The 57541-nt window shown below is 73.4% G+C and carries 50 protein-coding genes and 1 pseudogene (1 of these 51 cut by a window edge); 13 read left to right on the top strand and 38 right to left on the bottom strand.

Annotated elements, in window-relative coordinates; genetic code table 11:
- Together KBX06_RS20485 and KBX06_RS20480 are read left to right on the top strand one after the other, a co-directional pair.
- Positions 1-661 carry the 3' portion of a hypothetical protein gene (locus KBX06_RS20485; RefSeq protein ID WP_210837539.1) on the top strand. The gene continues 194 nt to the left of window position 1, outside the view, so the window shows 661 of its 855 coding nt (coding positions 195-855); its start codon lies off the left edge, out of view; the stop codon is at positions 659-661.
- Positions 662-865: 204 nt separating this feature from the next.
- The gene (locus KBX06_RS20480) at positions 866-1801 is read left to right on the top strand and encodes a phytanoyl-CoA dioxygenase family protein (protein ID WP_101412367.1); all 936 of its coding nucleotides are present in this window, start codon (positions 866-868) and stop codon (positions 1799-1801) included.
- Positions 1802-1872: 71 nt separating this feature from the next.
- On the opposite strand, the gene KBX06_RS20475 is transcribed toward KBX06_RS20480, so the two are convergent.
- The 8 genes from KBX06_RS20475 to KBX06_RS20440 form a co-directional block, all read right to left on the bottom strand.
- Positions 1873-2514 carry an MOSC domain-containing protein gene (locus KBX06_RS20475; protein WP_210837537.1) on the bottom strand — a complete coding sequence of 214 codons (642 nt, stop codon included), beginning with the start codon at positions 2512-2514 and terminating at the stop codon, positions 1873-1875.
- Positions 2515-2617: 103 nt separating this feature from the next.
- The gene (locus KBX06_RS20470) at positions 2618-3475 is read right to left on the bottom strand and encodes a carbohydrate ABC transporter permease (RefSeq protein ID WP_210837535.1); all 858 of its coding nucleotides are present in this window, start codon (positions 3473-3475) and stop codon (positions 2618-2620) included.
- On the bottom strand, positions 3472-4458 hold the full coding sequence (locus KBX06_RS20465; RefSeq protein WP_210837533.1) for a carbohydrate ABC transporter permease: 987 nt from the start codon (positions 4456-4458) through the stop codon (positions 3472-3474). The genes KBX06_RS20470 and KBX06_RS20465 overlap by 4 nt, the downstream gene beginning before the upstream one ends.
- The gene (locus KBX06_RS20460) at positions 4455-5744 is read right to left on the bottom strand and encodes a sugar ABC transporter substrate-binding protein (RefSeq protein ID WP_210837531.1); all 1290 of its coding nucleotides are present in this window, start codon (positions 5742-5744) and stop codon (positions 4455-4457) included. Before KBX06_RS20460 ends, KBX06_RS20465 begins: the two co-directional genes overlap by 4 nt.
- 228 nt (positions 5745-5972) lie before the next feature.
- Entirely contained in the window at positions 5973-6260 is a 288-nt protein-coding gene (locus KBX06_RS20455; protein ID WP_210837529.1) for a GlsB/YeaQ/YmgE family stress response membrane protein, read from the bottom strand.
- A gap of 271 nt (positions 6261-6531) precedes the next feature.
- Positions 6532-6819: a GlsB/YeaQ/YmgE family stress response membrane protein gene (locus KBX06_RS20450; RefSeq protein WP_210837527.1), complete on the bottom strand. Its 288-nt coding sequence runs from the start codon at positions 6817-6819 to the stop codon at positions 6532-6534.
- 335 nt (positions 6820-7154) lie between these two features.
- Positions 7155-9032, bottom strand: coding sequence for a translation elongation factor 4 (lepA, locus tag KBX06_RS20445; RefSeq protein WP_210837525.1), 1878 nt, complete (start codon positions 9030-9032; stop codon positions 7155-7157).
- Between the two features lie 158 nt (positions 9033-9190).
- Positions 9191-9727, bottom strand: coding sequence for a DUF4240 domain-containing protein (locus KBX06_RS20440; RefSeq protein ID WP_210837523.1), 537 nt, complete (start codon positions 9725-9727; stop codon positions 9191-9193).
- 239 nt (positions 9728-9966) lie between these two features.
- On the opposite strand from KBX06_RS20440, the gene KBX06_RS20435 reads away from it, so the two are divergent.
- Together KBX06_RS20435 and rpsT are read left to right on the top strand one after the other, a co-directional pair.
- Positions 9967-10953, top strand: coding sequence for an aminoglycoside phosphotransferase family protein (locus tag KBX06_RS20435; RefSeq protein WP_307854700.1), 987 nt, complete (start codon positions 9967-9969; stop codon positions 10951-10953).
- Between the two features lie 162 nt (positions 10954-11115).
- Complete coding sequence (gene rpsT, locus KBX06_RS20430; protein ID WP_088998874.1) at positions 11116-11382, top strand: 30S ribosomal protein S20; 267 nt, start codon at positions 11116-11118, stop codon at positions 11380-11382.
- A gap of 265 nt (positions 11383-11647) precedes the next feature.
- Here rpsT and KBX06_RS20425 read toward each other — a convergent pair whose 3' ends face one another.
- The 9 genes from KBX06_RS20425 to pepN form a co-directional block, all read right to left on the bottom strand.
- Complete coding sequence (locus KBX06_RS20425; protein WP_307854699.1) at positions 11648-12190, bottom strand: hypothetical protein; 543 nt, start codon at positions 12188-12190, stop codon at positions 11648-11650.
- Entirely contained in the window at positions 12187-13167 is a 981-nt protein-coding gene (gene holA / locus KBX06_RS20420) for a DNA polymerase III subunit delta (protein WP_210837521.1), read from the bottom strand. The genes KBX06_RS20425 and holA overlap by 4 nt, the downstream gene beginning before the upstream one ends.
- A 123-nt stretch (positions 13168-13290) precedes the next feature.
- Positions 13291-15648: a ComEC/Rec2 family competence protein gene (locus KBX06_RS20415; protein ID WP_210837685.1), complete on the bottom strand. Its 2358-nt coding sequence runs from the start codon at positions 15646-15648 to the stop codon at positions 13291-13293.
- Positions 15649-15776: 128 nt separating this feature from the next.
- On the bottom strand, positions 15777-16622 hold the full coding sequence (locus KBX06_RS20410) for a helix-hairpin-helix domain-containing protein (RefSeq protein WP_374225663.1): 846 nt from the start codon (positions 16620-16622) through the stop codon (positions 15777-15779).
- Positions 16623-17159: 537 nt separating this feature from the next.
- Entirely contained in the window at positions 17160-18020 is an 861-nt protein-coding gene (locus KBX06_RS20405; protein ID WP_210837519.1) for a DegV family protein, read from the bottom strand.
- A 39-nt stretch (positions 18021-18059) separates the two neighbouring features.
- The gene (locus KBX06_RS20400; RefSeq protein ID WP_210837517.1) at positions 18060-18686 is read right to left on the bottom strand and encodes a histidine phosphatase family protein; all 627 of its coding nucleotides are present in this window, start codon (positions 18684-18686) and stop codon (positions 18060-18062) included.
- Positions 18683-19093 carry a ribosome silencing factor gene (rsfS, locus tag KBX06_RS20395; RefSeq protein WP_210837515.1) on the bottom strand — a complete coding sequence of 137 codons (411 nt, stop codon included), beginning with the start codon at positions 19091-19093 and terminating at the stop codon, positions 18683-18685. The genes KBX06_RS20400 and rsfS overlap by 4 nt, the downstream gene beginning before the upstream one ends.
- Before the next feature lie 110 nt (positions 19094-19203).
- Positions 19204-19800, bottom strand: coding sequence for a nicotinate-nucleotide adenylyltransferase (nadD, locus tag KBX06_RS20390; protein WP_210837513.1), 597 nt, complete (start codon positions 19798-19800; stop codon positions 19204-19206).
- Positions 19801-19871: 71 nt separating this feature from the next.
- Positions 19872-22388, bottom strand: coding sequence for an aminopeptidase N (pepN, locus tag KBX06_RS20385; RefSeq protein ID WP_210837511.1), 2517 nt, complete (start codon positions 22386-22388; stop codon positions 19872-19874).
- 69 nt (positions 22389-22457) lie between these two features.
- Between pepN and KBX06_RS20380 the strand changes: the two genes are divergently transcribed.
- Complete coding sequence (locus KBX06_RS20380) at positions 22458-22676, top strand: DUF397 domain-containing protein (RefSeq protein ID WP_109899781.1); 219 nt, start codon at positions 22458-22460, stop codon at positions 22674-22676.
- A gap of 64 nt (positions 22677-22740) precedes the next feature.
- Here the strand turns inward: KBX06_RS20380 and KBX06_RS20375 are convergent, their stop codons facing one another.
- Together KBX06_RS20375 and KBX06_RS20370 are read right to left on the bottom strand one after the other, a co-directional pair.
- Positions 22741-24639, bottom strand: a complete 1899-nt coding sequence (locus KBX06_RS20375) for a hypothetical protein (RefSeq protein ID WP_210837509.1) — start codon at positions 24637-24639, stop codon at positions 22741-22743.
- Between the two features lie 346 nt (positions 24640-24985).
- Positions 24986-25378 carry a hypothetical protein gene (locus KBX06_RS20370; protein WP_210837507.1) on the bottom strand — a complete coding sequence of 131 codons (393 nt, stop codon included), beginning with the start codon at positions 25376-25378 and terminating at the stop codon, positions 24986-24988.
- 305 nt (positions 25379-25683) lie between these two features.
- On the opposite strand from KBX06_RS20370, the gene KBX06_RS20365 reads away from it, so the two are divergent.
- Positions 25684-26931 carry a cytochrome P450 gene (locus tag KBX06_RS20365; RefSeq protein WP_210837505.1) on the top strand — a complete coding sequence of 416 codons (1248 nt, stop codon included), beginning with the start codon at positions 25684-25686 and terminating at the stop codon, positions 26929-26931.
- A gap of 114 nt (positions 26932-27045) precedes the next feature.
- On the opposite strand, the gene KBX06_RS20360 is transcribed toward KBX06_RS20365, so the two are convergent.
- Positions 27046-28218: a zinc-dependent alcohol dehydrogenase gene (locus tag KBX06_RS20360; RefSeq protein ID WP_210837503.1), complete on the bottom strand. Its 1173-nt coding sequence runs from the start codon at positions 28216-28218 to the stop codon at positions 27046-27048.
- A complete protein-coding gene (locus KBX06_RS20355) occupies positions 28215-28850 on the bottom strand; it encodes an SRPBCC family protein (protein ID WP_210837501.1) in 636 nt (211 codons plus the stop codon). Before KBX06_RS20355 ends, KBX06_RS20360 begins: the two co-directional genes overlap by 4 nt.
- A gap of 146 nt (positions 28851-28996) precedes the next feature.
- Between KBX06_RS20355 and KBX06_RS20350 the strand changes: the two genes are divergently transcribed.
- Together KBX06_RS20350 and KBX06_RS20345 are read left to right on the top strand one after the other, a co-directional pair.
- Positions 28997-29734: a class I SAM-dependent methyltransferase gene (locus KBX06_RS20350; RefSeq protein WP_307854696.1), complete on the top strand. Its 738-nt coding sequence runs from the start codon at positions 28997-28999 to the stop codon at positions 29732-29734.
- A complete protein-coding gene (locus KBX06_RS20345) occupies positions 29731-30870 on the top strand; it encodes a glycosyltransferase family 2 protein (RefSeq protein WP_247686327.1) in 1140 nt (379 codons plus the stop codon). The genes KBX06_RS20350 and KBX06_RS20345 overlap by 4 nt, the downstream gene beginning before the upstream one ends.
- Before the next feature lie 112 nt (positions 30871-30982).
- Here the strand turns inward: KBX06_RS20345 and KBX06_RS20340 are convergent, their stop codons facing one another.
- From KBX06_RS20340 to KBX06_RS20330, 3 genes are read right to left on the bottom strand one after another with little or no spacing between them, the layout of a single operon-like run.
- Positions 30983-31633: a DUF3618 domain-containing protein gene (locus KBX06_RS20340; RefSeq protein ID WP_210837499.1), complete on the bottom strand. Its 651-nt coding sequence runs from the start codon at positions 31631-31633 to the stop codon at positions 30983-30985.
- The gene (locus KBX06_RS20335) at positions 31630-32082 is read right to left on the bottom strand and encodes a phage holin family protein (protein WP_210837497.1); all 453 of its coding nucleotides are present in this window, start codon (positions 32080-32082) and stop codon (positions 31630-31632) included. The genes KBX06_RS20340 and KBX06_RS20335 overlap by 4 nt, the downstream gene beginning before the upstream one ends.
- A gap of 31 nt (positions 32083-32113) precedes the next feature.
- On the bottom strand, positions 32114-32890 hold the full coding sequence (locus KBX06_RS20330) for a hypothetical protein (protein ID WP_210837495.1): 777 nt from the start codon (positions 32888-32890) through the stop codon (positions 32114-32116).
- A 261-nt stretch (positions 32891-33151) separates the two neighbouring features.
- On the opposite strand from KBX06_RS20330, the gene KBX06_RS20325 reads away from it, so the two are divergent.
- Positions 33152-33631: a DUF4383 domain-containing protein gene (locus tag KBX06_RS20325; protein ID WP_210837492.1), complete on the top strand. Its 480-nt coding sequence runs from the start codon at positions 33152-33154 to the stop codon at positions 33629-33631.
- A gap of 121 nt (positions 33632-33752) precedes the next feature.
- Here the strand turns inward: KBX06_RS20325 and KBX06_RS20320 are convergent, their stop codons facing one another.
- The 8 genes and pseudogenes from KBX06_RS20320 to KBX06_RS20285 all read right to left on the bottom strand — a co-directional run bounded on the left by KBX06_RS20320 (position 33753) and on the right by KBX06_RS20285 (position 43520).
- Positions 33753-34202, bottom strand: coding sequence for a GNAT family N-acetyltransferase (locus tag KBX06_RS20320; RefSeq protein WP_210837490.1), 450 nt, complete (start codon positions 34200-34202; stop codon positions 33753-33755).
- Positions 34203-34404: 202 nt separating this feature from the next.
- Positions 34405-35847: pseudogene (obgE, locus tag KBX06_RS20315) on the bottom strand (GTPase ObgE); the annotation flags it as partial.
- Between the two features lie 92 nt (positions 35848-35939).
- Positions 35940-36194: a 50S ribosomal protein L27 gene (rpmA, locus tag KBX06_RS20310; RefSeq protein ID WP_013288010.1), complete on the bottom strand. Its 255-nt coding sequence runs from the start codon at positions 36192-36194 to the stop codon at positions 35940-35942.
- Between the two features lie 11 nt (positions 36195-36205).
- Positions 36206-36520, bottom strand: coding sequence for a 50S ribosomal protein L21 (gene rplU / locus KBX06_RS20305; protein WP_088975625.1), 315 nt, complete (start codon positions 36518-36520; stop codon positions 36206-36208).
- A gap of 165 nt (positions 36521-36685) precedes the next feature.
- Positions 36686-37198, bottom strand: a complete 513-nt coding sequence (locus KBX06_RS20300; protein WP_210837488.1) for a hypothetical protein — start codon at positions 37196-37198, stop codon at positions 36686-36688.
- 118 nt (positions 37199-37316) lie between these two features.
- Positions 37317-40439 (bottom strand): Rne/Rng family ribonuclease, encoded by a 3123-nt coding sequence (locus tag KBX06_RS20295; protein ID WP_210837486.1) that lies wholly within the window; start codon positions 40437-40439, stop codon positions 37317-37319.
- Between the two features lie 131 nt (positions 40440-40570).
- A complete protein-coding gene (locus KBX06_RS20290; RefSeq protein ID WP_210837484.1) occupies positions 40571-41305 on the bottom strand; it encodes a TIGR03936 family radical SAM-associated protein in 735 nt (244 codons plus the stop codon).
- Between the two features lie 175 nt (positions 41306-41480).
- Positions 41481-43520: a TIGR03960 family B12-binding radical SAM protein gene (locus KBX06_RS20285; protein WP_210837482.1), complete on the bottom strand. Its 2040-nt coding sequence runs from the start codon at positions 43518-43520 to the stop codon at positions 41481-41483.
- 339 nt (positions 43521-43859) lie between these two features.
- Between KBX06_RS20285 and KBX06_RS20280 the strand changes: the two genes are divergently transcribed.
- Positions 43860-45068: a hypothetical protein gene (locus tag KBX06_RS20280; protein WP_374225662.1), complete on the top strand. Its 1209-nt coding sequence runs from the start codon at positions 43860-43862 to the stop codon at positions 45066-45068.
- Positions 45069-45147: 79 nt separating this feature from the next.
- Here KBX06_RS20280 and KBX06_RS20275 read toward each other — a convergent pair whose 3' ends face one another.
- Together KBX06_RS20275 and ileS are read right to left on the bottom strand one after the other, a co-directional pair.
- On the bottom strand, positions 45148-45843 hold the full coding sequence (locus tag KBX06_RS20275) for a 1-acyl-sn-glycerol-3-phosphate acyltransferase (RefSeq protein WP_210837479.1): 696 nt from the start codon (positions 45841-45843) through the stop codon (positions 45148-45150).
- Positions 45844-46003: 160 nt separating this feature from the next.
- Positions 46004-49195: an isoleucine--tRNA ligase gene (ileS, locus tag KBX06_RS20270; protein ID WP_210837477.1), complete on the bottom strand. Its 3192-nt coding sequence runs from the start codon at positions 49193-49195 to the stop codon at positions 46004-46006.
- Positions 49196-49628: 433 nt separating this feature from the next.
- Between ileS and KBX06_RS20265 the strand changes: the two genes are divergently transcribed.
- Entirely contained in the window at positions 49629-50060 is a 432-nt protein-coding gene (locus KBX06_RS20265) for a carboxymuconolactone decarboxylase family protein (protein ID WP_210837676.1), read from the top strand.
- Positions 50061-50131: 71 nt separating this feature from the next.
- On the opposite strand, the gene ndk is transcribed toward KBX06_RS20265, so the two are convergent.
- Positions 50132-50557, bottom strand: coding sequence for a nucleoside-diphosphate kinase (gene ndk, locus KBX06_RS20260; protein WP_210837475.1), 426 nt, complete (start codon positions 50555-50557; stop codon positions 50132-50134).
- A 143-nt stretch (positions 50558-50700) separates the two neighbouring features.
- Here ndk and KBX06_RS20255 point away from each other — a divergent pair, with 143 nt between their 5' ends.
- A complete protein-coding gene (locus tag KBX06_RS20255; RefSeq protein ID WP_210837473.1) occupies positions 50701-52128 on the top strand; it encodes a VOC family protein in 1428 nt (475 codons plus the stop codon).
- Positions 52129-52132: 4 nt separating this feature from the next.
- Here the strand turns inward: KBX06_RS20255 and KBX06_RS20250 are convergent, their stop codons facing one another.
- The 3 genes from KBX06_RS20250 to KBX06_RS20240 are packed head-to-tail and all read right to left on the bottom strand — an operon-like array spanning position 52133 to position 56498.
- On the bottom strand, positions 52133-52552 hold the full coding sequence (locus KBX06_RS20250; protein WP_210837471.1) for a DUF4233 domain-containing protein: 420 nt from the start codon (positions 52550-52552) through the stop codon (positions 52133-52135).
- On the bottom strand, positions 52549-53883 hold the full coding sequence (locus tag KBX06_RS20245; protein WP_210837469.1) for a folylpolyglutamate synthase/dihydrofolate synthase family protein: 1335 nt from the start codon (positions 53881-53883) through the stop codon (positions 52549-52551). The genes KBX06_RS20250 and KBX06_RS20245 overlap by 4 nt, the downstream gene beginning before the upstream one ends.
- The gene (locus KBX06_RS20240; RefSeq protein WP_210837467.1) at positions 53880-56498 is read right to left on the bottom strand and encodes a valine--tRNA ligase; all 2619 of its coding nucleotides are present in this window, start codon (positions 56496-56498) and stop codon (positions 53880-53882) included. The genes KBX06_RS20245 and KBX06_RS20240 overlap by 4 nt, the downstream gene beginning before the upstream one ends.
- Before the next feature lie 69 nt (positions 56499-56567).
- On the opposite strand from KBX06_RS20240, the gene KBX06_RS20235 reads away from it, so the two are divergent.
- Entirely contained in the window at positions 56568-57251 is a 684-nt protein-coding gene (locus KBX06_RS20235; protein WP_210837465.1) for a hypothetical protein, read from the top strand.
- Positions 57252-57541 lie beyond the last annotated feature (290 nt).

The raw sequence follows: 57541 nt of genomic DNA, 5'->3' as shown, positions 1-57541 counted from the left end.
CGGCATCCAGCGGCAGATGCCCGAACGGGCCGTCGTCGTCGCGCTGGCCACCGCCTACCAGGAATCCGGCCTGCGTAACCTCGCTGGCGGCGACCGCGACTCGATCGGGCTGTTCCAGCAGCGCCCGAGCCAGGGTTGGGGCACCCCGGAGCAGATCCGCGACCCCCGCTACGCGGCCAGGAAGTTCTACGCCGGCCTGAAGAAGGTGCGCGGCTGGGAGCAGATGCGGGTCACCGACGCGGCGCAGAAGGTGCAGCGCTCGGCCTTCCCGGAGGCGTACCAGAAGTGGGCGGACGAGTCCGAGGTGCTGACCCGGGCCCTGCTCGGGCACGCCACCGGCGCGGTGGCCTGCACGGTGGGCCGCGACCCGGCGATGCGCGGCGAGGCCGCGGCCAGCGCGCTGACCCGCGGCCTGTCGCTGGACTGGGGCCTGGCCGGCGCGAGCACCGTGGCGGGCCTGACGGGCCTGACGGTCCCCGCCGCCGACGAGCGCCGGGGCTGGCGGTACGCGCACTGGCTGGTCTCCCACGCACAGGACCACGGCGTGAAGCGGGTGCGCTTCGGCGAGTTGGAGTGGACGGCCCGCGCGGGCACCTGGAAGCGGACCGACGACGCCCCGGCCGCCGGCCGGGTGGTCGCGGAGGTCTTCGCCGAGGCGTAGCGGCCCCCGATCTCCTGGCCCCCGATCTCCTTACCGGCAGTCACCGCGCAAACCGGCATTCCCGGCGATAAGCCCTGCCGGGCCCGGGGGGTGCGACGCACCGTCACCGCCCTGTTCCCCAGGGTCCGCACGACGGTCGCATATCAGGCCGGGCACTGCCCCGCCCCGCAAACAGCGCGTTACGATCGGCGGCCTGTGCCAGCAATGGTTTCGCCTCATGGGGAGGGGTACGTCGAGGTGTTCGACTACGGCGACCGGACCGGTTACGAACCGATCAGTGACACCGACCGCAAGGAGTTCCACGAGCAGGGCTTCCTCCTGCTGCGCAACGTCCTGACGGAGGACCACCGGGCGGCGCTGGAGGCGGCGGTGGACCGCGTCTACGCCGAGGAGCAGGCGAAGGGCACCACCACCAAGGACGGCACCCTGCACCTGCTGGGCTTCCTGGAGCGCGACGAGCTCTTCGGCGACCTGCTGACCCACCCGATCGCCTTCCCGTACATGTGGGGCCTGGCCGGCTGGAACATCTACACCCACCACAACCACCTGGACGTCACCCCGCCGGCGGCGGAGCCGGAGAAGCCCTACTGGGGGTGGCACCAGGACGGGTACCGGCAGAACTCCGACCCGGAGACGATGGACCCGAACCTGCCCCGGCCGATGTTCTCGCTCAAGGTCGCCTACGTCCTGTCCGACCTGTCGGAGAAGGGCCGGGGCGCCACGAAGGTGATTCCGGGCAGCCACCTGTGGAACTCGCTGCCCCGCCCGGCGGACACCTCCGTGCACAACCCGGACCCGGAGGGGACGGTGGAGATCACCGCCAACCCCGGCGACGCCTTCATCTTCGACCGCCGCCAGTGGCACTCGCGGTCGACCAACCTGTCGACCATCACCCGCAAGATGCTCTTCGTCGGCTACACCTACCGGTGGATCCGACCCCTGGACGAGCTGCACATCGACAAGGACGGCGAGTGGTGGGCCAACCGCACGCCGGTGCAGCGCCAGCTCTGCGGTGAGGGCACCCACACCGCCAACTACTGGGGCATCAACTGGGACGGCTACATCGACGACGAGATCCCGCTGCGCAAGGAACTCAAGCAGCGCGGCCTGCTCGACCGCAGCGTGCCCTGGCTGCGCTGAGCCGCACCCGCGCCGACGCCGGACGGGCCCCCTCCCCACGGGACGGGGCCCGTCCGCACGGGTGGCGCCGATCAGCTCCGGCCGGCGAGCCGGCGGCGTGCCTTCTCCCGGATCCGGTCCGGCAGGCCGGGCGCGTCGAGCAGCCGGGGCAGCAGCTCCGGCTCCAGGCTCAGGGCCCGGAACACCTCGCCGATCGTCACCCCGTGCGCCGGCCGGTCCACCACCTCGACCGGGTCGCCCGCGCCGACCTCTCCCTTGCGCAGCACCCGCAGGTACGCCCCGGGCGTCGCCCGGGCCGTGAACCGCTTGATCAGGTCGGGCACGCCCCAGAAGCCGGCGAAGGTGGTGCACGGCGTGCGCGGCTTGGTCACCTGGAGCAGCGCCGAGCCCACCGCCCACTGCTCACCGATCACGGCGCCCGTCACGTCCAGCGCGTACGTGGTCAGGTTCTCGCCGAAGGCGCCGGGACGGATGGAGCGGTCCATCTCCCCCGCCCACCACGCCGCGTCCTCCTCGGCGTACGCGTAGACCGCCTGGTCCGGACCGCCGTGGTGGGCGCGTTCGCCGATGAAGTCGCCGGCCACCCCGTCCGCGCGCAGCAGCACCGGGCCGTCGACCGGTCGCTTGTCGATGCCGCTGCGGCCGCTCGCGTCGCCCGCCCATTCCGCCTCGGTCACCACGCCGATGTTCACCGAAGCCAGCCTGCCCGTCATGGCGGTCAGCCTAGCCGCACAGCCGTGGGCGACCCACGCGCGGAAGGGCTCCTCGTCGATGCCCGGCGTCGACAGGAGCCCTTCCGTGTGCCTGGCGCGGTGCTCAGCCCTTGACGGCCCCGGCCACCAGCCCGGAGACCATCCGCCGCTGCACCAGCAGGAAGAAGACGATCACCGGCAGGGTGAACAGGGTGGAGGCGGCCATCACCGGACCCCACGCCGTGTCGTCGCGGCCGAAGAAGAACGTCATCGCGACCGGCAGCGTGTAGCTCTCCTGGTCGTTGATGAAGGTCAGCGCGAAGATCAGCTCGTTCCAGGCGGTGATGAACGAGAAGATGCTGGTGGCCACCAGCCCGGGCGCCACCAGCGGGAAGAGGACCTTGCGGAAGGTCTGCGCCCGGCTGGCCCCGTCGATGGCGGCGGCCTCCTCCAACTCCTTCGGCACGGCGGCGACGAAGCCGCGCAGCATCCAGACCGCGAACGGCAGCGAGAAGCCGAGATAGGTGAGGATCAGGCTGGGCAGGGTGTTGTAGAGCCCGAGCCGCTGGATCATCAGGAACAGCGGGATGACCAGCGCCTCCAGCGGGATCATCTGCACCACCAGCAGCATGATCAGGAAGGTGGTCCGCAGCTTGAACCGGAACCGGGCCACGGCGGTGGCCGCCAGCAACGCCACGAGGCCACTGAGCACCACGGTGGAGACCGCCACCAGCGCGCTGTTGAGGAAGAAGTCGGCGAAGGTGACGCCCGGGATCAGGTTGCCGGTGAGGATCTGCCGGTAGTGCTCGAACGTCGGTTCGCTGGGCACCGGCCGGGGGGTGGACGAGAAGATCTCCGAACTCGGCTTGAGCGAGGTCGCGATCATCCAGTAGACCGGGAACGCGGCGAAGAGCGCCACCAGCAGCCCCGCGCCGTTGAGGGCGAGCCGCTTCGCGCCCCCGCCGCCTCCGCGTCGCGTCACGCGTCCTCCTCCTGCTTGAGCACCATGCGGACGTAGAGGCCGGTCACCACCAGCAGGATCAGGGTGAGGATCACCGCGATCGCGGCGCCGAGACCGTACTTGGGCGGGGGCGAGAACGCCTCCGCGTACGAGTAGATGGAGAGCATGAACGTCGGCCGGTCCTGCGTGCCGCCGGCCAGCACGAACTGCTGGGTGAAGACCTTGAAGTCCCAGATCGTGGAGAGCACGATCAGGATCCCGAAGACCGGCCGCAGCAGCGGGAAGGTGATCTTCCAGAACACCTTCCAGGGCCCGGCGCCGTCGACCCGGGCCGCCTCGTGCAGCTCGCTCGGCACGCTCTTCAGGCCGGCGAGCACGCTCACCGCGATGAACGGGAACGAGTGCCAGACCACCACCAGGGTCAGGATCGAGAAGAACATGAGGGGCGAGTTGAACCAGCCGTAGCCCGTCCAGTCGCTGCGCCCGAAGAGGCTCTGCGACAGCCCGTCGGGCAGCGCGTTGAACAACCAGGTGACCAGGCCGCTGGTGTCGTCGAAGATCCACTTCCAGACGATCGTGCCGGTCAGCGCCGGGGTGGCCCAGGCGAGCATCACGCAGCTGGCCACGAAGGCGGCCATCCGCCTGCCGAGCCGGTTGAGCAGCAGTCCGACCAGGGTGCCCAGGACCATCGTGAGCGCGACGTTGGCCACGGCGAAGAGAACCGTGTTGCGCAGCACCGTCAGGAAGAACGGGTCGCTGAGGATCTCGGCGTAGTTGCCGAGGCCCACCCACGGCCACTCGCGGTCGCCGCGCAGCTGCCGGACGTTGTTGAGCTGGTGGAAGGACATCACCACCACCTGGCCGAGCGGCCAGAGCAGCAGCACGCCGATGATCACCAGGCAGGGCAGGAGCAACAGGTAGGGCAGGCGATCCACCCGGCGACGCCGCCGCGCGGGGGTCTCCCGCGCGGCGGCCGTCTCCGGCGCCTCGGTCAGCGTCGTCACTTGGCGTTGAGGATGCTTTCCATCTCCGCGGCCGCGTCGGCGGTTGCCTTCTCGACCGTCTTCTGACCCTTCATGACCGAGCTGTTCATCGCCTGGGTCACCGTCTTGGTCCGGCTGACCTCCACCCACTTGGGGGTGAGCGGCGTGAGCTTGGTGTTCTGCATCGTGGTGGCGAACGCCGCCATGATCTTGTCGCTGGCGTACTTGTCGCCACCGACCAGGTCCTGGTAGACGGGGAAGAAGCCGAGGCTGTCGGCGAACGCCTGGTCGTTCTTCTTGTTCAGCAGCACGGTCAGGTAGTCCCAGGCGAGATCCTGCCGCTTGCTGTCCTTCCAGATCGCGACGTCGGAGCCGCCGGCGAAGCCGGGTGCCGCCTTGCCGTCGGGGCCGGGGATCGGGAACGTGCCCCACACCTTTTCGATCTCCGGGTTGTCCTTCTTGATGGCGCCCTGCTGCCAGCTGCCGCCGAAGGCCATCGCCGCCTTGCCGGTGGCGAACTGGGTCCGGGCGTCGATCTCGTTCCAGCCCGCGGCGGCCGGCGGGGCCACCTTGTGCACGGTCACCAGGTCGGTCCAGAACTTGACGGCCTTCTGCGCCTCGGGCGTGTCGTAGCCCGACTTCCAGGAGTCGCCCTGCTGCGTCGCGATCTCCGCGCCGGCGCCCCAGAGGAAGGAGTAGAAGGGCAGCTCGGAGTTGCCCGGCAGCGCGATGCCGTAGGTGCCCGGCTTCTTGGCCTGCACGGTCTTGGCGGCGGAGACCAGTTCCTCCCAGTTGGTCGGCGGCTTCACGCCCGCCTCGGCGAACCAGTCGGTGCGGTAGTACATCCCCCGCACGCCGGCGTACCACGGCACGCCGTACTGCTTGCCGTCGAGCTGGGCGTTCTTGACCAGGTCGGGAAGGATGTCCTTGCCCTCGGTCCAACCGTTCATCCGGTCGGTCACGTCGGCCAGCGCCTCCTGCGCCGCCCAGCCCTGGGTCTCGGTGTTGCCCAGCTCCGTGACGTCCGGTCCCTCGCCCCCGGCGAGGGCGGCCTGGAACTTCTTCGGCGCCTCGAGCCAGGGAACGTACTGGACCACCACGTCCGTGTCCGGGTGCTTCTGCCGGAACTCGGTCTCGACGCCGTCGAGGAACTTGGTCTGCGCCTCGCTGCCCTCGCCCATCATCCAGACCGTGAGCTTGCTGTTGTCGGCAGCCTTGTCGTCATCGGAGCCACCGCAACCAGCCAGGACCATCGCGGCCGAGGCCACGACGGCGGTGACCGGGGCCAGCCGCTTCCACCTGTTCACGCCACATCTCCCTCGCGCCGCTTGGCACTAACCTTCTCCGCCGCACCTTAGTAGGAAAAATTCCTTTACGACAGTGGGCGGTCGGCGGAAGAGAGGCGACGGTACCGCAGCGGATCGATCATGCACGGCCCGGCGCGAGGGCGAAAGCGGGCGTATCGCAATCATCCGGGCGTACGCGAAACGGGCGCCCGACCTGTACGGTCGGACGCCCGTCGAGCGGTACGGAGATTACCGGTGGGTGACGCTGCGGCGACGACCCACGCCGGCCACCAGGGCCACGGCGATCGTGGCCAGCACGACCTGGACCAGCAACTCGCCCCAGTCGATGCCGGAGGTCTCGGTGGCGATGCCCATCGCCCGAGCCAGCACGGTGCCCAGCAGCGCCGCGCCCACACCGATCAGCATGTGCAGCCACATCGGCATGTTCTGGCGACCCGGCACGAGCAGGCGAGCCAGAGCGCCGATGATGAGACCAACGATGAGCGCGGTGACGATGCCCCAAACGGTGAGCTCCATGTCGCCCTCCTCCTTCAAAAAGAATCAGTTCCACTGTCCGTGGTGTTGCTGTCGTGACCGCTAAGTTCCCGACCCGCCAAAAATCCAAACCGACTTTCCGGGGCACCGTTCCGACGCGCGCCCAGACCGGACTTCGGACGCGGCCGCGACACCGTCCGCCCGGCCGTGACCGGGCCGACGGACGCTGCGGGCCACCCGCGCAGGACCCCGGGGCGTACGCGAGACGGGCGCCCGACCTGTGCGGTCGGACGCCCGTCGAGCGGTACGGAGATTACCGGTGGGTGACGCTGCGGCGACGACCCACGCCGGCCACCAGGGCCACGGCGATCGTGGCCAGCACGACCTGGACCAGCAGCTCGCCCCAGTCGATGCCGGCGGTCTCGGTGGCGATACCCATCGCCCGAGCCAGCACGGTGCCCAGCAGCGCCGCGCCCACACCGATCAGCATGTGCAGCCACATCGGGATGTTCTGGCGACCCGGCACGAGCAGGCGAGCCAGAGCGCCGATGATGAGACCAACGATGAGCGCGGTGACGATGCCCCAAACGGTGAGCTCCATGTCGCCCTCCTCCTTCAAAAAGAATCAGTTCCACTGTCCGTGGTGTTGCTGTCGTGACCGCTAAGTTCCCGACCCGCCAAAAATCCAAACCGGTTCGGCCGACGAGGACGACGTCGCACGTCAATGGCGCATGGCGCGGCGAATGCCCCGGCGCGATCGTCGGCGCAGGTCCTGCCCTTCCGTCCGGCGGGTTGCAGCGGGGGTGCCGGGGCCGAAAAAATCCTTCGACGCGAACGGCCGGCGCCCCGGCCGGGGCGGGACCACCGAGCGGTCCGCGGCCCGGCCGGGGCGCCGGCCGTCGTACGTCGTCTTCCGCCGGACGCACCGGCGGCGGGTCACTTCTTGCCGGGAGCCTTGGCGTCGCCGGAGTCGGAGGAGAGCGCGGCGATGAAGGCTTCCTGGGGGACCTCCACCCGGCCCACCATCTTCATCCGCTTCTTGCCCTCCTTCTGCTTCTCCAGCAGCTTGCGCTTACGGCTGATGTCACCGCCGTAGCACTTGGCGAGCACGTCCTTGCGGATCGCCCGGATGGTCTCCCGGGCGATCACCCGGCTGCCGATCGCCGCCTGGATCGGCACCTCGAACTGCTGGCGCGGGATCAGGTTGCGCAGCTTCGCGGCGATCGTGACGCCGTAGTTGTACGCCTTGTCCTTGTGCACGATCGCGCTGAACGCGTCGACCGGCTCGCCGTGCAGCAGGATGTCGACCTTCACCAGCTCGGACGCCTGCTCCCCGGAGGGCTCGTAGTCCAGCGACGCGTAGCCCTTGGTGCGGCTCTTCAGCTGGTCGAAGAAGTCGAAGATGATCTCCGCGAGGGGCAGTGTGTAGCGCAGTTCCACCCGGTCCGCGGAGAGGTAGTCCATGCCGAGCAGGCTGCCCCGGCGCCCCTGGCAGAGCTCCATCACCGCGCCGACGTAGTCGTTCGGCGTGAGCACCGTGGCGCGTACGACCGGCTCGTACACCTCGGCGATCTTGCCCGTGGGGTACTCGCTCGGGTTGGTGACCACGATCTCCTGGCCGTCCTCGGTGATGGCCCGGTAGACCACGTTCGGGGCGGTGGAGATGAGGTCGAGGTTGTACTCCCGCTCCAACCGCTCCCGGATGATCTCCAGGTGCAGCAGACCGAGGAAGCCGCACCGGAAGCCGAAGCCCAGCGCGCCCGACGTCTCCGGCTCGTAGTCGAGCGCGGCGTCGTTGAGCTTGAGCTTGTCCAGCGCCTCACGCAGGTTGGGGTAGTCGGAGCCGTCGATCGGGTAGAGGCCCGAGTAGACCATCGGTTTCGGGTCCTTGTAACCGCCCAGGGCCTCCTTCGCCGGCCGGGAGTTGATGGTGATCGTGTCACCCACCCGGGACTGGCGGACGTCCTTCACACCGGTGATCAGGTAACCCACCTCGCCGACGCCGAGCGCGTCGGCCTTCACCATCTCCGGCGAGATGACGCCGATCTCCAGCAGCTCGTGCACAGCGGCCGTGGACATCATCTTGATCCGGTCGCGGGCGCTGATCCGCCCGTCGATCACCCGGACGTAGGTGACCACGCCCCGGTAGACGTCGTAGACCGAGTCGAAGATCATGGCGCGGGCGGGCGCCTCCGCGTTGCCGACCGGGGGCTTGAACTGCCGGACGATCTCGTCGAGCAGGTACGGCACGCCCTCGCCGGTCTTGCCGGAGACCCGGATGCAGTCCGCCGGGTCGCCACCGATGAGGTGCGCCAGCTCCTCTGCGTACTTCTCCGGCTGGGCGGCCGGCAGGTCGATCTTGTTGAGCACCGGGATGACGTGCAGGTCGTTCTCGAGCGCCAGGTAGAGGTTCGCCAGGGTCTGCGCCTCGATGCCCTGCGCGGCGTCGACCAGCAGGATCGCGCCCTCGCAGGCGGCCAGCGAGCGGGACACCTCGTAGGTGAAGTCGACGTGCCCCGGGGTGTCGATCATGTTGAGCACGGCGGCCTCGCCGGCCCGGTCGCCCTCGCGGATCGTCCAGGGCATCCGGACGGCCTGACTCTTGATCGTGATGCCGCGCTCGCGCTCGATGTCCATCCGGTCGAGATACTGCGCACGCATCTGCCGGGGGTCGACCACGCCGGTGAGCTGCAACATCCGGTCGGCCAGGGTCGACTTCCCGTGGTCGATGTGGGCGATGATGCAGAAGTTCCGGATGCGCGCCGGGTCGGTGGCACCAGGAGCGTTCGCGCCGGAATCGAGCTTCGGTGGCACAGCGGTCCGTTCTGGTCGGCTGACGTGAGCGGGCCGGCACGACACCGGCCCCCTCTATGCTCCCACGTCGCCGCCGCGCGTCCGCTGCGCGGGCGATCCCCGCCGCCGCGCGCACCCCGTCGGCGCCGCCGCGCGGCCCGGCGGATGCCCCGCCGGGGTCACTCGGCGGGGGGCTCGACGAAGAGTGCGGCGAGCTTCGGCAGCCGCCGCTTCGCCTCCTCCTCGTCGTCGAAGTCCCAGAAGTCGTCGAGGTCCGGCACCGGCACCGGCTCCCGGTCCGCCGGCAGCTCGGCGGCGGTGGCCCCCCGGTACGCGTCCCACGGCACCGCCAGCATCTCCGCCGCCGAGAACTCCTCGCCGCTGAGCGAGGCCGCCCTGACCTGCGGCAGCCCGGTCAGCGAGTCCGGGTCGGCGACGGCGCGTGCGAAGACCTCCCGCCCCTGGGCCATCAGCCAGCCCCGGAAGTGGTGGAAGCCCTCGTCGGACACGCCGCCGTTGATCAGGTAGGCGGCGCCCCAGAGGTCGACCCGGTGCGAGGCGGACAGCACCCGCGCCTGGTGGCGGGCGTACCCGACGATGTCCTCCGGCTCGCGCTCGGCGAGCAGCGCGACGGCCCGCGCGGCGACCGCCCGCGGCTCTCCCCCGCCGCCGGCCCGGGCGCGGTCGATCAACTGCCAGAAGTCGTCGGTCCTCATGGCCTGGGAGTCTGGCAGACCGCGCCGCCGCCCCCGGCCCACCACGGCACCACCCGGCGGGTCGCGGGCGCGGGGCGGGGGCGGGCCGGCGCGGTGCGACGGGCGGCCGGCCGGCTCCGCCGCATGCCGACGCGCGCGGGCATCCGGACGCCGTGGCGGTGGGGCGTGGGCTCGTCAGGTGGTGGCGGAGTGTGCGGCGGTGCGGTGCGGTGTGGCGGGCGGCCCGGCAGCATGGTGGCGTGACGCCGACGTCCCCGCCTCCCGTGCCGTACCACGCGACCGCCCACCGGCCGCCGTGGGCGACGCTGCCGGCGCCGCTGCGTACCGCCATCGGCGACCGCCTCGGCGCGCCCGTGGTCGCCGCGCGCGTCGCCGGGGCCGGCTTCACCCGCGGCTTCGCCGCCGTGCTCCGCACCGCCGCCGGCGGCCGGGCCTTCGTGAAGGCCGCGGCCACCGCCGAGCATCCGCGACTGGTCGACTGGTACGCGCGGGAGGCCGCGATCCTCGACCGGCTCCCGGACGGGCTGCCGGTGCCCCGCCCCCGGTGGACGCTGCACGAGGCCGGCTGGTTCGCGCTCTGCCTGGACGCCGTCGACGGACACACCCCCCGGCTGCCCTGGGACCCGGCCGAGCTGGCCGCGACCCTGTCCGGGTACGCCGACGTCGCCGCCGCGCTGGCCGACACGCCGGCCGGGCTGCGCGAACTCGGGCCGCCCCACCTCGCCGAACTGGCCCGCGACGACATCCTCTGGTGGGGTGAGGTGGCCGCCGGCCGGGAGCCGGCACCGCCACTGCCCGCGCCGGTGCGGGACCGTCTGCCCCACCTGGTCGCGCTGGAGTCCCGCCTCCCGGCGTACGCCGCCGGCGCGACCGGCCTGATCCACGGCGACCTGCGGTTGGACAACGTACTCATCGACGGGGTGGGGCGGGCCTGGTTCTGCGACTGGACGTGGCTCTGCCAGGGACCGGCCTGGTTCGACCTGGTGACCCTGCTGCTCACCGCCTACGCCGACGGCCTCGACGCCGACGCCTTCTTCGCCCGGCACCCGGCGGCGGCGGACGCGCCTCGCGACGCGCTGGACGCCACCCTCGCCGCCCTGTCCGGCTACTTCCTCACCACCGCCGCATCGATGCCCGGAACCGCGTCGCCGCACCTTCCGGCGCACCAGCTCTGGAGCGGCGAGCAGTCCCTCGGCTGGCTCGCCCGCCGGCAGGGCTGGACCTGACCGGCCGGCCGCCCAGGCTGGACCGGCCGCCCAGGCTCGCGGGGGCCACGCCGTTTTGGCTCGTCCCGGGCGACCTGGTAGCCTGGCTCTTCGCGCAGCGATGACGCATGCTCGTCGCGCGCGGAAGCAGACCAACCCGAGCTATCAAGACGAGGCTGTCGCGTGGCGAACATCAAGTCCCAGATCAAGCGCAACCGGCAGAACGAGAAGCGCCGGCTGCGTAACAAGTCGGTCAAGTCGTCGCTGAAGACCGCCGTCCGGAAGTTCAACGAGGCCGCTGAGGCCGGTGACGTCGAGAAGGCCACCATCCTCATGCGGGACGCGTCGCGCAAGCTGGACAAGGCGGTCAGCAAGGGCGTGATCCACTCGAACCAGGCCGCGAACCGCAAGTCCGCGATCGCCAAGCGCGTGGTGTCGCTCTCCGCCTGACGAGGCGACCTCAGACCTGACCGGAAGCCCCGGGCACTCCCGGGGCTTCCGGCTGTCTGTCGTTCCACGTACGCACCACCACCCGGCGGGGCAGCTCCGCCGGGCTTTCGGCTTTCGCTGTGGTCGGCCCCAGGGACGTAAGTGACGCCCGCTGCCCCGACGCGGGTGACGCCTGCCGCCCCGGACACGATGCGCCTCCGCCGGGCAGCGGGCCAGCGGGCAGCGGACAGCGGGCAGCGGGCAGCGGGCAGCGGGCAGCGGATCGTCAGCCCAGCGAGTCGGGGTGGGCACGCTGCGGGCCGAACTCGACGTCCGCGCGACCACCGTCCCCCACTGCGTGTCGTGGATCCGGGTGCCCCGCGCCGTGTCGTGGATCCGGGTGCCACCGGCGGTCGCGTACGGCCCGTGCGGCGCGCGGCACCGGCGACGCCGCGACGACGACGCCAGGCAGGCTGTGCGTGACCCAGTCGACCCTGGCCCGCCCGACCACGGGCTCCATCTGCTGGCGAAAGCGGTCCCGTTCCTGCTCGGGCACGAGGGCGGCGGACCGGACCACCGTCGCGGCCACCATGTCGTTGAGCTTCACCATCGCGGCCACCGTGGCGGGCAGGATGAGCACCGCCCACCAGGTGACCAGTTCAGCGAGGGCGAGCAGCGCGGCGAGCGCGACGGCACCCTCGAAGAAGAGGAAGCACAGCACCCCGCCCGGGTTGACGAAGCGCAGCCCGAGCACGCGCGCGTAGAGCGGCCGGTAACGCTCCTCGTCGGCGGGGATCGTGGCCCACGAGCCGCGGGGCGATCCGCTCACCGGGCGCCGTCCTGCCGGGCTGCGGCGACCGAGAAGACGGCCCGCTCCAGCGCGTACGCGCGGTCGTCCGAACCGCCCTTGACGGCGGCGTTGCACTCGGCCGCGGCCCGCATCGCCCGGACCAGCCCTTCGGGCGTCCAGCCACGGGCCCGCTGCTGAGCAGACCTGATCTTCCACGCCGGCATGCCGAGGGTGCCCGCCAACTGGAAGGGGTCACCCCGCCCGGCGGCGGCGACCCGGGCCACCGTGCGGACGCCGTCGGCGATCGCGTCGGCGATCGGCACCGGGTCGACCCCCACGTGCAGCGCCCAGCGCAGTGCCTCCAGCGCTGCGGGCACGTCGCCCACCATGGCGGCGTCGGCGACGGTGAAGCCGGTCACCTCGACCCGCCCCCGGTAGTAGCGGGAGACCGTTTCGGCGCCGATCCGGCCGTCGGTGTCGGCCATCAACTGGGAGCAGGCGGCGGCCAGTTCACGCAGGTCGTTGCCGACCGCCGCGATGAGCACCTCGGCGGCGTCGTCGGTGCACTTACCGCCGGCCCGGCGGATCTCCTCCCGGACGAAGGCCACCCGTTCGCGGTGCCCCTTGAGCCTGGCGGCCGGCACCACCGTCGCCCCGGCCGCCTTCAGCCCGTCGGCGAAGGCCTTGCCCTTGGCCGCGCCGAGGTGCAGCACGATCAACTGCACGTCCGGGTCGGGGTTCTTCGCGTACGCCAGCAGGGCCGCCACCAGGTCCTTGCGGGCGTCCTGGCCGGCGCGGAGCACCAGCACCCGTCGCCCGCCGAAGAGCGAAGGGCTGAGCATCTCGGCGATCTCGCCGACGAGGAGGGCACCGGCCTGGTATTCGCGGACGTCGACGTCGGGGTCGACGCTGCGCGCCTTCGCGACGGCTTCGGTCACCGCGCGCGTGGCGAGCAGCTCCTCGTCGCCGACGACGAGCAGAATAGGAGCGAGGCTGGCGGCGGTCACGCCGCCCATATTCGCACGGCCGGCGGCCAGATCCAGCCTGCTCGTCGGCACTCCGGCGGCGGAGCCCGCACTCAGTGCAAATCCAGACATTTACCTCAGTCCACCGCTAAAGCCGATAATGGGCATTGATTTCTACGGTTGCCTGCCCGGCGGTGTGCCACGCGTCACCACCCCGAGACCGGCCCGGCCGAGCACAGCCGCCACGTCGCCCTGCGTGTCGGTACGCAGCACCCGCGCCCCGTTGCGGGCCAGCCGACCGAGCACCGCCGGGTTGGGGTGCCCGTAGGTGTTGCCCGTCCCCACCGGCACGAGAGCGATCCGGGGACGGACCGCGTCCAGGAAGGCGGGATCCTGGTAGGCCGATCCGTGGTGCGCGACCTTCAGCACCTCGGCCCGCAGCCCGCCCGACGCCGTGGCGTCCAGCAGCGCCCGCTGCTCCTCGGTCTCGGCGTCCCCGGCGAGCAGGATCCGTACGCCGGAGACGGTGGCGAGCAGCATCAGCGAGTTGTTGTTGGGATCCGACCGGGTGCCGCGCAACGGATGGGGCGGGCCGACGACGGTGAACTCGACGCCACCCTCCCGGTACCGCCAGCCGGCCGTGCCCGCCACCACGTCGACGGCGTGCGCCGCGGCCTCGGCGCGGACCACCTCCCGCCCGGCGGCGGGCTCCGACCACTGCGGAGTGAGCACCGCGCCGACGGGCCGGTTCCGGAACACGCCCGCGACGCCGCCGGTGTGGTCGGCGTGGAAGTGGCTGACCACCAGCAGCGCCACCTCCCGTACGCCCAGCCGGCGCAGGCAGCCGTCCGCCGCCCCGGGGTCCGGCCCGGCGTCGACCACCACCGCCCGGCCGGCCGCCACCGGCAGCACGACGGTGTCGCCCTGGCCGACCGCGCAGGCGGCGACCACCCAGCCTGCCGGGGGCCAGCCGGGGGCGGCCAGCCGTACGGGCAGCGTGCCGACCACGACGGCGACGACGACCACCGCCACCAGCCGGCGGACGACCGGGTGCCGGGTGGCCACCAGCAGCGCGACGGTCAGGCCGGCCAGCAGCAGGGCCCCCGGCACCCCGCCCGGCCACGGCAGCGTGCCCGCCGGCAGCCGCGCGCCGTGCCGCGCCACCATGACCAGCCACCAGGCTGGCCAGCTGGCCAGCCACGCGACGAACTCCGCCCCGGCCGGCCAGACGGGCGACACCGCCGCCGCCAGCACCCCGAGCACCGTGGCGGGCGCGATCGCCGGCACCGCGAGCAGGTTCGCCGGCACGGCGACCAGGCTCACCGTGCCCGAGATCCCGGCCACCACCGGGGCGCAGGCGAGCTGCGCGGCCGCCGGCACGGCCAACGCCTCGGCGAGCCCGGCCGGCACCCCGCGCCGACGCAGCCCGTCGCGCCACCTCGGGGCGAGCAGCAGCAGACCACCGGTGGCCAGCACGGAGAGCGCGAAGCCGGCGTCGCCGGCCAGCTCCGGGTCGACCAGCACCAGCACGGCCACCCCGGCGGAGAGGGCGGGCAGCGCCGCCCGGGGACGTCCGGCCGCCAACGCCGCCAGCCCGATGGCGCCCATGGTGGCGGCGCGCACCACGCTCGGCGAGGGACGGACCAGGACGACGAAGCCCACCAGGGCCAACCCGCAGAGCCCGGCGGCCAGCCACGGCCCGGCCCGCGCCCAGCGGGCCAGCAGCAGCACCGCCCCGACGACGATGGCCACGTTGGAGCCGGAGACCGCGTTCAGGTGGGTCATGCCGGTGGCGAGGAAGTCCTCCTCGACGGTGGGCGGCAGCCGACTCGTGTCGCCGACCACCAGGCCGGGCAGCAGCCCGCCCTGCTCGTCGGGGAGCGGCACGCAGGCGCGTTGCAGACCGGCGCGCAGCGACCCGGCGGCCCGCTGCGCTGACGGCGCGGCCCCGAGCGGCACCGGTGCACCGGCCGCGCTGAGCACCGCCGCGGTCAGGTCGCCGCCGCGCGGGGCGGCGAGCCGGCCTTCGGCGGTCAGCCGCTGGCCGGGCAGCAGTCCTCGCCAGCCGGTATCGGTGGCGAGCACCAGCACGCGGGCCGGCGTCGAGACCCGCCGCCCGTCCGGGCCGGTGAACCCGGTCAGCTCGGCCGGCACGAGCAGGGTGGCCGGGCGCCCGGCGACGCCGCGTACGGGACGGGGATCGTCGCGGACGACCAGTTCGGCGGTGACGACGGCCCGCTGTTCGACCAGGGCGCGAACCGGTCCGGCGTCGCGGACGGACAGCCGCGCGGCGGTCGCCGTCGCCCCGCAGACCACGCCGAGCAGCACGGCGACGGCGATCCAGCCGTATCGCCGGACGGGGCCGGACGGCCGCCCGAGGACGCCCGCCACGTGCAGCCCGCCCGACCCTGCCGCCCCGGCAGCCACCGCCGCCAGCAGCAGGGTCCTGCCGACGGTCAGGTGCAGCCCGGCCAACGCGGCGAGCCAGGTGGCCACCGCCAGACCGGCCAGCCGCAGGTCGATGGCCGCCACGGCCCGCTCACCCCCGGCGTCGACGCCGGCCGCCCCGGTGCCGGATACGCCGGTGCCGGACGCGCCGGTGCCGGACGCGCCGGTGCCGGACGCGCCGGTGCCGGACGCGCCGAACAGGCTGTCCGCCGTCACACCGTCACCAGGTCCTTGAGCTGCTCGTAGCGGGCGTCGCCGATGCCGTCGACCTGGCGCAGGTCGCCGACCGAGCGGAAGCCGCCCTGCTGGTCGCGGTGGGCGAGGATGCGCTGGGCGAGCACCGGGCCGACGCCCGGCAGCGCGTCGAGCTGCGCCAGCGTCGCGGTGTTGAGGTTGAGCCGGCCACCCGCGCCGGGCACGCCCGGGGCACCGCCGGCAGCCGCCCCGGGCGGGGGTGCCGCACCCGGTGGTGCCGCGACGCCGACCAGGATCAGCTCGCCGTCGGCGACCTTGCGGGCCGGGTTGAGCAGAGCCACGTCCACCCCCGGTAGCGCCCCGCCGGCAGCCTCCACGGCGTCGGCGACCCGCGCGCCGGCCGGCACCCGGACCAGCCCGGGACGGCGTACCTTGCCGGCGACCGCGACCACCAGCTCGCCGGCCGCGGTGGCGGCCGGTTCCGCGAGGCCGGTCACCGCCGCCCCGGACGCCTCGACGGTGGTCATCGGTCGGACCGGCTCGGTCTGTGGCCGGGACCGCCAGGCCCAGAAGCCGGCCGCGAGCACCACCAGCACCGCGACGGCGGCCAGCGCCCGCACTCCCCGCCGACCGGGGTCGAACGCCCCCGGTCCCGGCAACCGGGACGCCACGCCCGCCCCCGGGGCATGGCTCGACGGGTCGGGTTCCGGCAACGCCGTCGTGCCGGCGAGAGACGACGCCGGTGTACGGGGCGACGCCGATGTACGGGGCGACGCCGGTGTACGGGGCGACGCCGGTGTACGGGGCGACGCCGACGCGACCGGCCCCGGCACCCCGACCGACTCCGGATGGTCGGCAGGCAGCCCAGCGGGTTCGGCGAGGCATTCCGCCGGGTCGACGGAGTAGCCGGCATGGTCGGCGGGCCGCCCGGTGCGCTCGGCGGACCGGCCGACGGGGGCCGCCGACGACCCGAGGGCGTCGGCGGACCAGCCGATGGGGCCGCCGGAGGACCCGGGATGGTCGGCTGACCCGCCCGGGTGCGCCCGCTCAGCGGTCGACGACCGGCCCGCCAACAGCCGGCGCAGTCGTTCCCGGACCACCGTCTCCTCGTCGTCTGACACGACGCGAAGCTAGGTCCTGGACCACGGGACGCGGGGGCGGTCGGAGTCCGGCTGTGGACGGCGACGCCGCCTGTGGACAAAGCCCTGATCATGCCCGTCATGTGCTACGGCGGCGAGGAGGGCGGCGCACGCCGTGCGGTGCGATCGAGCCCTGCCCCGCCCGACGGGGCAGCTCGACAGCGCCGGCGCACGCACCCTGACCGCACGCACCCTGACCGCGTGGGCGTCCTCGGGCTCGGGGCTAGGCGGTGACCAAGGGGCTAGCCGGTGACCACGGGGCTAGCCGGTGGCCTCGGGGCGGCGGTGCACGACGACGCAGGCCAGGCCGGGCCCGGCGTGCGCGGCGACCACCGCGCCGGCCTCCGAGACGTACGAGTCGTGCAGCCGATCGCCCAGCCGGATCCGCAGCGTCTCGAGCAGCGCCTCGGCCCGCTGCGGCGCGGCGAGGTGGTGCACGGCCAGGTCGACCTCGGCGTCGCCGGCGGCCTCCACGGCCAGGTCGACCAGCCGCGCCACGCCCCGGCTGGCGGTACGCACCTTGTCCTTGAGGACGATCGCGCCGTCCGGCATGTGCATGATCGGCTTCACCGACAGGGCGGTTCCGAGCAGCGCCTCGGCGGCGCCGATCCGGCCGCCCCGGCGGAGGAACTCCAGGGTGTCGACGTAGAACCAGATGCTGGTACGGGCGATGGCGTCGACCGCGGCGGCGCGTACCCCCGCCAGGTCCTCGCCCCGCTCGGCGGCCGTGGCGGCGGCGACGGCCGGGAAGCCGAGGCCCATGCCGGTCGAGCGGCTGTCGACCACGGCGACCCGGTCGTCGAAGTCGGCGGCGGCCAGCCGGGCGGCCTCCACCGTGCCGGAGAGCTCGGCCGACAGGTGCACCGAGACGATCCCGTCGGCGCCGGCGTCGAGCAGCTCCCGGTACGTCCGGGCGAACTGCTCCGGCGCGGGACGGGACGTGCTCACCGTGACGCGCCGGCCGCCGAGCGCCCGGGTGGCGTCGGACGGAGTCGTCTCGACCCCCTCCAGCCCTTCGGCGCCGTTGAGCACGACGGTCAGCGGCACCACCGTCAGCCGGTGGGCACGCAGCAACTCGGGCGGAAGGTAGGCGGTGGAGTCGGTGACGACCGCGACGGGCATGCCCGGCACGCTAGCCGATGTCGCCGGGGAACGCCCGGGTCAGACGGCCTCGGTGGCCGGCACGGCGATCAGGCCGACGTTGTGGGCGCGCAGGTGCCAGCCCCGGGTGTCGTCGTGGCGCAGCTCCGTCCAGTGGCAGTTCCGCAGCGGACCGACGGTACGCAGCACGGCGTGCTGCCAACCGAGCAGGTGGCCGCAGCCCTGGCGGGCCGCGCCGCCGTGGGTGGTCACCACCACGGTGCCCCCGGGCACGGCGTCGGCGGCGTCGGACAGGGCCGCGCCGACCCGCTTGCCGAGGTCGTCGAGCGTCTCGATGCCGGCGCCCGGGTCCGGGTCGCCGGCCCGCCAGCGGGCGAACTCGGTGGGGTAACGCTCGGCGGCCTCGGTGAGGGCCAGCCCCTGCCACCTGCCGAAGTGCCGCTCCCGCAGCCGCGGATCGGTACGCACCGGCAGCCCGGTCAGCGCGGCCAGTGCGCCGGCGGTGTCCGCCGCGCGGCTCAGGTCGCTGGCCACGATGGCGTCCGGCCGCAGCCCGGCCAGCATGGACGCGGCGCTGCGGGCCTGCTCGCGGCCGAGGTCGTTCAGCGGTACGTCGGTCTGCCCCTGGACCCGGCTGGCGGCGTTCCAGTCGGTGTTGCCGTGCCGCCAGATGATCAGTCGGGTCATTCCGCGGTGGTGGAGCCGGTGCCGGACTCGGCGTCGACGAGGTCCCGGTCGACGAACGGGATCGTCGGGCAGTCCTTCCACAGCCGGTCGAGGGCGTAGAACTCGCGCTCCTCGGTGTGCTGGACGTGCACCACGATGTCGACGTAGTCGAGCAGCACCCACCGGCCGCCCCGCTCGCCCTCGCGCCGGACCGGCTTGGCCTTCTCCGGCAGCTCGAGCAGCCGCTCCTCGATGGCATCGACGATGGCCAGCACCTGACGCTCGTTGGGCGCAGCGGCGAGCAGGAACGCGTCGGTGATGGCGAGCTGGTCGCCCACGTCGATGATGACGATGTCCTGCGCCTTCTTGTCGGCCGCGGCCTGGGCGGCGGCGATGGCCAACTCGTGGGCGCGTTCGGAAACTGTCACCGTTCTCCTTCGATCAACCGTGCGATCCTCCAAGCGTCTCACACCCGGCGGAATCCCGACTCGACAGTTCTGGCGCGTTACCCGCCCGAACCATCCCATACCGGGTCATATCACGGCCGATAGAGACGTCGCTTTGCGATGTACTGCACCACACCGTCCGGCACCAGGTACCAGACCGGCTCCCCTCGGGCGACCCGGGCCCGACAGTCCGTCGACGAGATCGCCATGGCCGGCACCTGCACCAGGCTCACCGTGTCGGCCGGCAGGTGCGCGTCGGTCAGCTCGAATCCCGGCCGGGTCACCCCGATGAAGTGGGCCAGCTCGAAGATCTCGTCCAGGTCCTTCCAGGAGAGGATCCGCTCCAGCGCGTCGGCTCCGGTGATGAAGAACAGCTGCACCTTCGAGCCGTACTCGGCGTGCAGGTCGCGCAGGGTGTCGACGGTGTAGGTGGGCCCGCCCCGGTCGATGTCGACGCGGCTGACCTGGAAGCGCGGGTTGGAGGCGGTGGCGATCACCGTCATCAGGTAGCGGTCCTCCGCCGGGCTGACCGGCTCGTCCGCCTTCTGCCACGGCTGGCCGGTGGGGACGAAGACCACCTCGTCCAGCCCGAACCGGTCCGCCACCTCGCTGGCCGCGACGAGGTGCCCGTGGTGGATCGGGTCGAAGGTGCCGCCCATGATGCCGACCCGCCGGATGTCTTCCTCCACCCCGTGATCCTAGGCCGGGCGGAGCCGGCGGTCCCCCGGGGTCGCCCGGCCGTCCCGTCCGCCGGACGGCGTCAGGCCGCCGCCGCGGCGACCGCCGTCCGGGCGACGAGGGCGCGGCGCAGGTCGTCGTCGGCGTCGGTCACCACCCGGCGCAGGCCGGGGGTGACGTCGTCGCGGGCCAACAGCGCTGCGGCCGCTTCCCGGGTGGGCTGCGCCACGGCGTAACGGGGGAAGGCCAGCTTCGCCACCTGCTCGGCCACCCAGGGCGTACGCGACCGCGCGGCGGCCGGCATGTCGGCGAAGTAGCGCGCCACGTAGCCGACCGTCAGCTCGGCCTGCTCGGGCTGCCAGAACCCCTCCGCGGTCGCCTCGACGAGCCGGTTGGACAGCTCGGTGTTCGACACGACGATCTCCCATGCGGTCTGCTTGGCGGCCGGATCGGGCAGCGCCGCGCGGCAGCGGGCGGCCCGCTCGGCCCCGGCGGCGCTCGGGTCGGCCGTGGCCTCGGCGGCGATCTCCGTTGCGCCGGCCGCCCCGAGCACCACCAGCCGGAGCAGCAGCGCCCAGCGCAGCTCGGCGTCGACCGCCAGCCCCGGTGGGACGTCCCGGCCGGCGAGCCAGCCGGCCAGGCCCTCCGCGTCGGTGCTGGCAGCGATCCAGCCCCGGGCCGCCGCGAGCTGGAGCGACCCGCCGGCCGCGGCCCCGTCGAGCAGTCTCCGGCAGGCGGCGGCGAGCTGCGCCAGGGCTGCCTCGCGGGCGGGCGGGTCGAGGTAGCGGTCGACCAGCGAGCGGCTGAGCGCGAGCACGTCCTCGGCGATGATCACCTCGGTCTCGGCGGGGAGGGCGGCGGCGACCAGGGCGGCCAGGCCGGCGACCGGACGTTCCCCGTCGATGGCGGCGTCCAGCGCCTCGCCCCAGAGCAGCGCCCGGGCCAGCGGGTCGGCCAGGCCGGGCAGCACCAGCGCAACGGCGTCCGCCGAGGCGGGATCGAGCCGGATCTTGGCGAACGTCAGGTCGCCGTCGTTGGGCAGCAGCAGCCGGGCCGCCGGCTCGCCGACCAGCCCGGTCAGCACCGTCCGGCCACCGTCGGCGTCCGGGTCGAGGTCGACCTCCGTCCGGACGACCGTTCCGTCGGCGGCGTACCGGCCGACGCCGATCCGGTGCGGGCGCAGCACCGGGTACGCCCGGGGGGCGCTCTGCCCGATCGCCACCTCGGTGTAGCGGCCGTCGGCGTCGACGGTGACCTCGGCGCGCAGCGTGTCGACCTGCGCCGTACGCAGCCAGCGCTCCGCCCAGCCGGACAGGTCGCGCCCGGCCGCGCCGGCGAGGCTGCCGAGCAGGTCGGCGAGGGTGGCGTTGCCGAAGCGGTGCTTCGCGAAGTGGGCGTTGAGGCCGGCGAGGAACGCGTCGTCGCCGAGCCAGGCGACCAGCTGCCGCAGCACGCTGGCGCCCTTGGCGTACGAGATGCCGTCGAAGTTGAGCAGGCCCTCGGCGGCGTCGGTGACCTCCTCGGGTGCCACCGGGTGGGTCGAGGGGCGCTGGTCGGCCGCGTAGCCCCACGCCTTGCGCCGCAGGGCGAAGGTCGTCCAGGCCTGCCCGAACCGGGTCGCCTCGGCGGTCACCCGGGTGCCGAGGTACTCCGCGAAGGACTCGTTCAGCCACAGGTCGTCCCACCAGCGCATGGTGACCAGGTCCCCGAACCACATGTGCGCCATCTCGTGGGCGATGGTGGTGGCGCGCTGCTCCCGCTCGGTGTCGGTGACGGCCGAGCGGAAGACGTAGTCGTCGCGGAAGGTGACGAGGCCCGGGTTCTCCATCGCGCCGGCGTTGAACTCCGGCACGAACGCCTGGTCGTACTTGCCGAACGGGTAGCGCTCGGCGAAGAGCTGGTGGAACCGGTCGAGGCACTGCTTCGTGACGGTGAGGATCTCCTCGGCGTCGGCGTCCAGGTGCTCCGCGAGCGAGCGCCGGCAGTAGACGCCGAGCGGGATGCCGTCGTGCTCGTCGCGGCGGACGTGCCAGGGGCCGGCGATCAGCGAGACGAAGTACGTGGCCAGGGGTTCCGTCGGGGCGAACTCCCAGCGCCCGGGACTCGGGTTGGCGGCGAGCTGGCCGTTGGCCGCGACGACCCAGTGCGGCGGGGCGGTGACCGACAGGGTGACCGGGGCCTTCAGGTCGGGCTGGTCGAAGGCGGCGAAGACGCGCTGCGCATTGTCCAGGAACGACATCGCGTAGAGGTAGGTCTCCCCGTCGGCGGGGTCGACGAAGCGGTGCATCCCCTCACCGGTGTTCGAGTACGCCATCTCGGCGGAGACGGTGAGCGTGTTGGCCTCGGCCAGCCCGGTCAGCGGCAGCCGGTTGTCGTCCAGCGTGGACGCCTCGACGTCGCGGCCGTCGAGGCGTACCGCCAGCAGGTTTGCCGGCTGGATCTCGACGAAGGTCTCCGCGCCGGGGACCGCCCGGAAGCGGATGGTGACGTCGGAGCGGAAGCGCTCGCCGTCGCCGGTCAGGTCGAGGTCCACCTGATAGGACTCGACGGTGATCGCCGCGCCACGCGCGGTCGCCTCTACACGGGTCAGGCTCGGCATCCGCTTATCCTGCCCGATGGGGAACCGTACGTGTCTCCCCCATGACCCGTGGCACTGGAGGATTGAACGATGGCTTCGCACCCCAAGGGCGACTTCGACCTTTCGCGGGCGGTCTGGCAGCGGGCCGAGGGCGACACCTCCGACAGCGCGGTGGAGGTCGCCTTCGTCGACGACCTGATCGGCATGCGCAACTCCGCCGAGCCGGACGGCCCGGTCCTGGTCTTCACCCAGGCTGAGTGGGACGCCTTCGTGGCCGGCGCCCAGGACGGCGAGTTCGACCTGGATTGACCTCGTCCGCCCCGCCCGACCGGTCGGCCGGGCGGGGCGTCGGGGTCGGTCGGGGTGCGCCCGCTCACTCGCCCGGTGGCCGGGGTCGCACCCGCCTGGCCACGGCCGACCAGAGCCGGCCACCGAGCCGGGTCCGTTTGATCCAGCGCAGTCGGGCGACCGCGCCGCCGGCCGGCTGCCGCTGCTGCGGGGGTGCGGTGATCCGGGCGTACGCGGCGCCGGTGGCGGGGCGGGTGGTGCCCGGTTCGAGCCGCTCGGAGGCGAGCGCCAGCCAGGTGAACTGTTGCAGCGTCCGCTGGTCGGGCCGGCCACCCCGGGCGGCGGTCCGGAGCGCCTTCTCCACGGCTGGCCGGCGCACGAGGTGGGTCAGCGGGCCGTGCGCGGTGTCCAGCAGCTCGGCCATGGCCTGGAGGCCGTCGCCCTCCCACACCCGGGCGGCGGTGGACGGGCCGGTGGAGACGCTGACGAACGGGACCTGCGCCCACTCGGGCACCAGCCGTGCGATCAGCCCGGTGTGCATGAGCCGCTCGCGCTTCTGCCCGGGCGTCAACGCGAACGTGGCGGCGACGAAGCCGGGAGAGAGGAACGGGGTGACCATGCCGATCGCGTACGCCGAGGTGTACCAGCGGCGGACCCGTTCCACCAGGTAGATGTAGTCGACCAGGCGCAGGTCGTGCAGGCCGAGCCCGCTGCCGTGGTCGAGCAGGCCGCCGATGCGCTCCCGCTCGGCGGTGGCCACGGCCGGGTCGGCGACGCCCGCCGGCACGGCGTTCAGCAGCCGGGCCACGGCGGTCTCCTGCGGGGACGGCTCGCCGTCGTCGTCGGTGGGGGGATACCAGTATTCGGTGGCGAGTTCGCCGGCGGCACCGGTGAACGTGGCGGGGCTGGCCTGGTCGACCAGGCGTTCGGGACCGGCGGGGCGCACCAGGTAGCTGGAGGGGAACTGGTGGTCGGTGAGCCGTTGCAGTCGTCGGGCCCGCTCGTGCAGGCCGGTGCCGAGCACGTTGGCGCGCGCCCCGGCGAGCCGGAGGGTGTGCTCGGGGTGCAGCCCCCGCTTGTCGCGCAGGATCCGCACCAGCTCGCGGGCGACCTCGCCTTCGGCCCGGGTGTCCTCGTTGGTGAGGAAACGGGGGGTCCGGCCGGCGGCGATCAGCGACGCGGCGATGAGACGGGAGTCCTTCCCGCCGGACAGCCCGAGGGTGATGTCGTCGTCGTAGAGGCCGTGGATGCTGGTCGCGGTGGTCGTGATGGCGTCGGCGGCCAGGTCCAGCAGCTCGCCGACCGGCCGGTCCTGCGCCGCCAGCCCGTCGCGTACGACGTCGTCGGTGGCGTATCGGGTGGTGGTGACGAGTTCCCACCCGCCGCCGTCGCGCCGGTGGCCGGTCACCCGCTCGCCGGGGCGCAGCAGCCGGGCCCCCGCCACCGGGGAGCTGTCGCCGCCGAAGTGCCCGCAGAGGGTGTACGACGCCCAGCCGGCCAGGTCGGGCCGCAGGTCGCCGTGCAGGAACGCGGCCAGCAGGCCGGGGCGGGTGCAGAAGGCCGTCAGGCCGCCCGACGCGCCGGTGAAGACCCGGCACATGCCGATCCAGTCCTGTTGCAGGGCGAAGCGCCCGGCCTCGTCGAGGGCCAGCAGGCCGAACGGCGGCACCACCTCGCGGTGCACATCCTCGCCCGCCAGCAGGCGCCCGCCCAGCGCCGCCGGGCCGCCCGTGACGTCCACCCCCACAGGCAGCCCGAGGGAGACGGCGGTGACCGGCCCGACGGTGTCGACGGTCGGCCACCGGTAGGGGCCCTGGTCGCTGCGGTGCAGGACGGTCACGCCCCAGTCGTCGGCGCCGAATTCGTGTCGTACGAAAGTGTCGGGCACCAGGTCGGCGACGGCCGTTCCAAAGCGTTGCCTGGCGGCGCTCCGGGCGCTGTCCGACAGATTGTCGTCAGCGAACCAGGCCAGCATCACGTGCATGTGCGATTCCCCCGAACTCGCCGGATCGGATGTGTCCGTCCAGAGGGGAGTTAACCTCCCCGTTACCTGGCGCGGGTGCCTCGGTGAACAAACGAGGCACTTCCGGCATTGGTGATTGGGGGCAACCTTTCGGCACCGACAGCGGCGCGGATCGGGCCGATAAACAGCCACAAAACCGACGCATGTCGAAGAGGTTGCTCCGGAACGGAATTTGAGATCAGTTCCTCAAGAAGCGGGTTCCTCGTCCGGATGAGCCACGGCGCAATTCCCACGGAAGCTATTTCCGTGCGTTTGGCGAATCGCACCGCAAGGGTGCGGCCGGGCCGAGCCGGGCGCCGATTGGGGTTCAGTCGCCGTCGCCCCAGCCGAGCCCGCCCGGTCCCGGGGCGTGGTGGAAACCGGGGTGGTTGGCGACGTCGGCGCAACGCTCGCCGTCCGGGCCAGCAGCGCCGCAGAACAGCCGCTCGGCCTGCTGCCACGCCTCGGCCGGTGACAGCGCCGACGCACCGAGGGCCACCTCGGGTCGGAGCACGCTCAGCGCCTCCGCGTAGCCGACGGCCAATTCGCGGGCCGACGCCAGGTCGGGGGCGGTGAAGCCGAGGTGCACCGTGAAGAACCGCCCGGGCCGGGCCGGCCGCCGCGTGGCCGTGATCAACGACGTGCCGGCGACATCCCGGGCCGTGCCGAGCGCCTCCCGCGCCTGCCGCTGCCGCCAGTACGCGGGCCTGTTGTCGCGCATGCGTCCTCCCCGTGACGATCGTGGGCGGCCCGCCTCCGGTGGGCCGCCGGTGGTCCGTCCCGACGGTTCGCCGGCGATCTGCCGCCGGCCACCCCTGCGGACCGCTCCCCCGAGGAAACCAGCTCTCCGCGTCCCTGGGAGGGGCCAGGGAACGTGGCGCTGCCTGGCCCCTCCCCCGCACGTCGCGCCGTTCACCCCGGACCGGCGACCCGGGCGGCGGGGTTCAGGCACGCCGGCCTGGGTAGACGCAGAGGCACGGACAGGATCCGGCCGGCGACGGCCGCCACCCCCGGTCAGGAGGTCCGATGGCCATCATCCCGACGGAGCGCAGCCCGGACAGCTCGGTGGCGTTCCTGCGCGACGGCTACCGCTTCGTCGGCCGGCGCTGCGAGCGCCACGGTACCGACATCTTCCAGGCCCGGCTGATGCTGGAGCCCACCATCTGTCTGCGCGGCCGGCCGGCGGCGGAGCTGTTCTACGACCCCGAGCGCTTCGTCCGGGCGGGCGCGATGCCCAAGCGGGCGCAGCGCACCCTGACCGGCCGGGGCGGCGTGCAGGGCCTCGACGGTGCGGAACACGCCGACCGCAAGGCCATGTTCATGTCGATCATGACGCCGGCCGCGGTCCGGCACCTCGGGCAGCTCTTCGACGACGAGTGGCGGGCCCGCGTCCCGGCGTGGGAGGCGGGCGGGCCGGTGGTGCTCCACGACGAGATCGGCCGGATGCTGACCCGCACGGTCTGCGCCTGGGCGGGCGTACCGCTGGCCGCGTCCGAGGTGCACCGGCGGACCGCCGAACTGCACGCGATGATCGAGGGGCCGGCGGCCCTGGGCCCCCGGCACTGGCGCGGCCGGTGGGGCCGCCGCCGGGGCGAACGCTGGATCGGCCAGGTCGTCGAACGCGAGCGCATCGGCACGCTCCCGGCCCCCGGAGGCAGCGCGCTGCGGGTGATCGCCGAGCACCGGGACGCCCGGGGACGGCTGCTCCCCCGCCGGATCGCGGCCGTCGAACTGCTCAACGTGCTGCGCCCCACGGTCGCCGTCGGCCGTCTCGTCGTCTTCGCCGCGCTGGCCCTGCACGACCACCCGACCTGGCGGCAGCGGGTCCGCGAGAGCGACGAGGCCACCGAGAGCTTCGTGCAGGAGGTACGTCGCTACTACCCCTTCTTCCCGGTGGCCGCCGCCCGCGTGCGCCGCTCGTTCGACTGGCAGGGCTACCACTTCCCGCGGGGCCGGCGGGTGCTGCTCGACCTGTACGGCACCAATCACCACCCGGCACTCTGGCCGGAACCGGAGCGCTTCCTGCCGGAGCGCTTCACGGGCTGGCGGGGCGACCCGTTCGCCCTCGTCCCGCAGGGCGGCGGCGAGCACCTGACCGGGCACCGCTGCGCCGGCGAATGGATCACGATCGAGCTGGTGAAGCGGGCGGTGACGAACCTGACCACGACGATGCGCTACGACGTGCCGCCGCAGGACCTGGCGCTGAGCCTGCGCCGGATGCCGGCGCTGCCGCCGAGCGGATTCCTGATCACCGGCGTCCGCCGCACGGCCTGAACGGCACCGCCGACGTCCGCCGGAACACCATCGTCGACGTCCGTCGCCCGGCCCGGACGCGGTACCGCCCCGGGTGGCCCGGCCGGCCTCCCGGGGCGGTACGGTCGCGGACGCTCAGGCCGGGTGCAGGACGGTACGCAGGCAGCCGTCCTCCTTCTTCTCGAACATCTCGTAGCCCCGCGCGCCCTGCTCCAGCGGCATCGGGTGAGTGGCCAGGTAGCCGGGATCGATCTCGCCGGCCGCCATCCGGTCCAGCAGCATCGGGATGTAGCGCTGCGCGTGCATCTGCCCCATCCGCAGCACCAGCGCCTTGTTCATCGCCGCGCCGAGCGGGAACTTGTCCACCAGGCCGGCGTAGACGCCGACGATGCTCACCGTCCCGCCCTTGCGGCAGGCCATGATCGCCTGCCGCACGGAGGTGGGGCGGTCGGTCTGCAACCGGACGCTCTGCTTCGCCTTGTCGTACGCGTACACCGGGCCGACGTCGTGCGACTCCATGCCGACGGCCTCGATGCACGCGTCCGGACCCCGGCCGGCGGTCATCTCCCGCAGCGCCTCCAGCACGTCGGTCTCGGCGTAGTTCACCGTCTCCACGCCGAGCCGGTCGGCGGCCGTGGCGAGCCGCTCCGGCAGTCGGTCGATCACGATCACCCGCTCGGCGCCGAGAAGTTGCGCCGACCGGGCCGCCATCTGGCCGACACCGCCCGCGCCCCAGACGGCGACCACCTCGCCGCCCTTCAGCGCGCAGAAGTCGGCGGCCATCCAGCCGGTGGGCATCGCGTCGGAGGCGAACACGACCGAGTCGTCGGGCACCCCGTCGGGCACCTGGAACGCCCCGACGTCGCCGAAGGGCACCCGGACGTACTCGGCGTGGCTGCCGGAGTAGCCCCCGGCGGCGTGCGAGTAGCCGAGGATGCCGGCCGGCGAGTGGCCCCAGAGCTTCTCGGTGAAGACCGGCTGCGGGTTGGAGTTGTCGCAGAGCGAGTACTGCTCGGTGCGGCAGTACCAGCAGCCGCCGCAGGCCACCACCGAGCCGACCACGACGCGGTCGCCGACGCGCAGCCGCCGTACGCCCGGGCCCGTCTCCACGACCTCGCCCATGAACTCGTGGCCCAGGACGTCGCCCTCCCGCATCGCCGGCAGGAAACCGTTGATCAGGTGCAGGTCGGAGCCGCAGACGCTGCTCACCCCGACCTTGACGACGACGTCGCCCTCGGCGCGGACGCGCGGCTCCGGCACGTCGCGTACGGCCAGCTTGCCGACGCCTTCCCAGCAGAGCGCCCTCACGCCCGTCCTCCCGTCGTCAGTCTGTCGCGGAGCTTGTCGGTCGCCTTCTCCTGGGCCGGCCCACGCCCCGACGGGTCGCGCCGGGTGTCGATCACCTGGCCGCACTCCACCAGCGCCTTCACCCGCCGCAGCGTGTCGCGCAGCCCCTGGTCCGGGTCGTCGCCGCCGAACAGCCCGAACGCCCGGCGCAGCGGCCCCGAGCGCCACCGCAGCTCGGCGCGGACCTCCGTGCCCCGGTCCCGGGGCGCGGGCGTCAGCCACACCGTGCCCTCCTGCTCGGGACCGTCGGTGACCCGCCAGCGCAGCCGCCCGGGTCCCTGGACGGTGATCTCCGCCCGCCACTCGGTGCCCCCGCCGGCGGGGTCCAGCGCCACGCAGCGCCACCGGTCGTCGTCGAGCTGCTCCAGGGTCGCCCAACCGGCCAGGGCCCGGTCCATCCGCTCCCGGTCGGTCCAGAAGCCGATCACCGCCGCCGCCGGCCGGTCGATCGTCACGCCCCGCCGCACCACGTACCAGCCGTCGCGGCGCTCGGGCTGGTGCCGGTGCCGCCGACGGGCCACCGCCCGGCCGACACCGGCCACGGCCACGGTGGTGGCACCGAGCAGCACCCACCTCGTTCCGTTGCTGGTCATCACTTCTCCTCCACCCGGGCGCCCGGGGATGGACCACCCGCACCGGTTGCGCTACCCGGGACCATCCGGCCGAAACGACGCGTCGGTTTGGTCGGCCGATAACCGGGCACCTGCTGCGGGCACCCCCATCACCACCGGGAGGCACCGTGTCCTTCGACGCCAGCGAGTACGGCCGGCACGCCGCGGACGTCTACGACGAGACGTACGCGCACCTGACACCGGACGCGGCGGTGCAGCGCCTCGCCGAGCTGGCCGACGGCGGCCCGGTGTGCGAGTTCGGCATCGGCACCGGCCGGCTGGCCCTGCCGCTGGTCGCCCGGGGGCTGACGGTCGCCGGGATCGAGGGTTCGCCGGAGATGGCCGCCGGGCTGCGCGCCAAACCCGGCGGGGACGCGGTGGATGTGGCCGTCGGCGACTTCGCCGAGACCCGGCTGCCCGGCGAGTTCGCCCTGGTGGTGCTCGCGTTCAACACGATCTTCGCGCTGCCGGACCAGGCCGCCCAGGTGGCCTGCTTCCGCAACGCCGCCGCCCACCTGCGCCCCGGCGGGCGGTTCGTCGTCGAGGCGTGGGTGCCCGACCCGGGTGCCTTCCGCGCCGGCGGCGCGCTGCGCCCGGTGCGCGTGGCGGAGGACGTGGTGCTGTTGGAGGCGGCCCTGCTGCACCCCGCAGAGCAGCGGATGACCACCACGAAGGTCCGGTTCACCAACGGCGGGGTGCACCTGCTGCCGGCCAACCACCGCTACGCCTGGCCGGCGGAGCTCGACCTGATGGCCGAGCTGGCCGGGCTGCGCCGCGAGCACCGCTGGGAGGACTGGACCGCCCGGCCGTTCACCGACCACAGCCGCGAGCACGTCTCCGTGTACCGCCGGCCGGAACCGGCGTGAGCGCGCCGGCCCGCCCACCCGGCGCCGCGCCCGGAGACGGCGACGGCACGACCGGAGACAGCCGCGGCACGACCGGAGACGGCGGCGCCGCGACCCACGGCGGCGGCACGACCCGAGACGGCGGCACGACCGCCTTCGACGGCGGCACGGCCCCGCCGCCGCGCGCCGGACGGTGCCGGCTTCCCGTGGCGTACGTGCTGCCGCTGCGCTGGACCGACGACGCCGGGCTGGCCGAACTGACCGGCTACCTGCGGCGGCTCAGCGCCCTGGTCGACGTGACCGTGGTGGACGGGTCGCCGCCGGAGGTGTTCGACCGGCACGCGCGGGCCTGGCCGGGGCTGGCCCGGCACCTGCGGCCGGATCCCGCCCTGCGCGGCGTCAACGGCAAGGTGACCGGGGTGCTCACCGGCGTCGGCGCGGCCCGCCGCGAGCACGTGGTGATCGCCGACGACGACGTCCGGTACGACGAGGCGGGGCTGCGCGCCGTGCACCGGCTGCTGGACCGGGTGGACCTGGTCCGGCCGCAGAACTACTTCGACCCGCTGCCCTGGCACGCGTGGTGGGACACGGGGCGCACCCTGCTCAACCGGGCGCTGGGCGCCGACTACCCCGGCACCCTGGCGGTACGCCGGAGCACCTTCCTCGCCATGGGCGGGTACGACCCGGACGTGCTCTTCGAGAATCTGGAGCTGATCCGCACGGTGCGCGCGTACGGGGGCACCGAGGCGGCGCCCGCCTGGCTGCACGTACGCCGGCTGCCGCCCGACACCGCCCACTTCCTGCGCCAGCGGGTCCGTCAGGCGTACGACGACCTGGCCCAGCCGGCCCGCCTGGTCGCCTCACTCGCGGTCCTGCCCGCGCTGGCGGCGGCGGTCGCGTACCGGCGGCCGGGGCTGCTGGTCGGGGCGGCCGCCACCACGGTGGCGCTCGCCGAGGCGGGCCGGCGCCGGGGCGGGGGTGCCGCGGTCTTCCCGCCGGCCACCGCCCTGGCGGCTCCGCTCTGGGTGCTGGAGCGCGGCGTGTGCGGCTGGCTCGCCGTCGGCCGGCGCCTGCTCCTCGGCGGGGTCCGCTACGCCGGCGGCCGGGTGCGCCGCGCCGCCCACTTCGAACGCACCCTCCGCCGCCACCTGCGCTGAGTCCCCGTGCCCGCGCCGGTACGCGCCCGGGACGCACACGACAGCTCGCGGCCACTCCCCGGAGGATGCTCCGGGAGTGGCCGCGAGCTGCGGCGTACGGTGACCGGGCTGGTCAGTACCGCACCTGTTCGCGGGACTGCTGCGCCTGGCCCTTCACGTCGTGCGCGGCCGAACGGCTGTCGTCCTTGACAGCGTGCACCGCGTCCTGGGCGGTGGAGCGGACCGAATCGGTGGCGTGCTGCGCCGGCTCGCGCAGGTCCTCCTTCAGTTCGTTGGCGACCTCGCCCAGCTTCTCCTTCACGACCCCGGCGTGCTCGCCGGCCTTCTCCTTGACCTGCGACGCCATCTGCTGCTCGCGGCTGGTGGCCGGGATCAGCGAGGAGGCGAGCCAGCCGACGCCGAAGGCGATCAGGCCGGCGGCCAGCGGGTTTCCCTCGGACTTCTGCCGGATGACGCGCGGGGCGCGCTGCGCCGCGTCGCTCACCGTCGAGGCCGCCGAGTGGGCCTTGTCGTTCACCGTCGAGGCCGCCGAGGAGGCGTGACCGCCCACCGCGTGGGCGCCGTGCTTGGTGTTGTGACCCAGGTCGGAAGCGGTTCCCATCACCTTGTCCCTCACATTCTCCAGTGCGTTGCGGGCCCGCTGCTTGCGGTCGTCGACGATGCGGGCGGGGCTGACCTTGTACGCCAGCGCGTCCACGTCGGAGCTCAGGTTGCTCCGGGTGGCTTCGATCTCCCGGCGGATCTGGTCGGGGTCGGTGCTCATCGGGTGACCTCCTGCGGGTGGGGCTTGAGCGCGTCGGGGATGCGCTGCACGCTGTCGTTGGTCTGCTTGAGGCCGCGGATGTGCTCCGCGCTCTTCTTGGCCTTGGCGTAGAGGACCGCGGCGATCGCGCCCCAGATGACGGCCACGATCAGCGCCGCCCAGCCGGCGTCCATCACGTTGGACAGGCCGGCCCAGAGGGCCAGCGAGAGGAAGAGCGCCACCATGTAGCCGCCGAAGCCGGCGCCGCCGAAGAAGCCGGCGGTCTTGCCCGCCTTCTTGCCCTCCTGGCGGATCTCGGCCTTGGCCAGCTCGACCTCCTGGCGCATCAGGGTGGACAGGTCGCTGGTGACCTGGCGCATCAGCTCACCGATCGAGCTGCCCCTGACCTCGTCCGCGTCCTGGGGGTGGTAACCGGAGTCCAGCCCCGCCCCCTGCGTCGGCATGCTCATGCCGTCGCCTCCCTTCGGGTGGTTCGTAGGCTCACGGACGGGTGGTCCCGGTCGACGGCACGCCCGGCAGCGGGTCGGTCTGGCTCACCGGCGGCAGCGGCTGACCGACGCCACCGGCGGGGTCGGCGTAGCTGGTGGTGGTCTGCGGGTCGGCGTACGCGCCCGGGGTCGGGTCGAGGTAGCCGCCCGGCGGCACGGCGTCCGGCACCGCGCGCGGGGCCGGCGGGGTCGGGATGACCGCGGTCTGCTCCGGGTCGTAGCCGGCACCCGAGTTGTACGCGGAGTAGCCGTTGCCGCCCTGGTCGTCGTCGGCGGAGATGTTCTTGGTCAGTCGGCCGGCGAGCACACCCAGCACGGCGGCGCCGACCAGGAAGGTGCCGGGGTTGCGGCGCGCGTAGGAGCGCACCTCGGCGATGATGTCGCCGGGCTCACGCTGCTCCAGCCAGCCGGCCACACCGTGCACCCGGTCCGCGGCCTGGCGGGCGATCTCGCTCACCGGGCCGGCCTGGCCGCCCTGGTCGGCCATCGAGCGCATCTCGTCGGCCAGCGAGCGGAGCCCGCCGGCGGCCCGTCGCTGCTGCTCACCGGTCTGGCTGGCGAGCTGGCTGCGGGCCTCGCCGTAGAGGTTGCGCGCCTGGCGCTTCGCCTCGTCGACGACCTCCCTGCCCTGCTCCTTGGCGGTCCCGGCGACGGCGCCACCGGCCTGCTTCGCCTCCGAGCCGACCTGACGGGCCTGCTCGCGGACGCCGCTGCCGTTGGTCGACTCCTGCCCGTACGTGGAAGTCGTGGGTGACAGATCGTAGGTCATGATTTCCCTTCCGCTCGGAAAGTCTTCGCGGGTCTGTGCTGGGGGGATGCGCCGGCCGTTCCTGCCGTCGCATCTCTTGACCTACCCTCGGTCGCCGGTTCCATACCTCGTTCGTGAGTTTGCCTGCGCGCCTCCGCCGGGCCGCTACAGAATGGAGGATCGCCGGATCGCACGTGTCGGTTCCGTCGCACACAGTGACGATCGTCCCTCGCCGCCGGCACCGCGGGCAGGGCGTTCCGCGGCTCCACGGAAGGTGAATCGATGGCACGCAACGCACGCGGCGGGTCTCGGGGCCCGAAGCCGCGGGTGCAACTCGCCGCCGTGGCCGCGGCCGGGCTCTTCGCCCTGATCGGGGTGCTCGGGTTCGTCCCCGGCGTCACCACCGGCTACGGCGACATGACGTTCGCCGGCCACCACTCCGAGGCCCGGCTGCTCGGCCTGTTCCAGGTGTCGATCCTGCACAACGCGCTGCACCTGGGCTTCGGCCTGGCCGGCCTGCTGCTCGCCCGCAGCGTCGCCGGGGCGCGGATCTTCCTCGCCGGCGGTGGCGCCCTCTACCTCGGCCTGTGGCTCTACGGTCTCGCGATCGACCGGGAGAGCGCGGCGAACTTCATCCCGGTCAACGACGCCGACAACTGGCTGCACCTGGCCCTCGGCTTCGGCATGCTCGCCCTCGGGCTGATGCTCTCCAACCGGGTGGGCACGGGCACCCGGCTGGACGCCCCCTTCGACCGCCCTTGACCCCTCGCCCGGCGGGGCGTCCGCCTGCCACGCCCGCCGGCACGGTCCTGCGCCAGCGCGCGTCTTTCGAGGCGGAGCCGACCGCCGCCGCCCACCCCGGCGCGGCGAGGGCCGGGCGCCGTCAGGCCGGCACGCGCAGCCGCTTGGCGAAGCAGACGCTGTACGGGTTGGCGACATACTCGCCGTAGACCGGGATCGGCTCGTACCCGCTGGAGGTGTAGAGCGCGATCGCGGCCGGCAGGTAGGTGCCCGTCTCCAGGCGCACCTCCCCGTACCCGTGCTGGCACGCCAACTCCTCCAGGGCGGTCAGCAGCTGCCGGGCGATGCCCCGACCCCGGTACGCCGGACGCACGTACATCCGCTTCACCTCGCCGGCGCCGGCGTCGAGCGCCTGGATCCCGCCGCAGGCGACCGCCCGCCCGCCGACGACCACCGCCAGGTAGCGGATGTCGTCGTGGGTGACGGTCGCCTGGCCGTCCAGCCCGCCGTCGGCCGTACGCAGCTCGCGCTGCTGGGCGGTGACCAGGGCGTCGATCTCCGGATCGGTGGCGGGGCGTGACTCGATCAGCATCAGGCCACGCTAGGTGCGGGGGATTTCGGGCAGGTTTCCGGCAGTCGACCCGCTCACGGAGCGCGACGAGCTATTCGGCGTCGTTCCGGGCGGCGGCGGGCGACGACCCGACCTCGGGGGACGGCACCGCCCCGCCGGTCGGACCGGCCTCCCGGGCGGGACCGGCCTCGTCGAAGGCGTCGCCCGCCAACGGGTCGACGTCGTCGGAGACGTCGGCGTCGGTGCCCTCGACCTCGTCCTCCGGGCGCTGCCGGCGGGCCTTGCGGGCCGCCAGCCGCTCGGCGGCCGAGGCCCGGCTGGACTTCTCCTCCAGCCGGACGTCGGTGCCCCGGTTGCCGGGGACGAAGTCGGCGCCCGCGTAGAGGGTGGGCTGCCAGTCGAACTCACGCTCGCCGATCCGGACCAGGTCGCCCGGCTCCGCGCCGGCCTTGCCCAGCTTCTCCTCGACGCCCAGGCGTGCCAGTCGGTCGGCCAGGTAGCCGACGGCCTCGTCGTTGTCGAAGTTCGTCTGCCGCACCCACCGCTCGGGACGGACACCGCGCACCACCCAGGCCCCGTCCGGCGCGGCCTCGATGGTGAAGCCGGCGTCGTCGACCGCCCGGGGCCGGATCACGATCCGGGTGGCCTCGGCCGGCGGCGCGGCCCTGCGGCCCTGCTCCACCAGCTCCGCCATGGCGTACATGAGCTCCTTCAGCCCCTCCCGGGTCGCCGCGGAGACCTCGAACACCCGGAAATCGCGCGCCTCCAGGTCGGGGCGGACGATCTCGGCCAGGTCCCGGCCGTCCGGCACGTCGACCTTGTTGAGCGCCACCAGCCGGGGGCGGTCGGCCAGGCCGCCGTACTCGGCCAGCTCGGCCTCGATGGTGTCGATGTCGGCGACGGGGTCCCGGCCGGGCTCCAGGGTGGCGGTGTCGATGACGTGCACGAGCACCGCGCAGCGCTCGATGTGCCGCAGGAACTCCAGGCCGAGGCCCTTGCCGGTGGCCGCACCGGGGATCAGGCCGGGCACGTCGGCGACGGTGAAGGTGTGGTTGTCCAGCCGGACCACACCCAGGTTGGGCACCAGCGTGGTGAAGGGGTAGTCGGCGATCTTCGGCTTGGCGGCGGAGATCACCGAGATCAGCGACGACTTTCCGGCGGACGGGAAGCCCACCAGCCCGACGTCGGCAACGCTCTTCAGCTCCAGCACCACGTCGAGCTGCTCGCCCGGCTCGCCCAGCTCGGCGAAGCCGGGTGCCTTGCGCCGGGCGTTGGCCAGCGACGCGTTGCCCCGACCGCCGCGCCCGCCCCGGGCCACCTCGAACGTCGTGCCGGAGCCGACCATGTCGGCCAGGACCGTGCCGTCGGAGGCCTGCACCACGGTGCCGTTCGGCACCTTGAGCACGAGGTTACGGCCGTTCGCGCCGTCCCGGTTCGATCCGGCGCCACCCTTGCCGTTCTCGGCCTTCACGTGCGGACGGAAGTGGAAGTCCAGCAGCGTCGTCACCTGGGGGTCGACCACGAGGGACACGCTGCCGCCGTGCCCACCGTTGCCGCCGTCGGGGCCGCCGAACGGCTTGAACTTCTCCCGGTGGATCGAGGCACAACCGTGCCCACCATCGCCGGCCTGCAGGTGCAGGACGACCCGGTCAACGAACGTCGCCACGGACGTCAATCCTTCCAGCGAGGTTCACGCCCCGCACGAAAAAAGCAAAGCGGGCCGGGGACACGAGGTCCGCGGCCCGCAACGCCTTCGAACTACTGCTGCGGCACGATGCTGACGGTCTTGCGACCGCGCTTGGTGCCGAACTGGACCGAACCGGCGGCCAGCGCGAAGAGCGTGTCGTCTCCGCCGCGGCCGACCAGGTCACCGGGGTGGAACTTGGTGCCACGCTGACGGATGAGGATCTCACCCGCGCTGACGACCTGACCACCGAAGCGCTTCACGCCGAGCCGCTGCGCCGCGGAGTCACGGCCGTTGCGCGAGCTGGACGCACCCTTTTTGTGAGCCATCTGAGGACGACCTACTTCCCGCTGGAGATGCCGGTCACCTTGACCTGGGTCAACGGCTGGCGGTGACCCTGGCGCTTGTGGTAGCCGGTCTTGTTCTTGAACTTGTGGATCCGGATCTTCGGGCCCTTGGTGTGCGCGGCGATCTCGCCGGACACCGCGACCTTGGCAAGCTTCGCCGCGTCGGTCACCAGGTCGTCACCGTCGACGAGGAGCACCGCGGTGAGCTTCACCGCGTCGCCGGGGGCACCGACGAGCTTCTCGACCTCGATCACGTCGCCCTCGGCGACCTTGTACTGCTTGCCGCCGGTCTTGACGATCGCGTACATCGGAGGCGGACTCCCTGTCGTTGAGGCTGCTGGCGGGTGTTCCCGCGGCGGCTCGCCGGGTAGCAGAGGCACGGCGGCGCGGGCACGCGAGAACTCGGCACACCAAAGTGCGCCGCAGGTCAGCGTACGCCATCGGAGGGCCGACCCCCAAACCGGGCCCGCCGGTCAACGGGCGCAGAGCTGGTCGAGGCGCTGCCGGAGCCGGTCGAGCTCGGTCTCGTCGATCGAGTCGACGTCGGTGCCCAGCGTGCCGACCTCCGCCGCCATGTCCGCCAGGAGCGTCTTGAGCTGCGGATCCTGGGCCCGGGTCGATTCGAGCCGCAGCGTGCTCCGCCAGTCGGTCAGCGCGGTGGAGATCCGGTCGCGGGCGGTCCGGGCCGCCGCGGCGTCGTCCGCCCCGACCGCCGCGACCATCTTGCCGAGTTCCTCGACGTACGTCCGCACGGCCGTCTCGCCGGCCCGCTGTGCCGCGGCACACACCTCGGGCGCGTTGCCGCCGGCCGCCCCGCTGCCGGCCCCCGGCCCGGCGCCCGTGGCCCCGCCGCCGGTGGGTTCGCCCGTCGCCGGGGCGCTCGGGGTGCCGCCGGGTGGGGCGTCCCGCTCCGGTCGCTCGGCCGCGCACCCGGAGCCGGCGAACAGGGCAGCGGTGAGCGCGGTGACGGCGAGCAGACGGCGCATCGTTCTTCTCCTGACCGCAGGCGGCCGATCGTGGCCGGGGATCGACCATACGACAGGGCCCCTCCCGCCGGACATCACCGGGGAAAGGGCCCTGTCACATCTCGTGCCGATCAGCCGGTCACGGCCGGGTACGCCGCCGCGCGCCGCTGCGGCGCGACCGGCGCCGGCCGGCACCGCCCTCCGACTCGTCGCCGTCAGCGTCGGAGAGCGCGTCCGGGTCGTCCGGGGCGGCCAGCCGGGCCGACTCGCCCGTCTGGCTGTCGGCGGCCTCTCCGGCGGCGGCGGTGTCCGCCTCGTAGCGGGACAGGTCGTAGCCCATGGTGTCGTGGTACTCGGCCTCCGGCTCGGCGTCGGCGACGGTCTCGACGACCTCGGCCACGGTACGCTCGGCCGGTGCGCTCTTGCGCGCCCGCCGCCGGGACGAGCCGGCGCCCTGCTCCGCCGCCGGGGCGGCCACGGCCGAGGCGACCGCCTTGACCTTCTCCCCCGCGCCGCCACCGCCGGAACGCGGCTTCTCCGGCACCGGCTCGGTGTGGATGACCAGGCCCCGCCCCTTGCAGCACTCACAGGTCTCGCTGAACGCCTCCAGCAGGCCCGCGCCGATCCGCTTGCGGGTCATCTGCACCAGCCCGAGCGAGGTGATCTCGGTGACCTGGTGCTTGGTGCGGTCCCGGCCCAGGCACTCCGTCAGCCGGCGCAGCACCAGCTCACGGTTGGACTCCAGCACCATGTCGATGAAGTCGATCACCACGATGCCGCCGAGGTCGCGCAGCCGGAGCTGGCGGACGATCTCCTCGGCAGCCTCCAGGTTGTTCCGGGTGACCGTCTCCTCCAGGTTGCCCCCGGAGCCGGTGTACTTGCCGGTGTTGACGTCGACGACCGTCATCGCCTCGGTCCGGTCGATCACCAGCGAACCACCCGAGGGGAGGAAGACCTTGCGGTCCAGCCCCTTGATGATCTGCTCGTCGATCCGGTACTCGGCGAAGACGTCGGCGGTGCCGACGTGCCGGCGCAGCCGGGCGACCAGGTCGGGCGAGACGTGCGACAGGTACGACTCGACGATGTCGTACGACTGCTCGCCCTCGATCACCAGCTCGCGGAAGTCCTCGTTGAACAGGTCCCGCACGACCCGGATGACCAGGTCCGGCTCCTCGTAGAGCAGCACCGGGGCACCGCCCTCGGCCGCCTTGGCCTGGATGTCCTCCCACTGCGCCTGGAGCCGCTTGACGTCGCGCGCCAACTCGTCCTCGCTGGCGCCCTCGGCCGCCGTCCGGACGATCACGCCCGCGCCGTCGGGCACCAGCTTCTTCAGCACGTCCCGCAGCCGCTTGCGCTCGGTGTCGGGCAGCTTGCGGCTGATGCCGGAGGCGTTGCCGTGGGGCACGTAGACGAGGTGCCGCCCGGAGAGCGCGACGTGGCTGGTCAGCCGGGCACCCTTGTGACCGATCGGGTCCTTGGTGACCTGCACCAGCACGGAGTCGCCGGAACGCAGCGCCTGCTCGATGGAGCGGGCCCGCCCCTCCAGGCCGGTGGTGTCCCAGTTGACCTCGCCGGCGTACAGCACGGCGTTGCGCCCGCGCCCGATGTCGACGAAGGCCGCCTCCATGCTGGGCAGGACGTTCTGCACCTTGCCGAGATAGACGTTGCCGGCCATGGTGCCGGAGGAGTTGCGGGTGACGTAGTGCTCGACGAGCACCCCGTCCTCCAGGACGGCGATCTGGGTACGGTCGCCGCGCTGGCGTACCGCCATCACCCGGTCGACGGCCTCCCGGCGGGCCAGGAACTCCGACTCGCTGAGGATCGGCGGCCGGGTACGGCGCTGCTCGCGGCCGTCGCGGCGGCGCTGCCGCTTCGCCTCCAGGCGGGTGGAGCCGGAGACGCCCTGCACCTCGTCGACGGTCTTGCGCGGCTCGCGGATCTTGACGACGGTCGGCACGCCGTCGTCGGTGCCGGCCTCGACGTCGCCGGCGCCCCGGCGGCGGCGCCGGCGTCGGCGGCGGGTCAGCGCGTCGCCGCCCTCGGTGTCCTCGTCCTCGTCGCCCTCGGACTCCTCCGCCTCGGCCTGCGCGGCCTCCTCGGACTCCTCCGCCTCGGCCTGCGCGGCCTCCTCGGACTCCTCGTCCTCGGCGTCGTCCGCGCCGCCCTTGCCCCGGCCACGGCCGCGGCGGCCACGCCGGCGCCGGCGGCGGGCCGCGGCGCTCTCGTCGTCCTCGTCCTCGTCCTCGCCGGCCTCCTCGGCCTCCTCGGTCGGCTCCTCGACCTCGACGGCCTCGACCGCCTCGACGTCGCGGCGGCCACGCCGGCGGCGGCGGGCCGGCTCCTCGGCGGCGGGCTCCTCCGGCTCCGGCTCCGGGGCCGGCGCCACGACCCGGGCGACCGGGACGTCCTCCGGCTGCGGGGCCATGAAGAGCACGGTGGGCGCGGAGAGCGCGGCCCGCCGGCGGCGGGTACGCGGCTCGGGCTCGGGCTCGGGCTCGACCGCCGGTTCGGCCTCCTCGGCCGGCTCCTGCTCGGCGGGCGGGGTGACCGCCACGCCCGGCGGAACCTCGCCCGAACGGCTCTCGGCGCCGCTGACGGCGACGGCCGGGGCGGCGGCGCCGAACCCGGTGCCGGCCTCCGGCTCGACTCCAGCGGCAGCCGGCGGCTGTTCCATGGCGGCGGTGGTGCCGTCGGTCGGGGTCTCGGCCGCCGGCTCGGCCGCCGCGGGGGCGGCCTTCTTCCGGCGGGTACGCGTCGCCCTGGCCGGCGGCGCGACCGGCTCGGCGGACACCTGGTCCGCCACGCCCGGCGTCTGCCCGGTGGCCTCGGGGGCCTGCCCGGTGGCCTCGGGAGCCTGCCCGGTGGCCTCGGGAGCCTGCCCGGTGGCCTCGGCGGGCTGCGCGGCGTCCTCCGCGGCCTTCGCGGTGGTGGCCTTGCGGCGGCGGCGCGTCGCCTTCGGGGCGGCGTCGAGGTCGCCGGAGACGGGGGCGAGCACCTCGGCCTGGGGCGACTCGCCGCTGCCCACGGAGGCCGTCGACGCCTCGACCGGTGCCTCGGTCTGCTCCGGCTGGTTCAGCGGCGTGGCCCGCCGCCGGGTGGTGCGCCGACGGACCGGCGCGGCCGGGGCCTGCTCTGCCTCGCCGGTTGCGCCGTCGGCGGTGTTCCCCACCCCGGCGACGTTCTCGACGGTGCTGTTGTCGGCGGTCTCACCGGCCGGCTGTGAACCGGTCCGTTCGCCGCCCTCGGGCTCGTTCTCGAGCATGGACGTTCTCCAGTTCTGGCTGCCCCGGGCGCGGGTGAGCGCTGCCACGCAGGGTCGCCGCAAAAGTGTTTCCGCCGAGCGCGCACGGTGCGCGACCGCCGAAGTCTGCCTACCTGAACGCCGACCGACGGTCAGCGTTCACCGATGGTTGCCCCGTCGCGGTCCGCGTCCAACGGATCCGCGATCGCATCCTGCGCGGTCAGCGTGCCCTGTGCCAGCCGGATCACCCTCGGCGAGACCGGCGGCTCCAGGTCGGCCACCACGCGGAGGCCGGAAAGGACGTCATCGGGTCGCACGGAGGGGGTGACCTGCCGCACGACCAGTTCGAGTATCGCACACGGTACGGCCGGCGCCCCGGAAGGCGTCTCCGGTGACGCGAGGACATCGATGCGGATCACCGCCGACCGGGCGTCGAAGGTGCGCCGGCCCTGCTTGGTCATCCGCTCGACCAGCACCTCTTCGGCGGCCGTGAAGGCGGCAACCGCCCGTCGCAGGACGGCCGGGTCGACCTCGGGCAACTCGATGCGCCAGTGCGACGCCTCGATCCGGTCGGCAAGACTTCCCCCGCTGGCCACGACGGCGTCGAGCACGTCGAGCCCCGGCGAGAGGGCGGCGTCCAGCGCGGCGCGCAGCTGCGCCGGGTCGACCTGCTCGCGCAGGCCGATCTCCAGGTACTCGGCCTCGCTCGCCACGCCCGTCGGGGCCGCGCTCGCGTACGAGATCTTGGGGTGCGGGGTGAAGCCCTGGGAGAAGGCGATCGGCACGCCCGCCCGGCGCAGCGCCCGCTCGAACGCCCGGGCGAAGTCCCGGTGCGAGGTGAAGCGCAGCGGGCCGCGCTTGGCGTACCGGATCCGGACCCGCTGCACGACGGGTGCCTGACCGCCCTCTGGCTGTGGTTTCCTACTGATCGTCGTGCTCCTCGTGTCGGCACCGGTTGATCGTGGCGGCACTGCTCGCGACTCGCGTGCCGCTGACGATAGCCACTTGATCAACCCGGCGCACGGCGGGCGGCGCACCGGGCGGCGCCCGCCGACGGCGGGGCTACTGCTGGGCGCCGGTGGGCAGCTTCAGGCCGGTGACCGGGGTGAGCGGCAGGAGCTTCCTCCCGGTCGGGCCGATCTGGATCTCGGTGTCCATCGACGGGCAGACGCCGCAGTCGAAGCACGGGGTCCACCGGCAGTCGTCCTGCTCGTACTCGCCGAGCGCGTCCTGCCAGTCCTGCCAGAGCCAGTCCTTGTCCAGGCCCGAGTCCAGGTGGTCCCAGGGCAGGACCTCCAGCTCGTCGCGCTGGCGGGTGGTGTACCAGTCGAGGTCGACCCCGAAGGCGGGCAGCACCTCGGTCGCCGCCTGCACCCAGCGCTGGTAGGAGAAGTGCTCGCTCCAGCCGTCGAACCGGCCGCCGTCCTCCCACACCCGGCGGATCACCGCGCCGACGCGGCGGTCACCCCGGCTGAGCAGGCCCTCGATCAGCGACGGCTCGCCGTCGTGGTAGCGGAAGCCGATGGCCCGACCGAGCGAGCGGTCCGCGTTGATCGCCTGCTTGAGCATCCTAAGCCGGCCGTCGATGACCTCCGGCCGCTCCATCGGCGCCCACTGGAACGGGGTGTGCGGCTTCGGCACGAACCCACCGATCGAGACCGTGCAGCGGATGTCCTTCGAGCCGGTGGCGGCCCGGCCGGCCCTGATCACCTCGTGGGCCATGTCCGCGATCTCGAGGACGTCGTCGTCGGTCTCGGTGGGCAGGCCGCACATGAAGTACAGCTTCACCTGCCGCCAGCCGTTCGTGTACGCGGTGACGACGGTGCGGATCAGGTCTTCCTTTGACACCATCTTGTTGATGACCTTGCGGATCCGCTCCGACCCGCCCTCGGGGGCGAAGGTCAGGCCGGTACGCCGACCGTTGCGCGACAGTTCCTGCGCGAGGTCGATGTTGAACGCGTCGACCCGGGTCGACGGCAGCGAGAGCGAGACGTTGGTGCCCTCGTACTGCTGGGCCAGGCCGGAGCACATGTCGCCGATCTCGGAGTGGTCGGCCGACGACAGCGACAGCAGGCCCACCTCGTGGAAGCCGGAGAACTCCAGCCCCTCGCGCACCATCTGCCCGACGGTGGTGATGGAGCGCTCGCGCACCGGCCGGGTGATCATGCCGGCCTGGCAGAACCGGCAGCCCCGGGTGCAGCCCCGGAAGATCTCCACCGCGTACCGCTCGTGCACGGTCTCCGCGAGCGGCACCAGCGGCTTCTTCGGGTACGGCCAGGCGTCCAGGTCCATGGTCGTGCGCTTGTGCACCCGGAACGGCACGTCCGCCCGGTTCGGCACCACCCGCTGGATCCGGCCGTCGGGGAGGTAGTCCACGTCGTAGAAGCGCGGCACGTAGACGCTCTCGGTGCGGGCCAGGCGCAGCAGCAGCTCGTCGCGCCCGCCCGGGGAGCCCTCGGCCTTCCACTCCCGCACGATCCCGGTGATCTCCAGGACCGCCTCCTCGCCGTCGCCGAGCACCGCGGCGTCGACGAAGTCGGCGATCGGCTCCGGGTTGAACGCGGCGTGGCCGCCGGCCACGATCACCGGGTCGGCGTCGGTGCGGTCGGCCGCCAGCAGGGGGATGCCGGCCAGGTCGATCGCGGTGAGCAGGTTCGTGTAGCCCAGCTCGGTGGAGAAGGAGACGCCGAAGACGTCGAAGCCGCGCACCGAGCGGTGTGCGTCGACGGTGAACTGCGGCACGCCGTGCGCGCGCATCAACTTCTCCAGGTCCGGCCAGACCGCGTAGGTCCGCTCGGCGAGCACGTCGGGCAGCTCGTTGAGCACCTCGTAGAGGATCTGCACACCCTGGTTGGGCAGGCCGACCTCGTAGGCGTCGGGGTACATCAGCGCCCAGCGCACGGCCGCCGCGTCCCAGTCCTTGACCACCGCGCCCAGCTCGCCACCGACGTACTGGATGGGCTTGGTCACCTGGGGCAGCAGCGGCTCCAGCCGGGGCCAGACCGACGGCTCCGGGTCACGGCGCGGCGTCGGCCGCGCCGGGCTGGAGCCGTCGCCGGAATTGGCCGCGGCGGGGCGCGGTGTGGTGGACGGGACGCTCATGATGCCCAAGGGTACGCGGCCCGGCGGCGGCCACCGCGCGCACGCCGGACGCGGCCCTCCCGCACGGTGCGGCGGCGCCGCGAAGCGTCCGCCCACCCCGTGCGGTGCCGGCGTCGATGGTGGCCGGGATCGACCCGCTGGCGCGTCGGTACTAACCTCGGACCGGCGCGAGAGGAGATTGCCGCGATGCCGCAGCCGCAGCCGGGCACGGACCGGCCGGCCGACGGGAGCACCCCGGGCCAGGACCAGGGTCAGGGGCCGGCGGTCGCCGAGGAGCCCCCGACCTCCCCCGCCGCGTCCGCCCCCGTCGGCGGCACGGGCCCGGAGGGCACCCGCCTGCTGCCCGACGACGGCCCGCCGGTCGTGGGGCCACAGGGCACCCGGATGTTCCCCGCCGACGAACAACCGGCCGAGCCGCCCGCGCCCCGGTGGAGCGGCTCGGCGGCAGTTCCAACGCCGAAGCCGCGCAAGCGGGCCTGGGGCGAGTCGGCCGAGATCCCCCCGGTGCCGGCGCCTCCGCCGGCGCCCCCGCCGGCGCAGCCCGAGCACCTCACCCCCGTCGACCCGTGGGCCGGCGCGGACACCGGCGGATGGGACCTGCCGCCGGCCGCGCCACCGCCCCCACCGCCGACACCGACGCGGCCCTACCCCGTGGCGCCGTCGACCCCGCCGTACTCCGGGCCGCCCGTGCACTCCTCCGGGCCGCCCGTGCACTCCCCCGCGCCGCCGGAGCCGCCGCGGCCCGCGCCGCCCCGGGTCGCCCACCCGGCCGCCCCACCGCCCGCGGCGTACCCCGTCTCACCGCCGCCCGCGGCGTACCCCGTCTCACCGCCGCCCGCGGCGTACCCCGTCTCACCACCGCCCGGATACCGGGCGCCCGTCCCGCCGCGCCCGGCGCCGCCCCCGCCGCCCACACCCCCGAGGCAGCGTCGGGCGTCCGCGCCCCCCGCCGGGCCGCAGGCCCCCCAGGGGTACGCCCCGACGCCCACCCGCAAGCGTCGCCGGTGGCCGTGGGTCCTGCTGCTCATGCTGGCCTGCTGCTGCGGCTGCCCGGCCTACTACGGCGTGCCGATGGCGTCGCAGTACCCGGCCGAGGCCAGCCTGCCCGCCGAGGTGGCCGACCTGCGGCTGCGCGACGACAACACCAGCAGGGCGACCGCCAGGCAGTTGGAGTCGGAGGTGCGCAAGGCCCACCTGCTGGCCGACGACACCTTCGCCGGCGTCTACGCCACGGCGGCCGGCAAACGGGTGACGGTCTTCGGCGGCACCGGATTCCGGTTCACCCCGGAGTCGGACGCGGAGGACGAGATCACCCGGCTCACCGGGCAGTACTCCCTCGGCGAGGCACAGGTCGTCGACACCGGCGTACGCGGCCGGCACCAGCGCTGCGCCGTGGGCCGCGCCGACGGCCAGGACGTGGTGGTGTGCACCTCGGTCGACCACGGCAGCATCGCCACCGCGGTCTTCACCCGGCTCTCCCTCGACGACAGCGCCACCCTGCTCGGCACCCTGCGGGAGCAGGTGGTCACGACCGACCAGAAGAAGTAGGGCCGGCTCGGCTCGGCCGGCTCCACGGACGTCGACCGGAGACAGCGGTGCGCCGCCCCGGCCTCCCCGTGACCGGGGCTCAGGCCGGGGTGTCGCCGGGGGTGGCGGAGTGCGCGCGCGGCGGGGCGTAGCGGGGGACGTACTCCTGGCCGGTGAGCTTCTGGATCTCGGCCATGACCTCGTCGGTCATCTCGCGCAGCGACGTGCGGTCGTCCGGCCGGCCGGTGAAGTCGAGGGGCTTGCCGAACCGGATGGTGATCCGGGCGCGGCCGGGGCGGGGCACCCTGGTCCCGATGGGCTGGGCCTTGTCGGTGCCGGTCATGCCGACCGGGATGATCGGCACGCCGGCCGCCACCGCCAGCCGGGCCGCGCCGGTGCGCCCCCGGTAGAGCCGGCCGTCCGGCGACCGGGTCCCCTCCGGATAGACGGCGACCAGGTCACCGGCCTTGAGCACCGGGATGGCCGCGTCGAACGCGGACAGCGCCGCGCGCCCGCCGGCCCGCTCGACCGGGATCGCACCCAGGCCGGTGAGCACGTGCTTGGTGAGGGCGCCCTTCGGGCCGGTGCCCTTGAAGTACTCCGACTTGGCCCAGAACGCCAGGTGCCGGGGGACCACGGTGCCGAGGAACAACTCGTCGGCGACCGAGAGGTGGTTGCCCGCGAAGATCGCACCGCCCGTGTCCGGGATGTGCTCCAACCCCTCCACGGTCGGACGGAAGGCCAGCCGGAGCGCGGGCGCCACGGTGAGTTTGCCGATGGTGTAGAGCAGCGGCACTGGTCCTCCGGCGGAGTGTGTGCGAACAGGCGGTGTCACGGTAACCGACGGGTCCACGGGGTGTCGTCGGGGTGGCGGATCGACCGGCTGGTGAACGGGCGTGTCGTGGCGGTGGGGGCGGTCCGGCGGCGCGCCACCGGAGCGCCCCCACGTCACCGACTCATGCCCTGCGGACGGCCACGGTCACCGGTTCGCCCTCGCCGACCTCCCCGCTGAAGCCGGCCACCCCGTCGGCGAATTCGACGGAGTCGGCCAGCACCTCCCGGGCCACGAAGTCGGTGTACGCCGCCACCGCCGCGCGCACCTCCTCGGCGGCCGACAGCGCCACCACGATCCGGTCCGAGACGTCCAGGTCGGCGTCCCGGCGGGCCTGCTGCACCACCCGGACGACGTCCCGGGCCAGCCCTTCGGCGGCCAGCTCGGGGGTGACCTCGGTGTCCAGCACGACCACACCCTCGCCGCCGGGCAGCGGCACCGAGTGCTCGGCGTCGGCGGCCACCAGGCGCAGCTCGTACTCGCCCTCGGCGAGGGTGACGCCGGCGGCGACGGGGGCGCCGTCGACCAGCTCCCACTGCCCCGCCTTGACCGCCTTGATGACCTGCTGCACCTGCTTGCCGACCCGGGGGCCGAGCGCGCGCGGCACCACGGTGAGCACCTGCTGGCAGTACGCGGACACCTCGTCGGTGAACTCCACCGCCTTCACGTTGACCTCGTCGGCGACCAGGTCGGCGAAGGGTCGCAGTTGGGCCGCCACCGGCGAGGCGACGGTGAGCTTCGACAACGGCAGCCGGACCCGCAGCCCCTTGGCCTTGCGCAGCGACAGCGCCCCCGAGCAGACCTCCCGGGTGGCGTCCATCGCGGCGACCAGGTCGTGGTCGGCCGGGAACTCCCCGGCGGACGGCCAGTCGGTCAGGTGCACCGATCGCTCGCCGGTCAGGCCGCGCCAGATCTCCTCCGCCGTCAGCGGCGCCAGCGGCGCCACCACCCGGCACAGCGTCTCCAGCACCGTCCACAGGGTGTCGAACGCCTCGGCGTCACCCGACCAGAACCGGTCCCGGGAGCGCCGCACGTACCAGTTGGTCAGCGCGTCCAGGTAGGAGCGCACCGTGGCGCAGGCGCCCGAGATGTCGTACGCGTCCATCTGCTCCTGGACCGTCGACACCAGCTCGTTGGTCTTCGCCAGCACGTACCGGTCGAGCAGGTGGGTGCTGGTCGTGTTCCGCTTCGCGGTGTACCCGTCGGCGTTGGCGTAGAGCGAGAAGAAGTACCAGACATTCCACAGGGGCAGCAGCACCTGCCGGACGGCGTCGCGGATGCCCGGCTCGGTGACGGCCATGTCGCCGCCGCGCAGCACCGGCGAGGACATCAGCATCCAGCGCATCGCATCCGAGCCGTACGCGTCGAACACGTGGTAGACGTCCGGATAGTTGCGCAGGCTCTTGGACATCTTGCGCCCGTCGGAGCCGAGCAGGATGCCGTGGCTGAGGCAGTTGCGGAACGCCGGCCGGTCGAACAGCGCCGTGGCCAGCACGTGCATGGTGTAGAACCAGCCGCGGGTCTGGCCGATGTACTCGACGATGAAGTCGCCGGGGTAGTGGTGCTCGAACCAGTCGCGGTTCTCGAACGGGTAGTGCACCTGGGCGAACGGCATCGAGCCGGACTCGAACCAGCAGTCCAGCACCTCCGGCACCCGGCGCATCGTCGACTTCCCCGTCGGGTCGTCCGGGTTGGGGCGGACCAGGTCGTCCACCGCCGGCCGGTGCAGGTCGGTCAGGCGTACGCCGAAGTCGCGCTCGATCTCCGCCAGCGAGCCGTACACGTCGACGCGGGGGTAGGTCGGGTCGTCGGACTTCCACACCGGGATCGGCGAGCCCCAGAACCGGTTCCGGCTGATCGACCAGTCCCGGGCGTTGGCCAGCCACTTGCCGAACGAGCCGTCCTTGATGTGCCCCGGGGTCCAGTTGATCTGCTGGTTCAGCTCGACCATCCGGTCCTTGAACCGCGTCACCGCGACGAACCACGACGACACCGCCTTGTAGACCAACGGGGTGTCGCAGCGCCAGCAGTGCGGGTACGAGTGGGTGTAGGTGTCCTGCCTGAGGACGACCCCCCGCTCCTTGAGTTCCCGGATCACCGGCTTGTTGACGTCGAAGACCTGCTCGCCCTCGTAGGGCGGCACCAGCGCGGTGAACCGGGTGTGGTCGTCCACCGTGACGATGGTGGGGATGCCGGCCGCGTTGCAGACGTTCTGGTCGTCCTCGCCGAAGGCGGGGGCCAGGTGGACGATCCCGGTGCCGTCCTCGGTGGTGACGAACTCCGCGCCGAGCACCTGGTAGGCGTTCTCCCCCGCCTGCTCGACGAGGAAGTCGAACAGCGGGGTGTAGCGACGCCCGACCAGGTCACGACCGGAGACGGTGCCGACCTGCTCGTAGCCCTCCAGCTCCTTGGCGTACGCGGCCAGCCGCGCCGCCCCGACGACGTACCGCTGCCCGTCGCGCTCGAGCACGGCGTACTCGATGTCGGGGCCGACGGCGAGCGCCAGGTTGGACGGCAGGGTCCACGGCGTGGTGGTCCAGACACCGAGCCGCACCGGCCCGCGCACCAGCTCGGGCGCGTCCTCGTCGCCGGTGAGCGCGAACCACACCGACAGCGTCGGGTCGTGCCGGTCCCGGTAGACGTCGTCCATCCGGGTCTCGGTGTTCGACAGCGGCGTCTCGCAGCGCCAGCAGTACGCCAGCACCCGGAAGCCCTCGTAGACCAGGCCCTTGTCGTGCAGGGTCCTGAAGGCCCACATGACGCTTTCCATGTAGTCCAGGTCGAGGGTCTTGTAGTCGTCGGCGAAGTCGACCCAGCGGGCCTGCCGGGTGACGTAGCGCTCCCAGTCGTGGGTGAACTCCAGCACCGAGGAGCGGCACGCCTCGTTGAACCGGGCCACGCCGAGGTCGAGGATCTCCGCCTTGCTGGTGATGCCGAGCTGCTTCTCGGCGACCACCTCGGCCGGCAGGCCGTGGCAGTCCCAGCCGAAGCGCCGCTCGACCCGGCGACCGCGCATCGTCTGGTAGCGCGGCACCACGTCTTTCACGTAGCCGGTGAAGAGGTGCCCGTAGTGCGGCAGGCCGTTGGCGAACGGCGGGCCGTCGTAGAAGACGTACTCGTTGTCGGCGTCGCCGGTGACGCCGCCGACGGCTGCGTCCGTGGTCTCCGGCCGCCGGCTGGAGGCCGGCCTGGCCTCGACCGAGGCCTCGAAGGTCTTGTCGGCCGTCCAGTGCTCCAGGACCCGGCGCTCGACCGCGGGCAGGTCCGGGCTCGCCGGGACGCCGGCGGCGGTCGGGTCGTGCAACGGATAGACCATCGGGGGTCGCTCTCCTCGCAGCTCACTCGTCGTGTGGTCTGCGAGGACGAGCCTTCTCGGGGTGCGCCTCGTCGGCGCCCCCGGGCGGGCCCGCGGTACCACCCCGCTTGGCGGTCAGGATCGACCGCCCGCTCGTTGGCCGGCTGTGACGGGCCGGACCCGTCCGGTTCTACTGGGCCGGGGTGAACCGGCTGTTCTTCCGGAGGCTCACCGGTGATGGCCGGGTCATCGCCTTACGACCGCCAAGGTTACCCGACCACCGGGGAAGATCGCCGCCGAGTAGTCCGGCACGCCCCCGCGCCGGGACCCCCTGCGCGGCAGCCCTTCCCGGCGGCGTGACCGGGCTCACGTCCGCCGGTGTCACGCCGCGCCCGCGTACGCCGTCGGGTGGGTGTCGAGACAGACCGGACCGAGGAGGGCCGTCGTGCAACGGATGAACGTGGCCGAGGTGGCACCGCAGGCGTACCAGGCCGTGCTGGGGCTGGAGAAGTACGTCCGGGCAAACGTCGGGCACACCGTGCTGGAGCTGGTGAAGCTGCGGGCATCGATGCTGAACGGCTGTGCGTTCTGCGTCGACATGCACAGCCGGGACGCGCTGGCGGCGGGCGAGTCGGACCGGCGGCTCTTCGCCGTCGCCACCTGGCGGGAGGCGCCCTTCTTCGACGAACGGGAGCGGACCGCGCTGGCGCTCACCGACGCGGTGACCCGGCTCGGCGAGCACGGCGTGCCCGACGACGTCTGGGACGCGGCGGCGAAGGTGTGGTCGGAGAAGGAACTCGCGGACCTGCTGATGGCGATCGCCACCATCAACGTGTGGAACCGCATCGCCGTGACCTGCCGCACCGAGCTGCCCGCGGAGGCGTGACGGTCCCGGGCGCGACGCTGTCGGCCGGTGCGCTCGACGCGCACCGGCCGGGTGTCGCACTCCCGGGCGGGTCAGCCCAGCTCGGGGAACCAGAGCGCGATCTCGCGCTTCGCGCTGTCCGGCGAGTCGGAGGCGTGCACCAGGTTCTCCCGGTTGGACAGGGAGAGGTCGCCGCGGATCGTGCCGGCGGCGGCCTTGCGGCCGTCGGTCGCGCCGATCATGCCGCGTACGACCTCGATCACCTGGTCGCCGGAGAGCACCAGCGCCACCAGCGGGCCGCCGGTCATGAAGTCCTTCAGCGGCGGGTAGAACGGCTTGTCCACGTGCTCGGCGTAGTGCTGGTCGGCGAAGTCGCCGTCCAGCGTCCGCGCCTGCATGGCGTCGATCCGCAGCCCTTTGCGCTCGAAGCGGGAGATCACCTCGCCGACCAGCCCGCGGCGGACCGCGTCGGGCTTGACCAGTACGAGGGTGCGCTCATCGGGGCTGCTGCTGGACACGCTGGGTTCCTCCTGTGCGCACATGACGGCCGGGCTGGGTACGGTCAGCCTAGCGACCCGGTCCCGGCGCCGGCGCGGCGGTCGGTCCTTCCTCCGGCGGCCGATCCGGCCTAGCCTGGCCCTTGACCCTCGGGAGGTCCACTGTGCCGAATGGCGGGAACCGACCCATCGCACCGGTACGCAAGCTGATCGCCGCGGTGCTGGGCACCGTGGCGACCTTCGTCGTCCTCTTCGGCCTGGGCATGACCAGTTGGGCGATCGTGGCCCTCGGTGTCGCCCTGCTGGTGCTGGCCATCGCGCTGGCCACGGTGCGCGGGGGCGGACGCACCTGGGTGGTCGGCGAGGGGCACGTGCACAGCGCCTCCGAGCCGCCCACCCAGTACGCCTTCGGCCGCTGCGAACTCCAGCTGGTGATCGACGCCCCGGGGCTGCCGCCCCGGTCCAAGAAGATCATCGAGCCGCGGGTGCCGGTGGCGAAGTGGCCGTCGCTGGGCCAGACGCTGCCGGTCCGGGTGGCCCTGGACGACCAGCGGCACGTCCGGGTGCTCTGGGACGACGTGCCGACCCACGCGGAGACGGCCGCCGCCGTCGCGGCCGACCTGCCGCCCGAGTACGCGGGCGCCGAGCCGCTGGACGACGTGCTGATCCAGCAGGAGGCCCCGCCGTGGGCGGACCGGGCGCCGGACGACGACTTCCGGGACGACCACCGGAACGACTTCCGGGACGACCACCGCGACGACTTCCGGGACGACCACCGCGGCGACTTCCGGGCGCCGGTGGGCGATCCGCTGGGCGATCCCGTCGGGGACCCGATGGGCGACCCGCTCGGCGACGACCGCGTCCGGCAGCCCGCGGAGCGCGAGCCCGTCGTGATGCACCAGCGCCCGGGTGGGCCGGTCGTGCTGGAGGGCACGCTCGTCGAGCAGCCCGCCACCGGCACCCTGCCGCGCCGGGCCACCCCGACGCCCCGTCCACCCGCCGAGGAGCGGTTCGACGCACCCGGCGAGCGCCTCGACCCGCCCTCGCCGGCGGACCCGCTCGACCTGCCCCTGGACGATCCCGCCCCGCCCCGCGACCGGGTCCGCAACGAGCGGATCAGCACGGAGGAGCTGAACGCGGCGATCTTCGGCCCCGGGCCGGCGGCCGGCGCCGACGACAGTGCCGGGCAGACCGCGCCGGCGGGCGAGGAGTTCGGGGCACCGATCGCCGGGGTGGGGCTGACCCTGTTGGTCACCGACCTGCCCCGCTCGCTGGGCTTCTACCGCGACCTGGGCTTCGACGAGGTCGACCGGGGTTCCGGCAACGCGGTCCTCTCCTCGGGCACGACCCGCCTGGTGCTGCGGGAGGTGACCGAGGCGGCGCCGATCAGCCGCCGCCTGGTGCACGTCAACCTCGAGGTCGACGACATCGGTTCCGCGTACGAGCGGCTGCGCGGGACGGGCGTCCGGTTCACGTACGCCCCCCGGGTGGTCAACCGGGGCACGAAGCTGGAGGTGTGGGCGGCGGCGTTCCGCGACCCGGACGGCCACGGCATCGCCCTCACCCAGTGGCGGGAACGCGCCGAGGCCTGACCCGTCAGCCCAGGATGACCCGGCGCACGTGCAGGGCGTACGCCCACACCAGCGCGAAGACGACGCCCACCACGAGCAGCGACCAGTGCAGCAGGCCGGCCAGCATCAGCAGCCCCTGCAGGACGGTGCCGGCGTGCCAGGCCCACGGCCGGCGCATCAGGCCGGCCAGCAGCACCGCCGCCATGGCCAACGCCACGACCGTCCCGATCGCCGCGCCGCCCAGGTCGCCGCCGACCACCCGGATCGGCTGGATGGCCAGCACCAGCACCAGCGCCTCCAGGCTGAGGGTGCCGGCACCGAGGCCACGGACCGCCCGTTCCGGGTCGCGTAGCCCGGAGCGACGCGGCGGCCGCCCCCCGGGGGTGCCGTCGGGTGCCCCGGCCGGGCGGTCGTCGCCCGCCGTGGCGCGCTCCGGCCCGGTCATCGCTTGAGCAGCCGGCGGGCGTCGGCCACGGTCACCACCGACCCGGTGACCAGCACCCCGACTCCGCTCAGCTCCCCCGGTACGTCCTCCTCGGCCAGCGCCACCGCCGCCTCGATCGCGTCCGGCATCTCCTCGGCCACCTCCACCCGGTCGGGCCCGAAGACCTCGGCCGCCAGTGCGGCCAGTTCCTGGGCCGGCAGCGCGCGGGGCGAGCTGTTGCGGGTCACCACCACCTGGTCGACCACCGGCTCCAGCAGCTCCAGCAGGCTCGCCGCGTCCTTGTCCGCGAGGACGCCGACCACGGCGACCAGCTTGCTGAACGCGAACTCCTCCTGCAACGCCGTCACCGTGGCGGCCATCCCGTGCGGGTTGTGCGCCCCGTCGAGCAGGACGGTCGGCGCGCTGCGTACGCGCTCCAGCCGGCCCGGCGAGCTGGCCGTCGCGAAGCCCTCCCGGACCGCCTCGACGTCGAGCTGCCGCTTCGCCCCGGCACCGAGGAACGCCTCGACCGCCGCCAGCGCCACCGCCGCGTTCTGCGCCTGGTGGGCGCCGTGCAACGGGATGAAGACCTCCTCGTAGACGCCGCCGAGGCCCTGGAGGGTGAGCACCTGCCCGCCGACGGCGACCGCCCGCCGCAGCACCCCGAACTCGGCGCCCTCCCGGGCGATGGTCGCGCCGACCTCGGCGCAGCGCTCCAGGATGGGCCCGGCGGCCTCCTCCTCCTGCGCCGCGGAGATCACCGTCGCGCCCTTGTGGATGATCCCCGCCTTGGCCAGCGCGATGTCCTGGATGGTGTCGCCGAGCCATTCGGTGTGGTCCAGCCCGACCGGGGTGAGCACGCACACCCCGGCCTGGACCACGTTGGTGGCGTCCTCGGCGCCGCCCAGGCCCACCTCGACAACCGCCACGTCCACCGGGGCGTCGGCGAACGTGGCGAAGGCCAGCGCGGTCGTCATGTCGAAGTACGTCAGCGGCTCCGCCGAGCGCTCGTCGACCAGCCGGGCCAGCGGCTCGATCTCCCGGTACGTGGCGACGAACCGGCCCTCGTCCACCGGCTCGCCGTCCAGGCTGATCCGCTCCCGGACGCTCTCCAGGTGGGGGCTGGTGTAACGGCCGGTGTGCAGCCCGAACGCCCGCAGCAGCGAGTCGATCATCCGGGCCGTCGAGGTCTTGCCGTTGGTGCCGGTCAGATGGATCGACGGGTACGCCCGCTGCGGGCTGCCGAGCAGGTCCAGCAGCGACTCGATCTTGTCCAGCTCGAAGGCCATCCGGGTGAAGCCGCGGCCGGCCAGCTCGGCCTCGACGGCGGCGAAATCGGTGCGGTCGGTCACGAGGGCAGCGCCTCCAGAGCGGCGTCGATGCGGACGAGGTCGGCCTCGGCGACGGCGAGCCGGTCGCGGATCTTGGCGACCACCGGTTCCGGCGCCTTGTCGACGAACGCCGGGTTGCCGAGCTTCGCCCGCGCCTGCGCGGCCTCCTTCTCGGCGGCGGCCCGGTCCTTCGTCAGCCGGGCCCGCTCGGCCGCCACGTCGATCGTCCCCCGGGTGTCCAGGGCCACGCTCACCTCGCCGGGCATGGCGAGCGTCGCGCTGGCCTGGAAGTCGTCGCCGGCCGCGTCGAGGCGCACCAGCGACCGGATCAGCGGCTCGTGCGCGGCGATGCCGGCGGCGGCCAGACCGTCGAGCCGCGCGGCGACCCGCTGCGTCGGGCGCAGCCCCTGGTCGCTGCGGAACCGCCGGATCTCGGTCACGACCCGCTGGAGGGTGCCGACCTCGACCTCCGCGGCGTCGTCGACTCCGGTACGGTCGGCCACCGGCCAGGCGGCCGTCATCACCGTCTCGCCGCCGGTGAGGGCGGTCCACAGTTCCTCGGTGACGAACGGGATGACCGGGTGCAGCAGCCGCAGCAGCTGGTCCAGCACGTGGCCGAGCACCCGGCGGGTGGCCTCGGCGGCCGGACCGCCCTCGGCGAGCACCGGCTTGGTCAGCTCCACGTACCAGTCGCAGACGTCGTCCCAGGCGAAGTGGTAGAGCAGGTCGCAGACCTTGGCGAACTCGTACGCCTCGAACTGCTCGTCCACCTCGGCGGTGACGTGCGCCAGCCGGGACAGGATCCACCGGTCGACCGTCGACAGGGTGTCGGGCGCCGGCAGCGGCCCCTCGGTGTGTGCGCCGTTGAGCAGCGCGAACCGGGTGGCGTTCCACAGCTTGTTGCAGAAGTTGCGCGAGCCCTGGCACCACTCCTCGCTGACCGGCACGTCCCCGCCCGGGTTGGCGCCCCGGGCGAGGGTGAACCGGGTGGCGTCGGCGCCGTACCGGTCGATCCAGTCCAGCGGGTCGACCACGTTGCCGAACGACTTCGACATCTTCTTGCCGAACTGGTCGCGGACCATTCCGTGCAGGGCCACCGTGTCGAACGGCTGCCGGCCGTCCATCGCGTACAGGCCGAACATCATCATCCGGGCGACCCAGAAGAAGAGGATGTCGTAGCCGGTCACCAGGACGCTGGTGGGATAGAACTTCGCCAGGTCGGGGGTCTGCTCCGGCCAGCCGAGCGTGGAGAACGGCCACAGGCCGCTGGAGAACCAGGTGTCCAGCACGTCCTCGTCCTGGCGCCAACCCGCGCCGGTCGGCGGCTGCTCGTCGGGACCGACGCAGACGATCTCACCGTCCGGGCCGTACCAGACGGGAATGCGGTGGCCCCACCAGAGCTGCCGGGAGATGCACCAGTCGTGCATGTTGTCGACCCAGGCGAAGTACCGCTTGGCCAGCTCCGCCGGCTCGATCTTCACCCGTCCGTCGCGCACCGCGTCACCGGCCGCCTTGGCCAGCGGGGCGGTGTCGACGAACCACTGCAGCGACAGCCGCGGCTCGACGGTCGTCTTGCACCGGGAGCAGTGCCCCACCGCGTGCACGTACGGCCGCTTCTCGGCGACGATGCGGCCCTGCTCGCGCAGCGCGGCGACGATCGCCGGACGGGCCTCGTACCGGTCCAGGCCCTCGAACGGGCCGTGCGCGGTGATGACGCCGCGCTCGTCCATGATCGTCAGCGACGGCAGGTCGTGCCGCTGGCCGATCTCGAAGTCGTTCGGGTCGTGCGCGGGGGTCACCTTGACCATGCCGGTGCCGAAGCTCGGGTCGACGTGCTCGTCGGCCACGATCGGGATCTGCCGGTCGGTCAGCGGCACGGCCACCTCGGTGCCGATCAGGTGCCGGTAACGCTCGTCGTCGGGGTGGACGGCGACGGCGGTGTCACCGAGCATCGTCTCGGCCCGGGTGGTGGCGACCACGACGTCGTCGCTGTAGCGGATCGAGATCAGCTCACCGTCGTCGTCGGTGTGCTCCACCTCGATGTCGGAGAGCGCGGTCAGGCAGCGCGGACACCAGTTGATGATCCGGTTGGCCCGGTAGATCAGCCCGTCGTCGAAGAGCTTCTTGAACATGGTCTGGACGGCCCGGGACAGTCCCTCGTCCATGGTGAAGCGCTCACGGTCCCAGTCGACGGAGTCGCCGAGGCGGCGCATCTGGCCGAGGATCGCGCCGCCCGACTCGGCCTTCCACTGCCAGACCCGCTCGACGAACTTCTCCCGGCCCAGGTCGTGCCGCGACAGGCCCTCGCCGGCGAGCTGCCGTTCGACCAGGTTCTGGGTGGCGATGCCGGCGTGGTCCATGCCGGGCAGCCACAACGCCTCGTGGCCCTGCATCCGCTTGCGGCGGGTCAACGCGTCCATGAGGGTGTGTTCGAACGCGTGGCCCATGTGCAGGGAGCCGGTGACGTTGGGCGGCGGGATGACGATGGCGAAGGGGGGCTTGTCGCTGTCCGCCGACGCCCGGAAGTGGCCGGCGGCTACCCACTGCTCGTACCGTCGCTGCTCTACCTCGCCGGGCTGGTACTGGCCGGCAAGGGCGGGGGCGTCGGGGCGTCGGGCGTCCAGTCTCTCGGTCACCCTGAAAGTCTACGGAGCGCTTCCCGGGACCCGACGTGCGCCACCTGCTGTTCGCGTACGGTGTCGGCTATGTCCGACGCACATCTCACCGAACGCCCGGCTGCCGACGGGTCCGAACCGATCGACCTGACCGACGAGCCCATCCAGCTCAGCAACCGGGACCCGGAAGACGCTCCGGAGCGGCGGGCCACGCGGTCGGGGCGCCGGCGGGTGGCGTGGGCCGCGGCGGCGGTGATCGGACTGGCGGGAGCCGCGGTGCTCGGCACCGCCGGCGTGCGCATCGTCCAGCAGAAGGACGCCGACCTGGCCACCCCGGACCGGGTGGCAGGTCTCGTACGGGACGACAGCGAGCGGGCCCGCAGCACCTCCGACTACCTGCGCAGCGGGTTCGCGGCCAACATCGACCTGGACACCAGCTTCGGCACCGTCTACCGGGATCCCGCCGACGACAAGCGTCCGGTACCCCTCTTCGGCGGTACGGCGGTCCTCTGGCAGCCGGAGCGGGACCTGGACACCCTCTTCGACCTGCTGGCCGACGAGACCGGCGAGGTGGCCGGCCTGCGCGAGGTGCCCGCGGGGCGCTTCGGCGGCGTGATGAAGTGCGGCAACACCAGTGGCGAGGGCGGCGACTTCGCGGTCTGTGGGTGGGCCGACCACGGCAGCGTGGTGATGGGGATGTTCCCGGGCCGCCCCATCGAGGACGCCGGCCGGCTGTTCCGCTCGATCCGCGAGGAGATCCAGACCCGCGTCTGACGCCTTCTCCCGCCGACGGCGAACTCCGACGCGTCCCTCACCTGTGGCAGACGGAAACGAGCGCTCGCCGCCATCGGCGAGTGCATCCGCACTCGGTCAGCAGCCGACAGGCAACTGCGGCGCGCGTCAGTCGTACGCCCACCAGGAAAAGATCCGTGACGCGGTTCAGGGCCACCCCGCAAGGGGTGGCCCTGAACTGAAAGATTGTCCGGCGGTGTCCTACTCTCCCACACCCTCCCGAGTGCAGTACCATCGGCGCTGGAGGGCTTAGCTTCCGGGTTCGGAATGTA

Origin of the sequence: Micromonospora sp. C31 (assembly GCF_018070575.1) — a bacterium.
GTDB lineage: Bacteria > Actinomycetota > Actinomycetes > Mycobacteriales > Micromonosporaceae > Micromonospora.
This window is presented reverse-complemented; position numbering and strand designations above follow the sequence as displayed.

Excerpts from the sequence above, each read along its gene's own strand:
- KBX06_RS20480 (WP_101412367.1), top strand. The coding sequence starts at position 866 with ATGGTTTCGCCTCATGGGGAGGGGTACGTCGAGGTGTTCGACTACGGC.
- KBX06_RS20475 (WP_210837537.1), bottom strand. The coding sequence starts at position 2,514 with ATGACGGGCAGGCTGGCTTCGGTGAACATCGGCGTGGTGACCGAGGCG.
- KBX06_RS20455 (WP_210837529.1), bottom strand. The coding sequence starts at position 6,260 with ATGGAGCTCACCGTTTGGGGCATCGTCACCGCGCTCATCGTTGGTCTC.
- KBX06_RS20450 (WP_210837527.1), bottom strand. The coding sequence starts at position 6,819 with ATGGAGCTCACCGTTTGGGGCATCGTCACCGCGCTCATCGTTGGTCTC.
- KBX06_RS20440 (WP_210837523.1), bottom strand. The coding sequence starts at position 9,727 with ATGAGGACCGACGACTTCTGGCAGTTGATCGACCGCGCCCGGGCCGGC.
- holA (WP_210837521.1), bottom strand. The coding sequence starts at position 13,167 with ATGGGCGGCGTGACCGCCGCCAGCCTCGCTCCTATTCTGCTCGTCGTC.
- KBX06_RS20405 (WP_210837519.1), bottom strand. The coding sequence starts at position 18,020 with ATGCCCGTCGCGGTCGTCACCGACTCCACCGCCTACCTTCCGCCCGAG.
- KBX06_RS20400 (WP_210837517.1), bottom strand. The coding sequence starts at position 18,686 with ATGACCCGACTGATCATCTGGCGGCACGGCAACACCGACTGGAACGCC.
- pepN (WP_210837511.1), bottom strand. The coding sequence starts at position 22,388 with ATGCCGAGCCTGACCCGTGTAGAGGCGACCGCGCGTGGCGCGGCGATC.
- KBX06_RS20380 (WP_109899781.1), top strand. The coding sequence starts at position 22,458 with ATGGCTTCGCACCCCAAGGGCGACTTCGACCTTTCGCGGGCGGTCTGG.
- KBX06_RS20375 (WP_210837509.1), bottom strand. The coding sequence starts at position 24,639 with ATGCACGTGATGCTGGCCTGGTTCGCTGACGACAATCTGTCGGACAGC.
- KBX06_RS20370 (WP_210837507.1), bottom strand. The coding sequence starts at position 25,378 with ATGCGCGACAACAGGCCCGCGTACTGGCGGCAGCGGCAGGCGCGGGAG.
- KBX06_RS20365 (WP_210837505.1), top strand. The coding sequence starts at position 25,684 with ATGGCCATCATCCCGACGGAGCGCAGCCCGGACAGCTCGGTGGCGTTC.
- KBX06_RS20355 (WP_210837501.1), bottom strand. The coding sequence starts at position 28,850 with ATGACCAGCAACGGAACGAGGTGGGTGCTGCTCGGTGCCACCACCGTG.
- KBX06_RS20340 (WP_210837499.1), bottom strand. The coding sequence starts at position 31,633 with ATGAGCACCGACCCCGACCAGATCCGCCGGGAGATCGAAGCCACCCGG.
- KBX06_RS20335 (WP_210837497.1), bottom strand. The coding sequence starts at position 32,082 with ATGAGCATGCCGACGCAGGGGGCGGGGCTGGACTCCGGTTACCACCCC.
- KBX06_RS20330 (WP_210837495.1), bottom strand. The coding sequence starts at position 32,890 with ATGACCTACGATCTGTCACCCACGACTTCCACGTACGGGCAGGAGTCG.
- KBX06_RS20325 (WP_210837492.1), top strand. The coding sequence starts at position 33,152 with ATGGCACGCAACGCACGCGGCGGGTCTCGGGGCCCGAAGCCGCGGGTG.
- KBX06_RS20320 (WP_210837490.1), bottom strand. The coding sequence starts at position 34,202 with ATGCTGATCGAGTCACGCCCCGCCACCGATCCGGAGATCGACGCCCTG.
- rpmA (WP_013288010.1), bottom strand. The coding sequence starts at position 36,194 with ATGGCTCACAAAAAGGGTGCGTCCAGCTCGCGCAACGGCCGTGACTCC.
- rplU (WP_088975625.1), bottom strand. The coding sequence starts at position 36,520 with ATGTACGCGATCGTCAAGACCGGCGGCAAGCAGTACAAGGTCGCCGAG.
- KBX06_RS20300 (WP_210837488.1), bottom strand. The coding sequence starts at position 37,198 with ATGCGCCGTCTGCTCGCCGTCACCGCGCTCACCGCTGCCCTGTTCGCC.
- KBX06_RS20295 (WP_210837486.1), bottom strand. The coding sequence starts at position 40,439 with ATGCTCGAGAACGAGCCCGAGGGCGGCGAACGGACCGGTTCACAGCCG.
- KBX06_RS20285 (WP_210837482.1), bottom strand. The coding sequence starts at position 43,520 with ATGAGCGTCCCGTCCACCACACCGCGCCCCGCCGCGGCCAATTCCGGC.
- ileS (WP_210837477.1), bottom strand. The coding sequence starts at position 49,195 with ATGGTCTATCCGTTGCACGACCCGACCGCCGCCGGCGTCCCGGCGAGC.
- KBX06_RS20265 (WP_210837676.1), top strand. The coding sequence starts at position 49,629 with ATGAACGTGGCCGAGGTGGCACCGCAGGCGTACCAGGCCGTGCTGGGG.
- KBX06_RS20250 (WP_210837471.1), bottom strand. The coding sequence starts at position 52,552 with ATGACCGGGCCGGAGCGCGCCACGGCGGGCGACGACCGCCCGGCCGGG.
- KBX06_RS20235 (WP_210837465.1), top strand. The coding sequence starts at position 56,568 with ATGTCCGACGCACATCTCACCGAACGCCCGGCTGCCGACGGGTCCGAA.